Genomic DNA, 54,777 nt, shown 5'->3' with positions numbered 1-54,777 from the left:
CGTGGCTCGATTTCGAATTCGACGCCAAGGACATCGTCTTTGCCCGCATCGACCGCCGCCGCAAGCTGCCGGTCACGACGCTGCTTTATGCGCTGGGGCTGGACCAGGAAGGCATCATGGATGCCTATTACGACACCGTCACCTTCAAGCTCGAAAAGAACCGTGGCTGGGTCACGCGGTTCTTCCCCGAGCGGGTGCGGGGCACGCGCCCGACCTTTGACCTGGTCGATGCCGCCACGGGCGAAGTGATCGCCAAGGCCGGCGACAAGGTCACGCCGCGCACGGTCAAGAAGCTGATCGACGAAGCGAAGGTGAAGGAACTGCTGTTGCCCTTCGAGCAGATCGTGGGCCGGTTCGTCGCCAAGGACATCATCGACGAGGAAACCGGCGCGATCTACGTCGAGGCCGGGGACGAGCTGACCTGGGAAATCGGCCGCGATGGCGAGGTTTCGGGCGGCACGCTCAAGGAATTGCTGGATGCGGGGATCACCGAGATCCCGGTGCTCGACATCGATAACATCAATGTCGGCGCCTATATCCGCAACACGATGGCCGTCGACAAGAACATGAACCGCGACGGCGCGCTGATGGACATCTATCGCGTGATGCGCCCGGGCGAGCCGCCGACCGTCGAAGCGGCCTCGACCCTGTTCAACCAGTTGTTCTTTGACAGCGAGCGCTACGACCTGTCGGCCGTGGGCCGGGTCAAGATGAACATGCGTCTGGATCTCGATGCCGCCGACACGCAGCGCACGCTGCGCCGCGAGGACATCATCGCCTGCATCAAGGCGCTGGTGGAACTGCGCGACGGCAAGGGCGATATCGACGACATCGACCACCTGGGCAACCGCCGCGTGCGGTCGGTCGGCGAATTGATGGAGAACCAGTATCGCGTCGGTCTGCTGCGCATGGAGCGCGCGATCAAGGAGCGGATGTCGTCGGTCGAGATCGACACGGTGATGCCGCAGGATCTGATCAACGCCAAGCCTGCAGCGGCTTCGGTGCGCGAATTCTTCGGTTCGAGCCAGCTGTCGCAGTTCATGGACCAGACCAACCCGCTGTCCGAAGTGACGCACAAGCGGCGTCTGTCGGCGCTTGGGCCGGGCGGTCTGACCCGCGAGCGCGCGGGCTTCGAGGTGCGCGACGTGCACCCGACCCACTATGGCCGGATGTGCCCGATCGAGACGCCCGAAGGGCCGAACATCGGTCTGATCAACTCGCTCGCCACCTTTGCGCGGGTGAACAAGTACGGCTTCATCGAAACCCCCTACCGCAAGGTGAAGGATGCGCAGGTGACCGACGAGGTCGTCTACATGTCCGCGACCGAGGAAATGCGCCACACCGTGGCGCAGGCCAACGCGCATCTGTCGGGCGAGGGCCGGTTCGAGAACGAGATGGTCAACACCCGCCAGTCGGGCGAATACACGCTTGCACCCCGCGAGCAGGTCGACCTGATCGACGTGTCGCCCAAGCAGCTGGTGTCGGTTGCCGCCTCGCTCATTCCGTTCCTGGAAAATGACGACGCGAACCGCGCGCTGATGGGCTCGAACATGCAGCGTCAGGCCGTGCCGCTGTTGCAGGCCGATGCGCCCTTTGTCGGGACCGGCATCGAATCCAAGGTCGCCATCGATTCCGGTGCGGCGATCCAGGCGCGGCGCGCCGGGATCATCGACCAGGTCGACGCGCAGCGGATCGTGGTCCGCGCCACCGAGGATCTGGAACTGGGTGACGCGGGCGTGGACATCTACCGCCTGCGGAAATTCCAGCGCTCGAACCAGAACACCTGCATCAATCAGCGCCCGCTGGTGAAGGTGGGTGACAAGGTGTCCAAGGGCGAGGTGATCGCCGATGGCCCGTCGACCGACATGGGGGAACTGGCGCTCGGCAAGAACGTCGTCGTCGCCTTCATGCCGTGGAACGGCTACAACTACGAAGACTCGATCCTGATTTCCGAGCGGATCGTGCGCGATGACGTGTTTACCTCGATCCATATCGAGGAATTCGAGGTCGCCGCCCGCGATACCAAGCTCGGGCCCGAGGAAATCACCCGCGATATCCCCAACGTCGGCGAGGAAGCGCTTCGCAACCTCGACGAGGCGGGCATCGTCTATATCGGCGCCGAGGTCGGCCCGGGCGACATCCTTGTGGGCAAGATCACCCCCAAGGGCGAAAGCCCGATGACGCCCGAGGAAAAACTGCTGCGCGCGATCTTCGGCGAAAAGGCATCGGACGTGCGCGACACGTCGCTGCGCCTGCCGCCCGGCGATTTCGGCACGGTCGTGGAAGTGCGCGTCTTCAACCGCCATGGTGTGGAAAAGGACGAGCGCGCGCTGCAGATCGAGCGCGAGGAAGTGGAACGTCTGGCCCGTGACCGGGACGACGAGCTGACCATCCTCGAGCGCAACATCTATGCGCGTCTGAAGTCCATGATCCTCGGCAAGACCGCGGTGAAAGGGCCCAAGGGCATCAAGGCCGGCTCCGAGATCACCGAGGAGTTGCTGGAGACGCTCAGCCGTGGCCAGTGGTGGCAGCTCGCACTCGGCGACGAGAAGGACGCGGCCGAGGTCGAGGCGCTGAACCAGCAGTTCGAGGCGCAGAAGCGCGCGCTCGATCACCGGTTCGAGGACAAGGTCGAAAAGGTCCGTCGCGGCGACGATCTGCCCCCCGGCGTGATGAAGATGGTCAAGGTCTTCATCGCCGTGAAGCGCAAGCTCCAGCCCGGCGACAAGATGGCTGGCCGTCACGGCAACAAGGGCGTGATTTCCAAGGTGGTGCCGATGGAGGACATGCCGTTCCTCGCGGATGGCACCCCGGTCGATTTCGTGCTGAACCCGCTGGGCGTGCCGTCGCGGATGAACGTCGGCCAGATCCTCGAGACGCATATGGGCTGGGCCGCGCGCGGTCTGGGCATCCAGATCGACGAGGCGCTGGACGAATACCGCCGCTCGGGCGACATGACGCCGGTGCGTGACGCGCTCAAGATCGCCTATGGCGAAGACACCTACCGCGACGCGTTCGGCGACAAGGACGAGCAGGAGATCCTCGAAGCGGCGGGCAATGTCACCCGCGGTGTTCCGATCGCCACGCCCGTCTTCGACGGTGCCAAGGAGGCCGATGTCAACGATGCGCTGACGCGGGCCGGTTTCGACACCTCGGGCCAGTCGGACCTGTTCGACGGGCGCACGGGCGAGAAATTCGCCCGCAAGGTGACCGTGGGCGTCAAGTACCTGCTCAAGCTGCACCACCTGGTGGACGACAAGATCCACGCGCGTTCGACGGGTCCGTATTCGCTCGTCACCCAGCAGCCGCTGGGCGGCAAGGCGCAGTTCGGCGGCCAGCGTTTCGGCGAGATGGAGGTCTGGGCACTGGAAGCCTATGGTGCCGCCTACACCTTGCAGGAGATGCTGACGGTGAAGTCGGACGACGTGGCGGGCCGGACCAAGGTCTACGAGTCGATCGTCAAGGGCGAGGACAATTTCGAGGCCGGCGTGCCAGAATCGTTCAACGTTCTCGTCAAGGAGGTCCGGGGTCTGGGCCTCAACATGGAACTCCTGGATGCGGAGGACGAGGAATAAGGGCGAAGGGTTTCGGTGCGCCTGAAGGCGCACCCTACCCATGGCCCGTAGGGTGCGCCGGTCGGCGCACCTGCCCCTCTCTCTCCCGCCCGATATTCGAGGTATCAAGATGAACCAGGAACTGACCAACAACCCGTTCAACCCGCTGACCCCGCCCAAGGCTTTCGATGAGATCAAGGTCTCTCTGGCGAGCCCCGAGCGCATCCTCAGCTGGTCCTTCGGCGAGATCAAGAAGCCCGAGACGATCAACTACCGGACCTTCAAGCCCGAGCGCGACGGCCTGTTCTGCGCCCGCATCTTCGGGCCGATCAAGGATTACGAATGCTTGTGCGGCAAGTACAAGCGGATGAAGTATCGCGGCGTCGTCTGCGAAAAGTGCGGCGTGGAAGTGACCCTGCAAAAGGTCCGCCGCGAGCGCATGGGCCATATCGAACTGGCCGCGCCCGTCGCCCACATCTGGTTCCTCAAGTCGCTGCCCAGCCGGATCGGCCTGATGCTCGACATGACGCTGCGTGACCTGGAACGCATCCTCTATTTCGAGAATTACGTGGTGATCGAGCCGGGTCTGACCGATCTGAGCTATGGCCAGCTCCTGACCGAGGAAGAATTCCTCGATGCGCAGGACGCCTATGGCGCGGATGCGTTCAGCGCCAATATCGGGGCCGAAGCGATCCGCGAGATGCTGGCGAACATCGACCTCGAGGCCGAAGCCGCCAACCTGCGCGAAGAGCTCAAGGAAGCCACCGGCGAACTGAAGCCCAAGAAGATCATCAAGCGGCTCAAGATCGTCGAGAATTTCCTCGAATCCGGCAACCGCCCGGAATGGATGGTTCTGACCGTCATTCCCGTGATCCCGCCGGAACTGCGCCCGCTGGTGCCGCTGGATGGCGGCCGGTTCGCGACCTCGGATCTCAACGACCTCTATCGCCGGGTCATCAACCGCAACAACCGTCTCAAGCGGCTGATCGAATTGCGCGCGCCCGACATCATCATCCGCAACGAAAAGCGGATGCTGCAGGAATCGGTCGATGCGCTGTTCGACAACGGCCGTCGCGGCCGCGTCATCACGGGGGCCAACAAGCGCCCGCTGAAGTCGCTGTCGGACATGCTCAAGGGCAAGCAGGGCCGGTTCCGTCAGAACCTTCTCGGCAAGCGCGTCGACTTTTCCGGCCGTTCGGTCATCGTGACCGGCCCGGAACTGAAGCTGCACCAGTGCGGCCTGCCCAAGAAGATGGCGCTCGAACTGTTCAAGCCGTTCATCTACTCGCGGCTCGAGGCCAAGGGGCTTTCGAGCACCGTCAAGCAGGCCAAGAAGCTGGTGGAAAAGGAACGTCCCGAGGTCTGGGACATCCTGGACGAGGTGATCCGCGAGCATCCGGTTCTGTTGAACCGCGCGCCGACGCTGCACCGTCTGGGCATCCAGGCCTTCGAGCCGATCCTGATCGAAGGCAAGGCGATCCAGCTGCACCCGCTGGTCTGTTCGGCCTTCAACGCCGACTTCGACGGTGACCAGATGGCTGTTCACGTTCCGCTGAGCCTCGAGGCCCAGCTGGAAGCGCGCGTGCTGATGATGTCGACGAACAACGTTCTGTCGCCCGCCAACGGCGCCCCGATCATCGTTCCGTCGCAGGACATGATCCTTGGCCTTTACTATGTCACGCTGGAACGCGAGGGCATGAAGGGCGAAGGCATGGTCTTTGCCAATGTGGACGAAGTGCGCCATGCGCTCGACGCGGGCGAGGTGCATCTGCACTCCAAGGTCAAGGCGCGCGTCAAGCAGATCGACGAGGAAGGCAACGAGGTCTGGAAGCGGTATGACACCACGCCCGGCCGCGTTCTTTTGGGCGATCTGTTGCCGCTGAACGCCAAGGCGCCGTTCGAGCTGGTCAACCGTCTGCTCCGCAAGAAGGAAGTGCAGCAGGTCATCGACACCGTCTACCGCTACTGCGGTCAGAAGGAATCGGTCATCTTCTGCGACCAGATCATGGGCATGGGCTTCAAGGAAGCGTTCAAGGCCGGGATCTCCTTCGGCAAGGACGACATGGTCATTCCCGAAACCAAGTGGACGCTGGTCGAAGAGACCCGCGACCAGGTCAAGGAATTCGAACAGCAGTACATGGACGGCCTGATCACCCAGGGCGAAAAGTACAACAAGGTAATCGACGCCTGGTCCAAGGCCAACGACAAGGTCACGGACGCCATGATGGCCACGATCTCGGCCCCCAAGAAGGACGAGACCGGCGCCGAGATGGAACCGAACTCGGTCTACATGATGGCGCATTCCGGTGCGCGGGGTTCGGTCACGCAGATGAAGCAGCTCGGCGGGATGCGCGGCCTGATGGCCAAGCCGAGCGGAGAGATCATCGAGACGCCGATCATCTCGAACTTCAAGGAAGGTCTGACCGTTCTTGAATACTTCAACTCGACCCACGGCGCCCGCAAGGGTCTGTCGGATACCGCGCTCAAGACCGCGAACTCGGGCTATCTGACCCGTCGTCTGGTCGACGTGGCGCAGGATTGCATCGTGCGTCTGGACGATTGCGGCACCGAGAACACGATCACCGCCGAGGCGGCCGTGAACGACGGTGAAGTGGTCGCGTCGCTCGCCGAGCGCATCCTGGGCCGCACCGCGGGCGAGGATATCTGCGTGCCCGGCACCGACGAGGTGATCGTCGCCAAGGGCGAGCTGATCGACGAACGCAAGGCCGATGCCGTGGAAGCGGCAGGCGTGCAATCGACGCTGATCCGCAGCCCGCTGACCTGCGAGGCTGAAGAGGGCGTCTGCGCGACCTGCTATGGCCGCGACCTGGCGCGCGGGACCAAGGTGAACACCGGCGAGGCCGTCGGCATCATCGCGGCCCAGTCGATCGGGGAACCCGGCACGCAGCTGACGATGCGGACCTTCCACATCGGCGGCGTTGCCCAGGGTGGCCAGCAGTCCTTCCAGGAGGCGAATGTCGAGGGCAAGGTGACCTTTGCCAACCCGAACCTTCTGGCGAACCCGGCGGGCGAGCAGGTGGTGATGGGCCGCAACATGCAGCTCGTCCTGACCGACGACCAGGGCACCGAGCGCGCCAGCTTCAAGCTGGGCTACGGCACCAAGGTCCACGTTCAGGAAGGCGCGCAGGTCAAGCGCGGCGACCGTCTGTTCGAATGGGACCCCTATACCCTGCCGATCATCGCGGAAAAGACCGGGACGGTGAAATACGTCGATCTCGTCAGCGGCATCGCCGTGCGCGAGGAAACCGACGATGCCACCGGCATGACCCAGAAGATCGTGGCCGATTGGCGCACCGCGCCCAAGGGCAACGAGCTCAAGCCCGAGATCCTGATCGTGGGCGAAGATGGCGAGCCGGTCCGCAACGATGCGGGCAACCCGGTGACCTATCCGATGTCGGTGGACGCGATCCTTTCGGTCGAGGATGGCCAGACCATCCAGGCCGGCGAGGTCGTGGCGCGTATCCCGCGCGAGGGTGCCAAGACCAAGGACATCACCGGGGGTCTGCCCCGCGTGGCGGAATTGTTCGAAGCTCGTCGTCCCAAGGATCACGCGATCATCGCGGAGATCGATGGTTATGTGAAATTCGGCCGCGACTTCAAGAACAAGCGCCGGATCACCATCGTTCCGACCGACGAGAGCCTGGAGCCCGTGGAATACATGGTGCCCAAGGGCAAGCACATCCCGGTGGCCGAGGGCGATTTCGTCCAGAAGGGCGATTACATCATGGACGGCAACCCCGCGCCGCATGACATCCTTGCGATCATGGGTGTCGAGGCGCTGGCGGTCTACATGATCAACGAGGTGCAGGAGGTCTATCGTCTGCAGGGCGTGAAGATCAACGACAAGCACATCGAGGTGATCGTCCGCCAGATGCTCCAGAAGTGGGAGATCCTCGAGAGCGGGGAAACCACGCTCCTCAAGGGCGAGCATGTGGACAAGGCGGAACTGGATGCCGTCAACGCCAAGGCGGAGGCCGATGGCCGTCGTCCGGCCGAGGGGCAGCCGATCCTGCTGGGGATCACCAAGGCAAGCTTGCAGACCCGCAGCTTCATCTCGGCGGCGTCCTTCCAGGAAACCACCCGCGTGCTCACCGAAGCCTCGGTCCAGGGCAAGCGCGACAAGCTGGTGGGTCTCAAGGAGAACGTCATCGTCGGCCGCCTGATCCCGGCGGGCACCGGTGGCGCGACCCAGAACGTGGAGCGGATCGCCAAGACGCGCGACCTGTCCGTGATCGAGGCCGCCCGCGCCGAGGCCGAAGCGGCCGCAGCCCTGGCCGCCCCGGTGGTCGAGGATGCACCGGCCGAAACCGCGGATGCGGAGGAAGGCCCGGCGGAGTGATCCGCAGGACCCGAGCCTGAGACATAGGAACGCCCCGCCATCCGGTGGGGCGTTTGCTTTTGGGGCGGGGACGGTGGCGTTCCCCCATTCCGTTCCCCCCGGCTTTGTCCTAGGCTTTTGACGAACGGGCAAAACACGGCGCCATGGGCACGCGGGACGACAACCAGATCATCGGCCTGTGCCGGTTTTCCTACCTGGGCGAGGGCGGGTTCGCCACGCAGCAGCAGGATATCGAGGCGGCGGCCAAGGTGCTGTACGCCATCCCCCGGATGCTGCGCCGCTTCGCCTATTTCGAGAATATCTGCCTGCCGTCCCTGGCCGCCCAGACCGACCAGGATTTCAAGCTCGTGGCGCTGATCGGCGACACGATGCCGTTCCGGTGGCGCAAGCGGCTGAAAGGGCTGATGGAGCAATACCCGTTCCTCGAGGTCTGCACGCTGGAGGCGGCGGGGCCGCTCAATTCGACGCGACGGGCCTTTCGGCGGGGGTGGAACGAGCGCGCGACCTATATCACCGGGTTCCGCATCGATGACGATGACGCGGTGGCGGTGGATTACATCGAAAAGACCCGCGCCATCGCCGACCAATTGCTGACGCTTGGCTGGGCGGACGAGGAAACGCCCGCCGCGATCTGTTTCCACCGGGGCATCTATTGGGACATGGAGCGCGCCGAAGAGGATCAATTCTGGGATTTCTCGGAGAAAGAGCCCCTCGGCCTTGCTTCGGCCATGATCACGACGCCCGAGGGGATGTCGAACATCTATCGCTGGAACCATCGGCGGCTGGCCAGCCAGGTGCGCTGTTGGATCGATCCAAACGACTACATGTTCGTGCGCACGCTGCATGGTCACAATGACAGCGACCGGTCCATCCCGCCCGATGCGCGCAGCCTGCCCGCTTGGCAGGCGCGCAAGCTGTTCCGCGACCGGTTCGGCCTGTCGCCGCGAAAACTCCTGCCCCTGATCCAGCAATTGACGGAAGACGAAACGTGAGCGCCCCCCTGAGCCCCAACCTGAAGGGGGCGCTCTACATGACGCTCTCGATGGCCGCCTTCACGCTGAACGATGCCTGCGTGAAGCTGGTGGCCGAAACCGTGCCGCTGTTCCAGATCGTGGCGCTGCGGGGCCTGTCGACGACGATCCTGTTGGCCGTGACCGTGCATCTGACCGTGGGGCTGCGGTTTTCCATGCCGCGCCGGGACAGGCCGCTGGTGGCATGGCGGACCGTGGCCGAGGTGGGGGCGATGGTGGCGTTTCTGTTGGCGCTGACGAACATGGCCATCGCCAATGCGACCGCCATCCTGTCGGCGCTGCCCCTGATGGTGACGCTGGCCGCCGCCGTCCTGTTCCGCGACCCGGTCGGCTGGCGGCGCTGGGCGGCCATCGGGGTGGGGTTTGTCGGCGTGATGATGATCGTCCAGCCGGGCACCGACGGGTTCAACGAATGGTCGCTTCTGGCGCTCTTGTCGGTCGTGATCATCACGGCGCGCGATCTGCTGACGCGGGCCTTCAGCCCGGCAGTTCCGTCGATGTCGGTGGCGGTGATCACGGCGGGCGCGGTAGGCGCCTTTGGCGCCATCGTGTCGCTGTTCACGCCCTGGATGGCGATGGGGCTTTACGAGATCGCGCTGACGCTGGCGGCTTCGGTCTTCATCATCGGGGGATATGTCTTTGGCATCATGGTGATGCGAATCGGAGAGGTCGGTTTCGTCTCGCCCTTCCGCTACACCTCGCTGATCTTTGCGCTGATCCTTGGCTTCGTGATCTTCGACGAATTTCCGAACACCTTGGCATTGTTCGGCGTTGCGACGGTAATGGCGGCCGGCATCTATACATTGTTTCGCGAACGGATCCGAAAACAGGATGTTTCACCCCGTCCGGGGCGCATGTGACGCCACAGCCGCGCCCTGAACCGGGCGTCGAAAGATCGCGCAATCCAGCCTTCGACATGCTATGCTGATCCCTGCGAGCACCACGCCTTGTGCGTGACGTAACCCTGTCGTTGCGTTCTCGGGCCCAGAGTTGCGTTCGGCCCCATCCTCAAGCTGACACGGCACACCATCCCCGCATTCGGGGGGGAGGGATGGATCATGGCGGATCTTGCGAACCCGTTTTTTCGGGGCAGGGACATCGACGAGCGCATGTTCGGGGGCAACCTCGTGTTCAGCCAGGACAGGTTGGACGGCACCTTTCCCCTGCGCGCGGAACAGGCCGGGCTTGAGGTGATCCGCTATCCCGGCGGGCACGCGACCGAGGCGTTTTTCGATCCCGCCAACCCGGAGGCCGACAGCGTCACATTCGTCAACGATCTTGGCGAGACGGTCACGCTGGGTCTTGTGACGTTCAGCGCCTTTGCCGATTACGCGCGGCTGAACGAGCTTGGGGCGATCATCGTCCTGCCGGTCCAGCGCTATCTCAACGCGTGGCATGACGCGGCGGGCGACAGGCCCGGGATCCTGACTGCCGAGGATGTCGCGGCCCTGAGGTCCTACACCGAAACCGTTCTGGCCAGCGGCGTTCCGATCCATGCCATCGAGATCGGCAACGAGCCCTGTCTGTCCGGCGTGAACGATGGCGATTACGGGCGGATCGTCAACGAGATGTCGGTGGTCGTGCATGACGCCATCCGGGATTTTGAGGCGACCGCAACCGTGCCGCAGGGCTATGTGCATCCGGTTCTGAGCCTCGTGATGACGCCGCATTTCTGCACGGCCGATACCGATGGGGACGGGGTGGCGAGCTTCGAGGAATCCCTGATGGAGCGTCTTGGCCAGCTATCGCCCGAGGCGCTGGCCCATATCGAGGCGCTTACGGTCCATCGCTATGTCAGCGGCGATTACACGTCCATCGACCTGTTCCAGGCCCCGTGGATGCGGGCGCAGCAGCCGGTGGAGATGTCGGGCCGCGATCTCGAGGTGATCGTGACCGAATGGAACATCAGCGCCACGCAGGGCGGCGTGTCCCGTTGGGCCAATGCCACCGAAGAGGAACGCGCGGGCATCGACACGGGGCTCAAACATGCGGGGGCCGTCGCCGCCATGTTCCACGAAATGGCGGTCCATGATGTGTCCATGGCCGCCTTTTGGGCCGTTCAGCAGAAAAACGACGTGAGCTTTGCCCTGCGCGAAGGGACGACCGCCGATCTGCGGGCAGGGGGACATATGTTCGCCACCCTGTCCGAGAACCTGCAGGGGATGCGCGCCATCGAGCTTGCCCGCCCCAGCCCCGACTTCGACCTGCATGCCTTTGCCGATCGCGACAGCCAGTTCCTTGTCATCAATTCGCGTCTGGACGCGACGCAGACCATGGAGCTCGACCTGAAGCCGCTGACCGGGCCGGTGAGCGGCGGCTGGGTCCGTGTGATGACCGCCGCCGAGGGACAGGACCCGCGCGACCCGAATGTCGATGTGGTGTTCGAACAGATCCCCCTGTCGGAGGTGCTGCTCGACGGCAAGCTGATCCTGTCGCTCGACCCGTGGGAGGTCGCCATCCTGTCGTTCGAGGCCGGTGGCGACGAGATGATCGCCGATGGCAGTGGCACAAGCCTGTTCGGCGGGAATGGGGACGATCTGCTGATCGGAAGCTTCCGGCACGAAACCCTGCACGGCGGCCTGCATGACGATGTCATCCGCGCCGGGGGCGGGCGCGATACGGTGCTGGGGGGCGAGGGCAACGATACCCTGGCGGGCAATTGGGCGAACGACCGTCTGGAGGGCGGTCTGGGCGATGATGTGCTCTTCGGACAGCGCGGGGCAGACACGCTGCATGGCGACGCGGGCAATGACCTGCTCGACGGGGGGATGCTGCGCGATGTCCTGCATGGTGGCGACGGCGATGACACGTTGGTCGGTGGGCGGGGCCATGACCTGTTCTGGGGCGGGGAGGGGGCCGATGTGTTCCGCATCCGCAAGGGCGATCAGGCATGGCGGGAACCGATCCACGATTTCGACGCGACCGAGGACAAGGTCGAGCTTCTGTTCGAGGATCTGACCTTTGACGACATCTTTCTGAGCCAGGAAGACAGCGCTGCGGTCATATCCTACGGGGTTGGATCCCTGACCCTGCTCGACACGAAGGCGGAGGATCTTTCGGAAGAGAATTTCGCCTTTCTCTGACCCGGTCCCGTAGCGCCCATTCGCCGCATCGCACCGGGCTGCCTGCGGCACGATGTATGGGGTCCAGCAGAAAGGGTCACAGCATGGCCGCTACCTCCGTTCTCCCCGTTGATCAGAAAAAGCGCATCCTCGTCATCAGGATCGTGTTTCTGGCAGCGTTGCCCCTGATCCTTTTCGTGCAGCCCCGGCTTGCCATCGGCACCTTCGGCCACGAGGTGGTGGAGGCTGCGGGCCTCATGCTGCTTTTGGTCGGCGTTCTGGGGCGGCTGTGGTCCATCCTTTATGTCGGGGCGGTCAAGAACCAGGAGCTGATGCGCAGCGGCCCGTATTCGATGACGCGCAATCCGCTCTATTTCTTTTCGACCCTCGGCATGGCTGGCATCGGCCTGATGCTGGGGGCTGCGTTCTTTGCCGTGTTGCTGGGCGGGCTGACCTTTGCCATCCTCTATGTCACGGCCACGCGCGAGGCGGCGTTTCTGCGCGCGACCTTTGGCGAGGCCTATACCGCCTATGAGCGCGACGTGCCGTTTTTCTGGCCCGATCCGCGCCTGTACAAGAGCAGCGACACCGTCACCTTCAACAGCCGCGCGCTGCGCAACACGTTGTTCGACGCGCTGGGCTTTCTGGTGGCGATCCCCATCGTGGAGCTGATCGACGCGCTCAAGACCTCGATGGACTTCGCTTTGTTCACCGTGTTCTGACAGGGCGGCGCGGGGGCGGCCCGGGGGTGGCGCGGGGCAATCCCGACCCGCGGTTGACACCCCCCGCGACTCCCCCTATACGCCGCGACACTTGGCCAGCCGACCGACAGGTCCGCACCCGGCCCGACATAGAATTGTAGTGGTCATGATCCGGGCCGTTTGAGGTGCCCCGATCCTCTGGAACTTCCACCGCAGCGTCCTCCAGGTAGGGAAGGGATGCTTGCGGTTTTGGTGTTTTCGTGCATCGCACGGGTGCGCCGCTGACATGAGAGAGCAAGACGGGGAACCGAATGCCGACGATTCAACAGCTGATCCGCAAGCCGCGGCAGCCCAAAGTGAAACGCTCCAAGTCCCAGCACCTGGAGTCCTGCCCGCAGAAACGGGGCGTGTGCACGCGCGTCTACACCACCACTCCGAAGAAGCCGAACTCGGCCATGCGGAAAGTGGCCAAGGTGCGCCTGACCAACGGCTTCGAGGTCATCAGCTACATTCCCGGTGAAAGCCACAACCTTCAGGAACACTCGGTGGTCCTGATCCGTGGCGGCCGCGTGAAAGACCTTCCCGGCGTGCGCTACCACATCCTTCGCGGTGTTCTCGACACGCAGGGCGTCAAGGATCGTCGCCAGCGTCGTTCGAAATACGGCGCGAAGCGCCCCAAGTAAGAGGATACAGAGATGTCCCGTCGTCACGCCGCTGAAAAGCGCCAGGTCCTGCCCGATGCCAAGTTCGGCGATACGGTCCTGACCAAGTTCATGAACAACCTGATGATCGACGGCAAGAAGTCGGTCGCAGAACGCATCGTCTACAACGCGCTGGAACGCGTCGAGGGCAAGCTCAAGCGCGCCCCCGTCGAGGTCTTCCACGAAGCGCTCGACAACGTGAAGCCCGCCGTCGAGGTTCGCTCGCGCCGGGTCGGCGGTGCGACCTACCAGGTCCCCGTCGAGGTCCGCCCCGAGCGTCGCGAGGCGCTGGCGATCCGCTGGCTGATCAACGCCAGCCGCGCGCGCAACGAGAACACCATGGAAGAGCGTCTGGCCGGCGAACTGATCGACGCCGCCAACTCGCGCGGTTCCGCGGTGAAGAAGCGCGAAGATACCCACAAGATGGCCGACGCGAACCGCGCCTTCAGCCATTACCGTTGGTAAGTGATCCGGCGGCCCCGTCCGGGGGCCGCCTCAGACCGTCAATCCAAGCCTGAGGACCTCCCCCATGGCACGCCAATACCCGCTCGAGCGCTACCGCAATTTCGGCATCATGGCGCATATCGACGCCGGCAAGACCACGACGACCGAGCGCATCCTTTACTACACCGGCCGGTCCCACAAGATCGGCGAAGTTCATGATGGCGCCGCCACCATGGACTGGATGGAACAGGAACAGGAACGCGGCATCACCATCACGTCGGCCGCCACCACCACCTTCTGGCAGTGGCAGGAAGACCCGACCGCCGAAGGCACGTCGGACACGAAGGTGCGTTTCAACATCATCGACACCCCCGGCCACGTGGACTTCACCATCGAAGTCGAGCGTTCTCTGGCCGTTCTGGACGGCGCCGTCGCGCTTCTGGACGCCAACGCCGGTGTCGAACCCCAGACCGAAACCGTCTGGCGTCAGGCTGACCGCTACAAGGTTCCGCGCCTCGTCTTCGTCAACAAGATGGACAAGATCGGTGCCGACTTCTTCAACTGCGTGAAGATGGTCAAGGACCGCACCGGCGCGACGCCCGTTCCCGTCAACTTCCCCATCGGGGCCGAAGACAAGCTCGAAGGCATCGTCGACCTCGTGACCATGGAAGAATGGGTCTGGCAGGGTGAAGACCTGGGTGCCTCCTGGGTGCGCCAGCCGATCCGCGACGATCTGCAGGACCTTGCCAACGAATGGCGCTCGGTCCTCGTCGAGAACGCCGTCGAAATGGACGACGCGGCGATGGAAGCCTATCTCGAAGGCGAAGAGCCCGACGTCCCGACGCTGCGCAAGCTGATCCGCAAGGGCTGCCTGTCGATGACCTTCGTGCCCGTGCTGGGTGGGTCGGCCTTCAAGAACAAGGGTGTGCAGCCGCTGCTGAACGCCGTGGTCGATTACCTGCCGAGCCCGCTCGACGTGGTCGATTACATGGGCTTCGAGCCGGGCGACGAAACCGAAACCCGCAACATCGCGCGCCGCGCCGATGACGCGATGCCCTTTGCCGGCCTGGCGTTCAAGATCATGAACGACCCCTTCGTCGGCTCGCTCACCTTCACCCGGATCTATTCGGGCGTCCTGAAAAAGGGCGATGGCATCCTGAACTCCACCAAGGGGCGCAAGGAACGCATCGGCCGGATGATGATGATGCATTCCAACAACCGCGAGGAAATCGACGAGGCCTTCGCGGGCGACATCATCGCGCTGGCGGGTCTGAAGGAAACCACCACGGGCGACACGCTGTGCGACGCCGCCAAGCCGGTGGTTCTGGAAACCATGACCTTCCCCGATCCGGTGATCGAGATCGCCGTGGAACCCAAGACCAAGGCCGACCAGGAAAAGATGGCGCAGGCGCTGCAGCGTCTGGCGGCCGAGGATCCGTCCTTCCGCGTCGAAACCGACATGGAATCGGGCCAGACGATCATGAAGGGCATGGGCGAACTTCACCTCGACATCCTCGTCGACCGCATGAAGCGGGAGTTCAAGGTCGAGGCGAACATCGGTGCGCCGCAGGTGGCCTATCGTGAAACGATCGGGACCAAGATCGAACATACCTACACCCACAAGAAGCAGTCGGGTGGGTCGGGTCAGTTCGCCGAGGTCAAGCTGGAGATCAGCCCGACCGAGCCGGGCGAAGGCTATTCCTTCGAGAGCCGCATCGTCGGCGGTGCCGTTCCCAAGGAATACGTGCCGGGCGTCGAAAAGGGCATCAAGTCGGTGATGGATTCGGGTCCGCTGGCGGGCTTCCCCGTGATCGACTTCAAGGTCGCGCTGCTCGACGGCAAGTTCCACGACGTGGACTCCTCGGTTCTCGCCTTCGAGATCGCCAGCCGCATGTGCATGCGCGAAGGCCTGAAGAAGGCCGGCGCCAAGCTCCTCGAGCCGATCATGAAGGTCGAGGTCGTCACGCCCGAGGATTACACGGGCGGCATCATCGGCGATCTTACCTCCCGCCGTGGTCAGGTGACCGGGCAGGAAAGCCGTGGCAATGCCATCGTGATCAACGCCTTCGTGCCGCTGGCCAACATGTTCGGCTACATCAACACGCTGCGCTCCATGTCCTCGGGCCGCGCGCAGTTCACGATGCTGTTCGACCATTACGAGCCGGTTCCGCACAACATCTCGGAAGAGATCCAGGCGAAATACGCATGACGGGGCGCCGGGCCTTGGCCCGGCCTACCCACAAACCGTAGGTCGGGCGTTGCGCCCGGCACCCCCTTCAAGGAGGCCATCATGGCAAAGGCAAAGTTTGAACGTAACAAGCCGCATGTGAACATCGGCACGATTGGTCACGTGGACCACGGCAAGACGACGCTGACGGCGGCGATCACGAAGTATTTCGGCGAATTCCGGGCCTATGACCAGATCGACGGCGCGCCCGAGGAAAAGGCACGCGGGATCACGATCTCGACCGCGCACGTGGAATACGAGACCGAAGCGCGCCACTACGCGCACGTCGACTGCCCCGGCCACGCCGACTACGTGAAGAACATGATCACCGGTGCCGCACAGATGGACGGCGCGATCCTGGTGGTGAACGCGGCCGACGGCCCGATGCCCCAGACCCGCGAGCACATCCTGCTGGCGCGCCAGGTGGGCGTTCCCGCGCTCGTCGTGTTCATGAACAAGGTGGACCAGGTCGACGATCCGGAGCTTCTGGAGCTTGTCGAGATGGAAATCCGCGAGCTTCTGTCCTCCTACGACTTCCCCGGCGACGACATTCCGATCGTTTCGGGCTCGGCTCTGGCCGCGATGGAAGGCCGTGACGCCGACATCGGCGAGAACAAGATCCGCGAACTGATGGCGGCGGTTGACGCCTATATCCCGACGCCCGCACGCGCCGTGGACCAGCCCTTCCTGATGCCGATCGAAGACGTGTTCTCGATCTCGGGCCGCGGCACCGTGGTGACCGGCCGCGTCGAGCGTGGCGTGATCAACGTCGGCGACGAAATCGAGATCGTGGGCATCCGCGACACCAAGAAGACGACCTGCACGGGCGTGGAAATGTTCCGCAAGCTCTTGGATCGTGGTGAGGCGGGCGACAACATCGGCGCGCTGCTGCGCGGTGTGGACCGTGAGGGCGTCGAGCGCGGCCAGGTGCTGTGCAAGCCCGGCTCGGTGAAGCCGCACACGAAGTTCGAGGCCGAAGCCTACATCCTGACCAAGGAAGAGGGTGGCCGTCACACGCCGTTCTTCGCGAACTACCGCCCGCAGTTCTACTTCCGCACGACGGACGTGACCGGGACGGTTCAGCTGCCCGAGGGCACCGAGATGGTGATGCCCGGCGACAACCTGAAGTTCACGGTCGAGCTGATCGCACCGATCGCGATGGAAGACGGCCTGCGCTTCGCCATCCGCGAAGGCGGCCGCACGGTTGGTGCAGGCGTCGTTTCCAAGATCATCGAGTGATCCTGGCAAGGGTGCGCCTGAAGGCGCACCCTACAGAAACCACCGGGGTCCCTGCGTAGGGTGCGCCTTCAGGCGCACCAAACCGCAGTCGGGCGAAGAATCTTCGCCCCCGCCGCAGGTGGTGACTTGAAAACCCGGGGGCCGCGCTGTAAGGCGCGGCCTTCACCGGCCACAAGGCCGGATCAATGAAACCGGTTCGACGAGGGGTGGACCTAAACCCCCTCCTCTCAACTGAAAGGAAAAGACGATGGCGATTGCCAGCCAGAACATCCGGATCCGCCTCAAGGCGTTCGATTACCGGGTTCTCGATGCCTCCACCGCGGAGATCGTGAACACCGCGAAGCGCACCGGCGCGCAGGTCCGTGGGCCGATCCCGCTGCCCAACAAGATCGAGAAGTTCACGGTTCTCCGTGGCCCCCACATCGACAAGAAATCGCGCGACCAGTGGGAAATCCGTACCCACAAGCGTCTGCTCGACATCGTCGATCCGACCCCGCAGACGGTGGACGCGCTGATGAAGCTCGACCTCGCCGCCGGCGTGGATGTCGAGATCAAGGTCTGAGGGGGGCAGGAGACATGTTGCGCTCTGGTGTAATCGCCAAGAAGCTGGGCATGACCCGGCTGTTCATGGAAGACGGCCGTCAGATCCCGGTGACCGTCCTCCACCTCGACAAGCTTCAGGTCGTCGCACAGCGCACGCCCGAGACCGACGGCTACACCGCCGTCCAGCTCGGCGCGGGCACCGCGAAGGTCAAACGCGTTTCGGCCCCGATGCGTGGCCATTACGCGAAGGCCAGCGTCGAACCCAAGCGGAAGCTCGTGGAATTCCGCGTCGATGCGGAAAACCTGCTGCCCGTCGGTGAGGAAATCATCGCCGACCATTACTTCGAAGGTCAGTTCGTCGACGTGACGGGCACCTCGATCGGTAAGGGTTTCGCAGGTGCCATGAAGCGGCACAACTTCGGTGGTCTGCGCGCCTCGCACGGCGTGTCGATCAGCCACCGTTCGCACGGCTCGACCGGTCAGTGTCAGGACCCGGGCCGCGTGTTCAAGGGCAAGAAGATGGCCGGCCACATGGGTGCCGCGCGCGTCACGACGCAGAACCTGCAGGTAGTCCGCACCGACAGCGACCGTGGCCTGATCATGGTCAAGGGTGCTGTGCCGGGCTCCAAGGGTGGCTGGGTCACGATCAAGGATGCGGTGAAGAAGCCCTTCCCCGAGAACGCGATCCTGCCCGCAGCGCTGAAATCCGCCGCCGAGGAAGCCAAGCGCGCAGCCGAGGAAGCGGCGGCCCAGGCCGCTGCCGAAGAGGCTGCCGCCGCCAAGGCCGCGGCCGAGGCTGAACAGGCAGCGCTCGAAGCCGCCGAGGCCGAGGCTGCAACCGAGGCGCCCGCCGAGGATGCCGAGAAGAAGGACGGTGAGGCATGAAAATCGACGTCATCAAACTGGACGGCGGCAAGGCCGGTTCGGTCGATCTGGGCGAGGCCATCTTCGGCCTGGAACCCCGCGCCGACATCCTGCACCGCGTCGTGCGCTGGCAGCGCAACAAGGCACAGCAGGGCACCCATGCCACGCTGGGCCGGTCCGAGGTCAGCTACTCGACCAAGAAGATCTACAAGCAAAAGGGCACCGGCGGCGCACGTCACGGCTCCCGCAAGGCTCCGATCTTCCGCAAGGGTGGCGTCTACAAGGGCCCGACCCCGCGCAGCCACGCCCATGACCTGACCAAGAAGTTCCGGGCACTGGGTCTGAAGCACGCGCTGTCGGCCAAGGCTGCCGAGGGCAATCTCGTGGTTCTGGAAGCGGCCGCAATGGACGCGCCCAAGACCGCGATGCTGGCCAAGCAGATCAAGAACCTCGGCTGGAAGCGCGCGCTCATCATCGACGGCGCGCAGGTCGACGAGAACTTCGCCATGGCGGCGCGCAACATCGAGGGCCTCGATGTCCTGCCGTCGATGGGCGCGAATGTCTATGACATCCTCAAGCGGGACACCCTGGTCATCACCAAGGCCGGTCTCGAAGCACTGGAGGCACGGCTGCAATGACCGCGAAAGCCGCACATTACGACGTGATCCGCAAGCCGATCATCACCGAGAAATCCACCATGGCGTCCGAGAATGGCGCGGTGGTCTTCGAAGTGGCGATCGACTCGAACAAGCCCCAGATCAAGGAGGCCGTCGAAAGCCTCTTTGGTGTCAAGGTGAAGGCCGTGAACACGACCATCACCAAGGGCAAGGTCAAGCGGTTCCGCGGGCGCCCCGGCACCCGCAAGGACGTCAAGAAGGCCTATGTCACCCTCGAAGAGGGCAACACCATTGACGTCTCGACCGGGCTCTAATAGAGCGCGGCATCCCATTGGCCCCGGGCGCGTCCCGGGGCCGTGACATTTCCGGCGCCTTCGGGGGCCGGGTCTCAAGCCGGGGACCTTCGGGGCCCTATACATCGAAAACAGGGTTCACCCCCTGCAAAGCAACGGAAGACAGAAAGCATGGCACTCAAGTCGTACAAGCCGACGACGCCGGGCCAGCGCGGGCTGGTGCTGATCGACCGTTCGGAGCTTTGGAAAGGTCGCCCCGTAAAGGCCCTGACCGAGGGTCTGACGGGTAATGGCGGCCGGAACAACACCGGACGGATCACCGCACGCCGGCGTGGCGGTGGCGCAAAGCGTCTCTATCGCATCGTCGATTTCAAGCGGACCAAGTTCGACGTTTCGGCCGTGGTCGAGCGGATCGAATACGATCCCAACCGCACCGCCTTCATCGCGCTGATCCGCTACGAGGATGGCGAACAGGCCTATATCCTCGCGCCCCAGCGTCTGGGCATCGGTGACAAGGTCGTGGCCTCCGCCAAGGCCGACATCAAGCCCGGCAACGCGATGCCCTTCTCGGGCATGCCGATCGGCACGATCGTCCACAACATCGAGCTCAAGCCCGGCAAGGGTGGCCAGATCGCACGCGCCGCGGGCACCTATGCCCAGTTCGTCGGCCGTGACGGTGGCTATGCGCAGATCCGCCTGTCCTCGGGCGAATTGCGGCTCGTACGCCAGGAATGCATGGCGACGGTTGGCGCGGTCTCGAACCCCGACAACTCGAACCAGAACCTCGGCAAGGCCGGTCGCGTCCGCCACATGGGCAAGCGCCCCGCCGTTCGCGGTGTCGCCATGAACCCGATCGACCACCCCCATGGTGGTGGTGAGGGTCGCACCTCGGGTGGCCGTACGCCGGTCACGCCCTGGGGCAAGGACACCAAGGGTCGCCGCACCCGCAACAAGAACAAGGCGTCGCAAAAGCTCATCGTGCGCTCGCGTCACGCCAAGAAGAAAGGGCGCTGATCCATGTCGCGTTCCGTCTGGAAGGGTCCTTTTGTCGACAGCTATGTCCTCAAGAAGGCCGAGAAAGCCCGCGAGTCGGGCCGCAACGAGGTCATCAAGATCTGGTCGCGCCGCTCCACCATCCTGCCCCAGTTCGTGGGCCTCACCTTTGGGGTCTACAACGGTCAGAAGCATGTTCCGGTGAACGTCACCGAGGACATGATCGGCCAGAAATTCGGGGAATATTCGCCGACGCGGACCTATTACGGTCACGCGGCCGACAAGAAAGCCAAGAGGAAGTAAGCCATGGGCAAGGATAAGAATCCCCGCCGCGTGGCGGACAACGAGGCGATGGCCAAGCTGCGCATGCTGAAGACCAGCCCGCAAAAGCTGAACCTGCTGGCGCAGCTGATCCGCGGCAAGAAGGTCGAAAAGGCGCTCAGCGACCTGACCTTCTCGAAAAAGCGGATCGCGCTGGACGTGAAGAAATGCCTTCAGTCCGCCATCGCCAACGCCGAGAACAACCACGGTCTTGACGTCGACGAGCTTGTCGTCGCCGAAGCCTGGGTGGGCAAGAACCTGGTGATGAAGCGTGGCCGTCCGCGGGCACGTGGCCGGTTCGGCCGCATCCAGAAGCCGTTCAGCGAGCTGACCATCAAGGTCCGCCAGGTCGAGGAGACTGCGTAATGGGACACAAGGTCAACCCGATCGGCATGCGCCTGCAGGTGAACCGCACCTGGGACAGCCGCTGGTATGCCGACACCAAGGACTACGGCAAACTGCTCCTTGAAGATCTCAAGATCCGCGAGTTCATCGAGGAAGAGTGCAAGCAGTCCGGCGTCAGCCGCGTCATCATCGAACGCCCGCACCGCAAGTGCCGGGTGACGATCCACACCGCGCGCCCGGGCGTGATCATCGGCAAGAAAGGCGCCGATATCGAAACCCTGCGCAAGAAAGTGGCGGCACTGACCGACTCGGAACTGCACCTCAACATCGTCGAGGTCCGCAAGCCCGAGCTGGACGCAGCGCTTGTCGCGGAATCCATCGCCCAGCAGCTCGAGCGCCGGGTTTCGTTCCGTCGCGCGATGAAGCGTGCGGTTCAGAACGCGATGCGCATGGGTGCGCTCGGTATCCGGGTCAACGTCGCGGGCCGCCTCGGCGGTGCCGAGATCGCCCGGACCGAATGGTACCGCGAAGGCCGCGTGCCTTTGCACACGCTGCGCGCGGATATCGATTACGCGCTGGGTGAGGCATCCACGCCTTACGGCATCATCGGGATCAAGGTCTGGATCTTCAAAGGTGAGATCCTCGAGCATGATCCTTCGGCCCGCGATCGTCGTCAGGCGGAGCTTCAGGAAGGCGGGGGCCCGCGCCCGCGCCGTGACCGGTAAGGAGCATTAGAGATGCTGCAACCCAAACGCACGAAATTCCGCAAGATGTTCAAGGGCCGCATCAGCGGCGAAGCCAAGGGCGGGTCTGACCTGAACTTCGGCACCTTCGGCCTCAAGGCGCTCCAGCCCGAGCGCGTGACGGCACGTCAGATCGAGGCGGCTCGCCGCGCTCTGACCCGTCACATGAAGCGTCAGGGCCGCGTCTGGATCCGGATCTTCCCGGACACCCCCGTGACCTCCAAGCCGGTCGAAGTCCGGATGGGTAAGGGCAAGGGTTCGGTCGATTACTGGGCCTGCAAGGTCAAGCCCGGCCGGATCATGTTCGAGGTCGACGGCGTGTCCGAGGAAATCGCCCGCGAAGCCCTGCGCCTCGCCGCGATGAAGCTGCCGATCAAGACCCGCACCGTGGTGCGCGAAGACTGGTAAGGTCGAAAGCGCCAAAGGCGTTTTCGGGCCTCAGCCCGGTTCGAATTGAAAAGGCCCCGGCATCGTCCGGGGCCTTTTCCTTTGCCGCTGCCCGGCCCTGCCCATCCTGCGTAGGGTGCGCCTGTCACGGCGCACCGCCGCCCATGGTGCGCCTGAAGGCGCACCCGCCACCTCTTGCGCCGTGGTGCGCCTGAAGGCACACCCTACCCATAACCGGAGGTCCCCATGCCCAACATCAGATCGCTCTTCGTCACCCGCCTCTATCACGGCAAACTGGCCGAGCTTGGCCCCGCCATCGATCATGACGAATTGGTGGCCTCGTGCTTTTCCATCGCCGAGGATGACGAGGCGGGTCAGGATTGGTGCGAGGAAAACGGCTATCCCGGCTATACCTCCTACGCCTCCCTCACCGATCTGCCCTGGCGCTTCCCGATCTTCGAGGCCTTGGTGCAGGCGCTCGACGCCCATGTCGCGGCCTTTGCCGAGGATCTGGAATTCGACCTCGAGGGGCGCAAACTGGTGCTGGAGGATATCTGGATCAACATCCTCCCCGAGGGTGGCATCCATACCAGCCACATCCACCCCCATTCGGTGATCTCCGGCACGACCTATGTGCAGGTCCCCCCCGCGGCGCGGTCGATCAAGCTGGAGGATCCCCGCCACGCGATGATGATGGCGGCCCCCAACCGGCGAAAGGATTGCCGCGAGGAACTGCGCGCCTTCGTCTATCCGGGCCCTGTCGCGGGCGATGTGCTCTTGTGGGAAAGCTGGCTCCGCCACGAGGTGCCGATGAACATGGACGAGGATGACCGGGTGAGCGTGAGCTTCAACTATCGGTGGGAGTGAGGCGCCACAGCTCGATCAGGCCACTGCCAGCGTCGCAGGTGCTTGGCCGATGAAGGTTACGTCCCCCCACCTGAGCCCCAAGGGCGACACCGTGATCTGTACCAGCTGAATAGGTAGGGTATCGCTGGTCAACCGAAGGGACAAGACCGTCGTCCCACGCGCCGTGTCGTCTCTAAGTTGGCCGCTTTCAACAACATAACGCGGATCGAGAGCTGACAGATCAATGGATAGCGTATCCACACCCCGCTCGAAATCGACGATCCGCGCGGCATCGTTAATGAAGATGGTGGGATCGTCGGGGTAAGGCGTGTACGACCCGCTTTCGCTTGTCAGCACAAACTCGAAACTGTCCGCGCCGGCCCCACCAGCCATCCGCGGGCCGTAAGTCGCGGGAAAGCCGGGCTCGTGCATACGAGGCAGCGGAAACACCTCGACCTCATGGGTCAGGGTGTCGTTGCCCTCACCGCCGTTGGCGACGATGAAAAAGTTGGTGCCGTCGTAAGACACGCCAGCGGTCGTAATCACGTCGTCGCCTGCGCCACCCAGGAGCCGAATGTTGTCTGACAAAGTTCCGTCCAGTGTGTCGTTGCCGGCGCCGCCGTCGACTGTCGTTGCGTCACCCCCTCCGGAGAGCACGTTTATGCTGTCATCGCCCTCGCCACCCGTGACGCTGCTGCCCAATAAAAAACCCGCGATCGTGTCGTCACCCGCGCCGCCCGTGATGGTGCTTCCACCGCCAACGGCCATGATGACGTCATCGCCTGCGCCGCCATCGATCTGTCCGTCCGCAAGGAACGGACCGCCACGGACATAGGTGTCGCCTAGGTCGATGCTGTCGTCACCGTTCCCGGCGGTGATGCTTGTGGTGAACGTGCCCTCAACCGCAGGATCGAGGATATAGCTGTCCACGCCATCGCCGCCCGTGGCCTGCAAACCGTCTGTCACCAGCGTGACCAGCGCTTGCTCCCCTTCGTCGTCGGGAGGGGCATCAGGCAGAGCATCGGGGGTGGCTTCATCTGACGACCCGGACGCGTCGTCCTCTTTGTTCAACAGATCCGTCGCGACAAACCCGACGGTTGCCGCCATCAGTAACAAGAGTACTACCGACATCGTTACAAGCTACCAAGAGTTCACTAAAAAAAAGCTGGCCGCCGGTATTTCTGCATGTCAACCAAATGTGTCGCCACACATTGTTTCCCTGGGGCGACATTGGGTCGAAAAGCCTTGCGGCCCGGGGGAAACGCGCCTATACGCGCCCTCTATTCACCGACCTCCACGGGAATCGGCGTGACCCTATGCTATGGGGCGTCCCCGTGATGTTGAAAGGACCAAGGCGATGAACGCCAGCGAACTTCGCGAGAAGACGCCGGATCAGCTGCGTGACCAGCTCGTCCAGCTCAAGAAGGAGGCCTTCAACCTCCGCTTCCAGCAGGCCACCGGCCAGTTGGAAAACACCGCCCGCATGCGCACCGTCAAGCGTGACGCCGCCCGCGTGCTGACCATCCTGAACGAAAAAGCGGCTGCCGCAGCAGGGGAGGCCAACTGATGCCCAAGCGTATCCTGCAAGGCACCGTCACGTCGAACGCCAACGCCCAGACCGTCACCGTGTCGGTCGAGCGTCGCTTCAAGCACCCGGTTCTGGCCAAGACCATCCGGAAGTCCAAGAAGTATCGCGCCCACGACGAGACCAACCAGTTCAACGTGGGGGATGTCGTCCGCATCCAGGAATGCGCCCCCAAGTCGAAAACCAAGCGCTGGGAGGTGCTGGAGCGCGTCTGACGCACCCAAGCACATCTCGGTTTGATCGAAACCCCGGGGTCAATGTCCTGACAAGGCGGCCCCGGACGTCGGGAGAAACCAAATGATCCAGATGCAGACCAATCTGGATGTTGCTGACAATTCCGGTGCCCGGAAGGTTCAGTGCATCAAGGTCCTCGGCGGTTCCCACCGCCGGTACGCCTCGGTCGGCGACATCATCGTGGTGTCGGTGAAAGAGGCCATTCCGCGTGGCCGCGTGAAGAAGGGTGACGTCCGCAAGGCCGTCGTCGTGCGCACCGCCAAGGAAGTGCGCCGCGAAGATGGCACCGCCATCCGCTTCGACCGCAACGCCGCCGTCATCCTCAACAACAACAACGAGCCGGTCGGCACCCGTATCTTCGGGCCGGTGGTTCGTGAGCTGCGCGCGAAGAACTTCATGAAGATCATCTCGCTCGCGCCGGAGGTGCTGTAATGGCTGCGAAACTCCGCAAGGGCGACAAGGTCGTCGTGCTGGCCGGCAAGGACAAGGGCAAGCAGGGTGAAATCACCCGCGTCATGCCCACCGAAGGCAAGGCCATCGTCGACGGCGTGAACATCGCCATCCGTCACACCAAGCAAAGCGCCTCGAGCCAGGGCGGCCGCATCCCCCAGGCGATGCCGATCGCACTGTCGAACCTCGCGCTGCTGGACAAGAACGGCAAACCGACCCGCGTCGGCTTCAAGCTCGAAGACGGCAAGAAGCTGCGTGTCGCCAAGACCACGGGGGACGTGATCGATGCTTGATACCGCAACCTACACCCCGCGCCTCAAGACGCTGTTCCGCGAGACGATCAAGCCCGCGCTCAAGGAAGAGTTCGCCTACAAGAACGACATGCAGATCCCGAAGCTCGAGAAGATCGTGCTGAACATCGGCTGCGGTGCGGAATCGGTGCGCGACTCGAAAAAGGCGAAATCGGCGGTCGAGGATCTGACCACCATCGCCGGCCAGCAGGCCGTCGCCACCATCGCGAAAAAGTCGATCGCAGGCTTCCGGGTCCGCGAAGGCATGACGCTCGGCGCCAAGGTGACGCTGCGCGGCGACCGCATGTATGACTTCCTCGACCGTCTGATCACCGTCGCGATGCCCCGCATCCGCGACTTCCGCGGTGTGAAGCCGGCTTTCGATGGCCGCGGCAACTTTGCGATGGGGATCAAGGAACACATCGTGTTCCCCGAGATCAACTTCGACAAGGTCGACGAGGTCTGGGGCATCGACGTCATCATCGTCACGACCGCAAAGTCGGACGCCGAGGCGAAGTCGCTGCTCAAGCACTTCAACATGCCGTTCAACGCCTGACGCGAGAGGGAACAAACACATGGCAAAAGTTTCCATGGTGAACCGCGAACTCAAGCGTCAGAAGCTTGTGGCACAATACGCCACCAAGCGCGCGGCGCTCAAAGAGATCGCAAACGATGAATCCAAGCCGATGGAAGAACGCTTCAAGGCTCGCCTGAAACTGGCGAAGCTTCCGCGCAATTCCTCGCCCACCCGGCTGCACAACCGCTGCCAGCTCACCGGTCGCCCCAAGGCGTATTACCGCAAGCTGAAGATGTCGCGGATCATGCTGCGTGACCTGGCCTCGAACGGCCAGATCCCCGGCATGGTCAAGTCGAGCTGGTAAGGAGATCCGACGATGAACGATCCTATCGGCGATATGCTGACCCGCATCCGCAATGCGCAGATGCGTGGCAAGTCCACCGTCATGACCCCGGCTTCCCGGCAGCGCGCGCGCGTCCTGGATGTTCTGGCCGACGAGGGCTACATCCGCGGCTACGAGCCCGCGACCGACGCCAAGGGCCACCCGGCCTTTGAAATCAGCCTGAAGTACTACGAAGGCACGCCGGTCATCCGCGAGCTCAAGCGCGTCTCGAAACCCGGCCGCCGCGTCTACCTGGGCGTTGGCGACATTCCGCAGGTCCGTCAGGGTCTGGGCGTTTCCATCGTCTCCACGTCCAAGGGCGTGATGACCGATGCCACCGCCCGCGCGCAGAATGTCGGCGGCGAAGTGCTCTGCACCGTGTTCTGAGGAGAAAAGGCACATGTCTCGTATTGGGAAAAAACCGGTCGAGCTGCCGTCGGGGGTCTCGGCCTCCGTCTCCGGCCAGACCATCGAAGTAAAGGGGCCCAAGGGCACCCGCAGCTTCACCGCAACCGACGATGTCACGCTGACCATCGCCGACAACGCTGTCTCTGTCGTGCCGCGTGGCAAGTCCAAGCGCGCCCGCCAGCAGTGGGGCATGTCCCGCTCGATGGTCGAGAATCTCGTCATCGGCGTGAGCCAGGGCTTCAAGAAAGAGCTCGAGATCCAGGGCGTGGGTTACCGCGCCAATGCTCAGGGCAATGTCCTGAAACTGGCGCTCGGTTACAGCCATGACGTGGATTTCGCCGTTCCGGCGGGTGTCACCGTCACCACGCCCAAGAACACCGAAGTGGTGATCGAAGGCATCGACCAGCAACTGGTCGGCCAGGTGGCTGCGAACATCCGCGAGTGGCGCGCTCCCGAGCCCTACAAGGGCAAGGGCATCCGCTACAAGGGCGAGTACATCTTCCGTAAGGAAGGCAAGAAGAAGTAAGGGCTGCGACAATGGCACTGAGCACCAGAGACCTGTTCCAGAAGCGCCGCCTGCGCAACCGGAACAAACTGCGCGCGATGGCGAACGGGCGTCCCCGTCTGTCGGTTCATCGTTCCAACAAGAACATCAGCGTCCAGCTGATCGACGACGCGAAAGGGGTCACGCTGGCCTCTGCCTCGTCGCTCGAGAAAGATCTGGGCGTTGTCGGCAAGAACAACGTGGAAGCGGCCTCCAAGGTCGGCGCCGCGATTGCCGAGCGGGCCAAGAAGGCCGGCGTCGAGGACGTGTATTTCGACCGCGGCGGCTTCCTGTTCCACGGTCGCATCAAGGCGCTTGCCGATGCGGCCCGCGAAGGCGGCCTGAAGTTCTGATCGGTCTGGTGGGCAGATTGCCCACCCTACCACACCGTCGGCGTAGGGTGGGCAATCTGCCCACCAGACCCGCACACCGACTTGCAAGGCGCACCCCCGGGCGCGTCTTCGATGACCGGGGAACATGCGGTTCACAAACCGCGTTCACCACGGTTGACCCAACCGGCGCCCTCTGGCGTCCGACAAGACAAGGAAGTGCCACATGGCAGAACGTGAACAGCGTGATCGGGGCGAGCGTGGGGGCGATCAGCGCCGTGGCCGTCGCCGCGAAGAGCGCGAGGAAACCCCGGAATTCGCAGAACGCCTCGTGGCGATCAACCGCGTCTCCAAGACGGTGAAAGGCGGCAAGCGCTTCGGCTTTGCGGCACTGGTCGTCGTCGGTGACCAGCGCGGCCGCGTCGGCTTCGGCAAGGGCAAGGCGAAAGAAGTGCCCGAGGCGATCCGCAAGGCGACCGAACAGGCCCGCCGCCAGCTGATCCGCGTCCCCCTCAAGGAAGGCCGCACGCTGCACCACGACATGGAAGGCCATCATGGCGCCGGTCACGTCGTGATGCGCACCGCGGGCGAAGGTACCGGTATCATCGCCGGTGGTCCGATGCGCGCCGTCTTCGAAATGCTGGGCGTCAAGGACGTGGTGGCCAAGTCCACCGGGTCGCAGAACCCCTACAACATGATCCGCGCCACGCTCGACGGGCTGAAAAAGGAAACCTCGCCCCGCCAGATCGCCGCGCGTCGCGGCAAGAAGGTGGCCGACATCCTGCCCAAGCGCGACGGTGCCCCCGCCGCCGAAGCGGTCGCAGAGGAGGCCTGAGTTCCATGGCAAAGACCATCGTCGTCAAGCAGATCGGTAGCCCGATCCGCCGTCCCGCCGACCAGCGCGCAACGCTCATCGGCCTGGGCCTCAACAAGATGCACAAGACCCGCGAGCTGGAGGATACTCCCTCGGTTCGTGGCATGATCCGCAAGGTCCCGCATCTGGTCGAGATCATCGAGGAACGCGGCTGATAAGGCCCGCACCCCCCTGACAGGGGCAGGGCCCCGCCGCGGGCCCGCCCCAAACCCCACCATCATATGCCGCGTCCCTGCCAGTTTCGCTTCAAGGCAGGTGTTCCGGCTCAAGGAGAAGCGACATGAAACTGCACGAACTTCGCGACAATCCCGGCGCCGCCAAAAAGGCCAAGCGCGTCGCCCGTGGCCCCGGCTCGGGCAAGGGCAAGACCGCCGGCCGCGGTATCAAGGGTCAGAAATCCCGCTCGGGTGTGGCGATCAACGCCTACGAAGGCGGCCAGATGCCCCTCTACCAGCGTCTGCCCAAGCGCGGCTTCAACAAGCCCAACCGCAAGGAATTCGCTGTCGTCAACCTCGGCCTGATCCAGAAATTCGTGGACGAGGGCAAGATCGACGCCTCCGCCCCGATCACCGAGGATGCTCTGGTCGCCTCCGGCCTCGTGCGCCGCAAGCTCGACGGCATCCGCGTCCTGGCCAAGGGCGATGTGACCGCCAAGCTGACGCTCACTGTCACGGGCGCCTCCAAATCCGCGGTCGAGGCCGTGGCCAAGGCGGGCGGCACCCTGACCGTCGCCCAGGCAGCTGCGGCAGAGTAACACCGGGTAGGGGGGCTGCGGCCCCCCGACGCTTGTGGGCGGTTCGCAATCCGCCTACATAACCCCTCAAGTCTTACGCGCCGCAGGATCGCCATCCGGTCCGGCGGCGCATTGCCCATCAGAGAGGCGGCATGGCATCAGCAGCGGAGCAAATGGCCGCGAACATGAGCTGGAGCGCGTTCGGCAAGGCGACCGAACTGCGTCAGCGCATCTGGTTCACCCTCGGCCTTCTGATCATCTACCGCATCGGCACCTATATTCCCGTGCCCGGCATCGACGGCGTCGAATTGCGCGCCTTCTTCGATCAGGCGGCGGCGGGTCTGGGCGGCGTCCTGAACATGTTCACGGGCGGCGCGCTCTCGCGCATGGGCGTCTTCGCGCTCGGCATCATGCCCTATATCTCGGCCTCGATCATCGTGCAGCTCATGGCGGCAATGGTTCCCGCCCTCGAACAGCTCAAGAAAGAGGGTGAACAGGGCCGCAAGAAGCTGAACCAATACACCCGCTACGGCACCGTCGCGCTGGCCACCGCGCAGGCTTACGGCCTCGCCGTCAGCATGGAGGCGGGCGGTCTTGCCTCCGATCCGGGTTGGTTCTTCCGCGCAGCCTGCGTCATCACGCTGGTGGGCGGCACCATGTTCCTGATGTGGCTGGGCGAACAGATCACCAACCGTGGCATCGGCAACGGCATCTCGCTCATCATCTTCGTGGGCATCATCGCCGAAATTCCCGCCGCCCTTGCGCAATTCTTCGAATCTGGCCGCTCCGGCGCCCTGACGACCCCCGCCGTTCTGGGCGTGATCGTCATGCTGATCGCGACGCTCTTCTTCGTCGTGTTCATGGAACGCAGCCTGCGCAAGATCCACATCCAGTATCCGCGCCGCCAGGTGGGGATGAAGGTCTATGACGGCGGCTCCAGCCACCTGCCGGTCAAGGTGAACCCCGCAGGCGTCATTCCCGCGATCTTCGCCTCCTCGCTCCTGCTCTTGCCGACCACGCTCACCACCTTCTCGGGCGGTGAAGCGGCGGGTCCGGTCATGTCCTGGGTGCTGGCGAACTTCGGCCCCGGTCAGCCGCTCTACCTGCTGTTCTTCGGCGGCATGATCGTGTTCTTCACGTATTTCTACACGCTCAACGTCTCCTTCAAGACGGATGACGTGGCCGACAACCTCAAGAACCAGAACGGCTTCATCCCCGGCATCCGTCCGGGCAAGAAGACCTCCGAGTATCTGGAATACGTCGTCAACCGTATCCTCGTGCTCGGCTCGGCCTATCTGGCGCTGGTCGTGCTTCTGCCGGAAATGGTGCGCACGAACCTGGCCATCACGGCCTATTTCGGCGGCACTTCCATCCTGATCATCGTCTCGGTCGGCATGGATACCGTGCAGCAGATCCAGAGCCACCTTCTGGCCCATCAATACGAGGGCCTGATCGAGAAATCCCAGCTGCGTGGCCGCAAGTCCGGCACCCGCAAGCCGGCCAAGGGACCGCAGCGTCGATGAGCGTCAACATCATCCTTCTCGGCCCGCCCGGCGCGGGAAAGGGCACGCAGGCCGGTCACCTGACCAAGTCGCGCGGCATGGTCCAGCTCTCCACCGGCGACATGCTGCGCGAGGCGCAGGCCTCGGGCAGCGAGATGGGCAAGATCGTGGCCGATGTCATGGCCAAGGGGCAGCTCGTCACCGACGAGATCGTCATCGGCCTGATCCGCGAGAAACTGGCGCAGGGCGGTTCCGGTTTCATCTTCGACGGCTTCCCCCGCACGCTGGCCCAGGCCGATGCGCTGGCGGCCCTCATGGCCGAGATGGGGCAGGAGATCCACGCCGCGATCGAGTTGCAGGTGAATGACGAGGTGCTCGTCGACCGCATCGTCGGCCGCGCCGAGGAAGCCCGCGCCGCAGGCAAGCCCGTGCGCGCCGACGACAATGCCGAAAGCCTCAAGACCCGGCTGATGGCCTATTACAAGCAGACCTCGCCGCTGGTGGGCTATTACCACGCCAAGGGCCTGCTCAAGGGTGTCGACGGCCTTGCCCCGATTGACGAGGTCGCAGCCCAGATCGACGCGCTTCTGGGCTGATCGCGTCTCCATCGTTGGTGTTTGACGATTTCTCTTGACAGGCGGGGGCCTGCAGACCTTGACGCCCCGCCAGATTGCGCCTAAACGGCGGCTTCCCTCCGGGAATCATGAGCGGTGCAGGCCCACGGGCCCAATCCCTTCGACCTGAAAGATCGGGTCCTTCGGCCATTCCGGCCAAGGGCCTGTTGTTGTGAAAAAAGGGCCTGGCATCACGGGCTCGCAACGAAAAGGACTGACGACCTTGGCACGTATCGCAGGGGTGAACATCCCCACGTCCAAGCGCGTTCCCATCGCGCTCACCTATATCGCGGGCATTGGCCACGCCTCGGCAAAGCAGATCTGCGACGCCGTCGGCATCGACCAGACCCGCCGCGTCAACCAGCTGTCTGACGCCGAAGTGCTCCAGATCCGCGAGCATATCGACGCCAACTACACCGTCGAAGGCGACCTGCGCCGCGAAGTGCAGATGAACATCAAGCGCCTGATGGACCTCGGCTGCTACCGCGGCCTGCGTCATCGCCGCAACCTGCCCGTGCGCGGTCAGCGCACCCACACCAACGCACGCACGCGCAAGGGCCCCGCAAAGGCCATCGCCGGCAAGAAGAAGTAAGGGAGGGCTGGTTCAATGGCACGCGATCGTCGTCCCGCCAAGCGCAAGGTTTCCAAGAACATCGCCGCTGGCGTTGCTCACGTGAATTCCTCGTTCAACAACACCAAGATCCTGATCTCCGACGTGCAGGGCAACGCCATTTCGTGGTCGTCCGCCGGCACGATGGGCTTCAAGGGCAGCCGCAAGTCGACCCCCTTCGCCGCCCAGATGGCCGCCGAGGATGCGGGCCGCAAGGCACAGGAACACGGCGTCAAGACCCTCGAGGTCGAGGTTCAGGGCCCCGGTTCGGGCCGTGAAAGCGCGCTGCGCGCCCTGGCTGCCGCCGGCTTCCAGATCACGTCGATCCGCGACGTGACGCCGATGGCCCACAACGGCTGCCGTCCGCCCAAGCGCCGCCGCGTCTGAGGCATATCGTTATTCCCCGGCGGGCTGCGCGACCGTTTGCGCGGCCCGCTGACGTCATTTTGATCCTCGAGCGTGTCGGGGCCGGATCGCCCGGACACAAGAATGGAGGCGACGCATGATCCACAAGAATTGGCAAGAGCTCATCAAGCCGGCGCAGCTGGTTGTCCAGCCGGGCACCGATCCAGCGCGCAAGGCGACGGTGATCGCCGAACCGCTCGAGCGGGGCTTCGGCCTGACGCTCGGCAACGCGCTGCGGCGCGTGCTGATGAGCTCGCTCCAGGGCGCGGCCATCACCTCGGTCCAGATCGATGGCGTTCTGCACGAGTTCTCCAGCGTTGCTGGCGTCCGTGAGGATGTCACCGACATCGTCCTGAACCTCAAGGGCGTGGCGATCCGCATGGAGGCCGACGGCCCCAAGCGCCTGTCGGTTTCGGCCAAGGGTCCGCGCGTCGTGACCGCGGGCGACATTTCCGAGAGCGCAGGCATCGAGATCCTGAACAAGGATCACGTGATCTGCCACCTCGACGACGGTGCGAACCTCTACATGGAACTGACGGTCAACACCGGCAAGGGCTATGTCTCCGCCGACAAGAACCGCCCCGAGGATGCGCCCATCGGCCTGATGCCGATCGACGCGATCTATTCGCCGGTCAAGAAAGTGTCCTATGACGTGCAGCCGACCCGCGAGGGGCAGGTGCTCGACTACGACAAGCTCACGCTCAAGCTCGAAACCGATGGCTCGATCACGCCCGATGACGCCGTGGCCTATGCCGCCCGCATCCTGCAGGATCAGCTGTCGATCTTCGTGAACTTCGACGAGCCCGAGGCCGCAGGCCGCGCCGACGATGACGACGATCTCGAATTCAACCCGCTCCTCCTCAAAAAGGTGGACGAGCTGGAATTGTCGGTCCGTTCGGCCAACTGCCTCAAGAACGACAACATCGTCTATATCGGCGACCTGATCCAGAAAACCGAAGCCGAGATGCTCCGCACCCCGAACTTCGGCCGCAAGTCGCTCAACGAGATCAAGGAAGTGCTCTCGGGCATGGGCCTGCATCTCGGGATGGACATCGTCGATTGGCCGCCAGACAATATCGAGGAACTGGCCAAGAAGTACGAAGACAACTTCTGATCGGTGGGTTTCACCCACCCTACACCGGTAGGGTGGGTGAAACCCACCATCAAACCCCGGGCAATACCGCCCCAATAGGTGAGAGGCCTGCACGCACGGGCCTCCGGACAAAGCAAAATGTGAACGGAGAAAGACCATGCGTCACGCCCGCGGATACCGCCGCCTGAACCGGACCCACGAACATCGCAAGGCGATGTTCGCCAACATGTCGGGTTCGCTCATCGAACACGAACAGATCAAGACGACCCTGCCCAAGGCCAAGGAATTGCGCCGGGTCATCGAAAAGCTGGTGACCCTCGCCAAGCGTGGCGACCTGCACGCCCGCCGTCAGGCCGCAGCCCAGCTCAAGCAGGACATGCATGTCGCCAAGCTCTTCGAGGTGCTCGGCCCCCGCTACGCCGAGCGTCAGGGCGGCTATGTCCGCGTCCTCAAGGCCGGCTTCCGCTACGGTGACATGGCGCCCATGGCGATCATCGAATTCGTCGATCGCGACGTCGATGCCAAGGGTGCCGCCGACCGCGCCCGTCTCGACGCCGAAGAGGCAGCCGCCGAAGAGGCGTGACCGCGCCCCGGCACAGCCGATCGACACAGAAAAAACGCCCCGGTCCCGTCCGGGGCGTTTTGCGTTCGGGATATGGCTTTCAGCCTGCCCGCGCTCAGCCCTTCGGCCCGCCCGTCTTGGCCGCCTCTGCCGCCACGGTGGACAGCGCATGGGCCAGCGCATCCGCAGGCGGCTCCGCCATCGGCCCTTGTCCGATATATTCGAAAAGATCTTTCCGCGCGCGCGCCGGCAATTGCATGAGACGCGCAAAAAGATCCGGGTCGATCTTCTTGTCCAACAGCCTCACCCGTGTTTGACCACGGTAAAGATTACGGTTGACCGTAAACCAGACAACCTGTCTAAAAGTTCATGTACTTTTAGATAGTTTCATATGTCCAAAGCGCCCGTTCTCGATCTTCTGTTGCATGAACTGGCACTTGTTGCCCCCGGTGGTTTCGCCGTCGGCCTGCACATCCGCTATGTCTCGCCGCTGATCATGGTGAACACCTACCCTGAGAGCTGGCAGGAAGTGTATACCGCCAAGCTTTACGGGCTGCGCGACCCGACGCTTGCCTGGGGCCTCAGCCATTCGGGCACCCGCCGCTGGTCCCAGATCGGCCTGCCCGATCCCTTCGGCATCCTGCCCGAGGCCGCAGGCTACGGCCTTGTCTACGGGATGATCGCCTCCATCGGTCCCATGTCCTCGCGCACCATCGCCGGGGCCGCGCGCGCCGACCGCGAATTCACCGATGACGAGATGTCCCATGTCCACAGGATCGTGCAGCGCATGCATGACCTGTCCGAGCCGCCCGCGCGCCTGTCGCGCGCCCAGGCCGACGCACTGAAATGCATCGCGGAAGGGGACCGCCATGCCGCTGCCGCCGCCCGTCTCGGCATATCCGAAAGCGCCTTCAAGGCACGCCTGACCTCGGCCAGGCAAAAACTGATGGCCCGCACCACGGCCGAAGCCGTGCAAAGGGCCAAGGAATACGGATTGATCTGAGCCGGACCCGCTGCCGCTGCCATGACCGCGCGCCCCGCGCTGCACGTCTTGTTGCAACGACCACAACCCGGGGGGCACCCATGCAGATGACGACCTTGTCCTTCACCAATTTCCACCAGCACGGCCCGCTCTTTGCCAACATGCTCAAGGCGCGCCACCGCACCTTCGTCGATGGCATGAACTGGGACCTGCCCAGCGCCGATGGCATGGAATTCGACCAATACGACACCGCCCAAAGCCGTTGGGTCTGTGTCCATCAGGGCGACAGGGTGCTGGCGGGACTGCGCCTGACGCCCACCACGGCGCGCTGTGGCGTCTATTCCTACATGGTGCGCGATGCGCAGCGCGGGCTCCTGTCCTCGATCCCCGCCAACCTGCTCGATGATCCCGCCCCCATCGCGGCCCATATCTGGGATGCCAACCGCCTCTTCGTGGCCGAAGGCGTGGAAACCGACATCCGCCACCAGGTTCAGCTCTCGCTCATGGGCCATATGGTGCGCTCCGCCCGTGCGCTCGGGGCCTCCACGCTGATCGGCCTTCTGCCCATCGCCATTCCCCGCCTAGGCCGGCGGCTGGGCATCGACATGGAACCGGCAGGCCCGGTGATGAAGATCGGCGGCGTGGCGCATCGCTGCTTCTTCGTCTCCATGGCCTCCAAGATGCATTGATGCTCGGCTCTGGCATCCGCCCCGCGCCGGGCGTAGCCTGCGCGCCATGGACCTGTTCGACCAGTCGCAGCCAGATCAGCCCCGCAAGCCCACGGGCCCCCGGCCCCTGGCCGATCGCCTGCGGCCCGCGCATCTCTCCGATGTCATCGGGCAGGATCACCTCCTTGGCCCCGATGGCGCGCTGCGCGTCATGCTCGATGCGGGCGCGCTGACCTCGCTCATCCTCTGGGGGCCGCCGGGCGTGGGCAAGACCACCATCGCCCGCCTTCTGGCGCAGGAAATCGATCTGCATTTCGTCCAGATCAGCGCGATCTTCACCGGCATCCCCGATCTGCGAAAAGTCTTCGAGGCGGCGAAACTGCGCCACGCGAACGGGCAGGGGACGCTCCTTTTCGTCGACGAGATCCACCGCTTCAACAAGGCGCAGCAGGACGGCTTCCTGCCCCATATGGAGGATGGGACGATCCTTCTGGTGGGGGCCACGACCGAAAACCCCAGTTTCGAATTGAACGCCGCGCTCATGTCCCGCGCGCAGGTGCTCGTGCTGAACCGGCTCGACACGGCCGCGCTGGAAAAGCTTGTCGCCCATGCCGAGCTCGAGCTTCACCACCCCCTGCCGCTCCGCCCCGAGGCGCGGGTGGCGCTGATCGACATGGCCGATGGCGATGGCCGCGCGCTTCTCAACCTCGTGGAACAGGTCGCGGCGTGGAAGGTCGAAGGGCAATTGACCACCGACCAGCTGGCCGCCCGCCTGCAACGCCGCGCCGCCCAATACGACAAATCGGGCGAGGCGCATTACAACCTGATCTCGGCGCTGCACAAATCCGTGCGCGGCTCCGACCCCGACGCCGCGCTCTACTGGTTCGCCCGGATGCTCGAAGGCGGCGAAGACCCCCGCTACCTCGCCCGCCGCCTCACCCGCATGGCGGTGGAAGATATCGCGCTGGCCGATCCGGCAGCACAGCGCCACTGCCTCGACGCCTGGGCCACCTATGAGCGCTTGGGCAGCCCCGAGGGCGAATTGGCGCTGGCCGGGGCCGTGATCTACCTCGCCCTCGCCCCCAAATCGAACGCGGCCTATGTCGCCTACAAGGCGGCGCGGGCCAGCGCGCGCTCGACCGGCTCCGAACCGCCGCCCAAGCATATCCTGAACGCGCCGACCAAGATGATGAAGGATCAGGGCTACGGCGCGGGCTATGCCTATGACCACGACGCCGAGGACGGGTTTTCGGGCCAGAACTACTTTCCCGACACCATGTCGCGCCCGTCTTTCTACCAGCCCGTCGAACGCGGCTATGAACGCGATCTGAAAAAGCGGCTCGACTGGTTCGAGGGCCTGCGCGCCAAACGCAGGGGGTAAGGCGTTTTCCTCGAGGAAAACGCCGTGGAAAACCCGGGTTTTCCACGACGAAAAACTCGAGTTTTTCGCCGTCTCCCTCCCACCCATTGACTCCGCCCCCCGCCCGACCCATGCACCGACCCATGACCGCGATCCTGCAAGTGGCCCTTGGCGGCGCCCTCGGCGCCGTGCTCCGATACCTCACCGGCATCGGCCTCATCCGCCTGTTCGGCCACACGCCCATGCCCTTGGGCGTTCTGACGGTGAATATCGTGGGCTCCTTCGCCATGGGCCTTTTCATCACCGCCGCCGCCCAACGCGGCCTGACCCATCTGTCCCCGCTTGTCGCCACCGGCATCCTGGGTGGTTTCACCACCTTCTCCGCCTTCTCGCTCGAGGCGGTCACGCTTTACGAACGCGGCGCGCTGGGTCTTGCGGCCCTCTACATCCTTGCCAATGTCACCCTCTCCATCGCCGCGCTCTTCGCCGGCATGGCGCTTGCGCGGAGCTTTTCATGACCGGCGTCCAGACCCTGACCGTTGCCGCGGGCGAGGGGGATCAGCGCCTCGACCGCTGGTTCCGCCGCCACTTCCCCCATATCCCGCAGGGCCGCATCGAAAAGATGTGCCGCAAGGGCGAGATCCGCATCGACGGCGCCCGCGCCAAACCCGCCACAAGGGTGGAGGAGGGGCAGGCGATCCGCATCCCCCCCCTTCCCGATGAGGGCGCGCCCGAAGCCCCCGCCAGATCCCGCATCTCGGATGCGGATGCCGCGATGATCCGCGCCGCCGTCATCTACCGCGACGACCACATCATCGCGCTCAACAAGCCGCCGGGCCTGCCCACGCAGGGCGGATCGGGCCACACCCGCCATGTCGACGGCCTGGCCGAGGCGCTCACCTTCGACGCCGCCGACAAACCCCGCCTTGTCCACCGCCTCGACAAGGACACATCGGGCGTCCTCCTGCTCGCGCGCACCCGTCAGGCCGCCCAGGCCCTGACCGAAGCCTTCCGCGCCAAATCCACCCGCAAGATCTACTGGGCCGCCACCGCAGGCGTCCCCAGCCCCCGGATGGGCACGATCAAGACCGGCCTCGTCAAGGCACCGGGCCGCGGCGCGGGCGGGGAGGGGGAAAAGATGCTCACCATCCCCCTCGATCAGGTCGACGCGACCGAGGGCGCCAAACGCGCCGTCACCGATTACGCCACGCTCTCGGCGCTCGGCACCCGCACCGCCTGGGTCGCGCTCGTCCCCGTCACGGGCCGCACCCACCAGCTGCGCGCCCATATGGCCGCACTGGGCAACCCGGTGGTGGGCGACGGCAAATACGGCGGCTCGGGTCAGGAAAACCTCGGCGATGGCTGGGGCGCGCAGCTCGGCGGCGAAATCAGCCGCAAGCTGCACCTCCATGCCCGCTCCATCACCATGACCCATCCCGTGACCGGCGCGCGGCTCGTCATCACCGCGCCCCTGCCGCCCCATATGCAAAAGACATGGGATGCGATGGAATGGCGCGCGGCCGATGTCCCCGCCGACCCGTTCGAGGACGAGGAATGACCGAGCTGCGTCTCGTCATCTTCGATGTCGACGGCACGCTGATCGACAGCCAGGCCCATATCCTCGCCGCCATGGATGCGGCCTTTGCCGCCCATGACCTGCCCGCGCCCCCCCGCGCGGATACGCTGTCCATCGTCGGCCTGTCGCTCCCCGTCGCCATGGCCCGCCTTGCCCCGGACCTGCCGCAGCACCACGCGACCCTCGTTGCCGCCTACAAGGAGGCCTTCGCGCGCCTCCGCCTCTCGCCCGATGGCGCAGCACTCTCGCCGCTCTTTCCCGGCGCGCGCGCAGTGCTCGACCATCTGGCGGCGCAGGATCACACGCTTTTGGCCATCGCCACCGGCAAATCCCGCCGGGGGCTCGACCATATCATCGAGCTGCATGGCTTCGGCCCGCTCTTCCAATCGATGCAGGTCGCCGATGATCACCCGTCCAAACCCCATCCCTCGATGATCCACGCCTGCCTGCGCGACACGGGCGTCGATCCGCGCCGCGCCGTGATCCTTGGCGACACCACCTTCGACATCGAAATGGGCCGCGCCGCGGGCATCCGCACCATCGGCGTGACATGGGGCTATCACCCGGCCACGGCGCTCACCCGCGCCGGGGCCGATGCGCTCATCGACAGCTTCGCGGCGCTCTCCGAAACACTCGACCAACTGGGGGTTCCCGCATGACCGGCGGCTGGACGGCGAAACGCTTCTGGAAAGACGTGTCCGTAACCGAAACCGAGGGCGGCTTCGGCATCTTGCTCGATACCCGCCGGGTCCAGACACCGGGCAAACAGCCCCTGGTCGTGCCGACCGAACCCATGGCAGCGGCCATTGCCGCCGAATGGGCCGCGCAAGACGGCGAAATCAAACCCCTGACCATGCCCGTCACCCGCGCCGCCAATTCCGCCATCGAACGCGTCCGCCCCCAAAAGCCCGAGGTCGCCGCGATGCTCGCCGCCTATGGCGAAACCGACCTGACCTGCCACCGCGCCACATCCCCCGCCGAACTGATCGCAAGACAGGCACAGGGCTGGGACCCGATCCTGTCCTGGGCCACCGATACGCTGGGCGCGCGGCTCGTGCCCACGGCGGGGATCCTGCCCGTGCCCCAGCCGCAAGCCAGCCTCGATGCGCTGCTCGGCCACGTCATGGCGCTCGACGAATTCCGCCTGACAGCCCTTCATGATCTCGTGACGCTCTCGGGCTCGATCCTCCTGGGTCTTGCGGTCGCCCGCCGCCACATCGACCCCCAAACCGCTTGGGCCCTGTCGCGAATCGACGAGGATTGGCAGATCGAGCAATGGGGCGCGGACGAAGACGCGACCGAGGCCGCCGCGATCAAAAGTGCGCAATTCCTCCAGGCCGATACATTCTGGACGATGTGCGACGGCACGCCCGCCTGACTGGCCAAGCCTTGTTGCGAAAACTGCACCCAAAACAGGCGCACTGGTGTTTTTTTTGGCAAATTAACCGGGTGACACCGGGGAAACTCCGACCGTTTCGCTTGACCTCTTGCGTCCACTTCGCCCATTTTGGCAGCGGTTGGGGGGCAAAAGTCTCTCGCAGACCCACGACGGGCCCCTTGGGCAACCAAAAACCAATGCCCAAAGGGCAGTCCTTCAGGAAGAGGTTAACATGAAAAAATCCGTATTCTTCGGCACGCTCGCCGTCGCCGGCCTGGCGGCAGGGATCGCGTCGGCGCAGACCACGCTGGAACAGGTGCAGGCACGCGGTTCGCTGCTCTGCGGTTCCAACGAAGGTCTCGCAGGCTTCGCGGCTCCCGACGCCAATGGCGTGTGGTCGGGCTTCGACGTCTCGCTGTGCCGCGCCATCGCGACCGCCGTTCTGGGCGATCCGCAGGCCGTGGAATTCGTCCCGCTGACCAGCCAGACGCGCTTCACCGCGCTCGCCGCTGGCGAAGTCGACGTCCTGGTGCGCAACTCCACCTGGACCTTCTCGCGCGACACCGACCTCGGTCTCGATTTCATGGGCGTCAACTACTACGACGGCCAGGGCTTCATGGTGAACACCGATCTCGGCGTGTCCTCGGCCACCGAGCTCGATGGCGCCACCGTCTGCATCCAGACCGGCACCACGACCGAACTCAACCTCGCTGACTTCTTCCGCGTGAACAACATCAGCTACGAGCCGGTTCCGGTCGCCACCAACGCCGAAGGCCAGCAGCAGTATCTCGCCGGCGCTTGCGACGTCTACACCACCGACGTGTCGGGCCTCGCCGCGACCCGCGCCACCTTCGAAAACGCTTCCGCGCACGTGATCCTTCCGGAAATCGTGTCCAAGGAGCCGCTCGGCCCGGTCGTGCGTCACGGTGACAACGCTTGGGGCGACATCGTGCGCTGGACGCTCAACGCGCTCGTCGCCGCCGAAGAATACGGCGTGACCTCGGCCAACGTGCGTGAACTCGCAGCCGCACCGACCGACAACCCGGAAATCAACCGTCTCCTCGGCACCGAGGGTGAACTGGGCGCGATGATCGGCCTGTCGAACGACTGGGCTGTCAACGTGATCGCGGCCGTCGGCAACTACGGCGAAGTGTTCGAACAGAACATCGGCGAAAACACCCCCGTGGGTCTGGCGCGTGGCCTGAACGCCCAGTGGACCGATGGCGGCCTGCTCTACGCACCGCCCTTCCGCTGATCGTCATGGATATCGGCCCGGGCATCGCTTTGCCCGGGCCACCGCTCTCTTTGCTCCTTCGTCATCCCCACGCCCCTGCTGATCGGATTTATCCGATCGGTGCGGCCTTTTTTTAAGTGGAGTGCGCATGGCCGATATGACCGCCCCACCCCGCGAATCCTTTCGTCTCAGCCAATTGCTGTACGATGCGCGGTATCGCTCCCTGACCATCCAGGTCGTGGCGGCTATCTTGATCATGCTCTTGCTGGTCGAACTGGTGGACAACACCGTCACCAACCTTGCCGCGCTGGGCAAGGACATCCGCTTCGGCTTCCTGTGGTCGACCGCGGGCTACGACATCAACCAGCAGCTCATTCCGTTTTCCTCGCAAGACACCCATGCCCGCGCGGCTCTGGTGGGCATCCTCAACACGCTGCTCGTCGCCGTTCTGGGCTGTATCCTCGCCACCGTGATCGGCGTTCTGGCGGGCGTGCTGCGCCTGTCCAAGAACTGGCTCGTGGCCCGCATCATGACCGTCTACGTCGAAGCGATGCGCAACACGCCGCTGCTGATCTGGATCTACATCGTCTTCGCCGTCATGACCGAGGCGACGCCGCTGCCCCGCGAATTCCGCGAAGGCGGCAGCTCCTCGATGATCTTCTGGGACAGCGTCGCCATCACCAACCGCGGCGTCTACATCCCCGCTCCCGTCTGGGGCGCGGGCTCGGGCATCGTCGTGGCCGTGTTCCTGCTGTCGATCGCCGCGATCTTCGTGCTGCGCCGCTACGCGCGCAAGCGCCAGGAACAGACCGGCCAGCAGCTTCCGGTGTTCTGGATGTCGCTGGGCCTCTTCTTCCTGCCCGCGCTCCTCGCCTTCTACGTGATGGGCCGCCCCGTCACGCTCGATTACCCCGCGCTCGGCGGCTTCAACTTCGAAGGCGGCATCCAGGTCCGCAACTCCTTCATCGCGCTCTGGCTGGCGCTCTCGCTCTACACCTCCGCCTTCATCGCCGAGATCGTCCGCTCGGGCATCCTCGCCGTGTCCAAGGGCCAGACCGAAGCCGCCTTCGCGCTCGGCATCCAGCCCAACCGCACGATGCAGCTGATCATCCTGCCGCAGGCCCTGCGCGTGATCATCCCGCCGCTCATCTCGCAATACCTGAACCTGACCAAGAACTCCTCGCTCGCCATCGCCGTGGGCTACATGGACGTCCGCTCGACGCTGGGCGGCATCACCATCAACCAGACCGGGCGCGAGCTCGAGGGGATGCTGCTTCTGGGGCTGTTCTACCTCATCACCAGCCTCGTCATCTCGAGCCTGATGAACGTCTACAACTCCAGCGTCAAACTGAAGGAGCGCTGAGATGAGTGAAACCCACGCCCACAGCGCCGCCTTCGTCCGCACCGAGATCCTGCCCCCGGCCGCCCCGCCGCCGGGCCAGACCGGCGTGCTGCGCTGGATCCGCGAGAATCTCTTCTCCTCCATCCCCAACGCGCTCCTGACGCTTCTGGCGCTCTACTTCGTCTACACGATCCTCGCCGCCATCCTGCCCTGGACGCTGAACGGCATCTGGGATGCGGGCTCGCTCAGCGAATGCCGCGCCATCCGCGACGAACGCGGCCTGACCTCGGCGGCCTGCTGGGCCGTGATCAACGAACGCTGGCTGCAGATGCTCTTCGGCTTCTACCCGATCGACGCACCGCTCATGGCGCGGCTCTTCTATGCCGACGAACTGGCCGCCGCCGGCGGGATGGACGCGGTCTTCGGCCCCGGCTCCAACGCCACCGACCGGATCGAATTCGTCGCCGCGATGCGCGCCGATCTCGGCAACACGCTGGTCTTCTTCTTCGGCTACTGGCGCCCGCTGGCAGCGCTCGCGCTCCTGGTCGTGGCGGTGGCCCCGGTGCTCTATTCCAGCCTGCCGCGCAGCTTGCTGCTCTTTTCGCTGGTCTATCCCTTCATCGCGGTCTTCCTGCTCTGGGGCGGGTCGATCTGGGGGCCGATCTCGGTCGCGCTGGGCCTCGCCCTGTCGCTCTACGTGCTCAAGATCGTGGGCGCGCGCTTCGGCGGGCTCTTCGGCGGTCTTGCCATGATCGTGACGCTCCTGTGCGTCTTTCTCAATCCGCTGGCCCCGCTCGGCATCTCGGGTCTCTTCCCGCTCCTGCCGCATGTCTCGGGCCTTCTGGGGTCCATCCTGCCCATCGGCCTGCCCGCGATCACCTCGGATGATTTCGGCGGCTTCATGCTGGCGATCATCATCGGCACCTCGGGGATCGTCCTGTCGCTGCCCTTGGGCATCGTGCTGGCGCTGGGGCGGCAATCCTCCATGCCGCTCATCAAATGGGTCTGCGTCACCTTCATCGAGGTCATCCGCGGCGTGCCCCTGATCGTGTGGCTCTTCACCGCCTCGCTGCTTCTGAACTACTTCCTGCCGCCCGGCACCAATTTCGACCTCTTGCTGCGCGTCATCATCATGGTGACCCTCTTCGCCTCCGCCTACCTGGCCGAGGTGGTGCGCGGTGGCCTCGCGGCCCTGCCCAAGGGTCAGTATGAGGCCGCCGACAGCCTTGGCCTCGATTACTGGAAATCGATGCGCCTGATCGTCCTGCCGCAGGCGCTCAAGATCTCCATCCCGGGGATCGTGAACACCTTCATCGGGCTCTTCAAGGATACGACGCTGGTGGTCTTCATCGGCCTGCGTGACCCGCTGGGCCTGACCAATGCCATCCGCGCCACCGGGGAATGGAACGGTATCTACTGGGAACTCTACATTTTCGTGGCGCTCCTGTTCTTCACCTTCTGCTTCTTCATGTCCCGTTATTCCATGTATCTCGAGCGCAAGCTCGCGACCGACCGCCGCTGAGGAGAGACATCATGAGCGACGCGCAAGCCGCCCTTCAGGACCGCGAAATCGACCGGTCCCACATGACGGTCTCCGACGAGATCGCCATCGAGATCACCAACATGAACAAGTGGTACGGAACGTTCCACGTTCTGCGCGACATCAACCTGACCGTGAACCGGGGCGAGCGGATCGTGATCTGCGGCCCTTCCGGCTCGGGCAAGTCGACGCTGATCCGCTGCATCAACGCGCTTGAGGAACACCAGAAGGGCAACATCACCGTCGATGGCACGGTCCTGTCGACCGACCTCAAGAACATCGACAAGATCCGCTCCGAAGTCGGCATGGTGTTCCAGCACTTCAACCTCTTTCCGCATCTCACCATCCTCGAGAATTGCACGCTCGCGCCCATCTGGGTCCGCAAGGTGCCCAAGCGCGAGGCCGAGGAAACGGCGATGTATTTCCTCGAAAAGGTGAAGATCCCCGAACAGGCCAACAAGTATCCCGGCCAGTTGTCGGGTGGTCAGCAGCAGCGCGTGGCCATCGCGCGGTCGCTCTGCATGCGGCCCCGCATCATGCTGTTTGACGAACCGACCTCCGCCCTCGACCCCGAGATGATCAAGGAAGTGCTCGACACGATGATCGCGCTCGCCGAAGAAGGCATGACGATGCTCTGTGTGACCCACGAAATGGGCTTTGCCCAGGCCGTGGCGAACCGCGTGATTTTCATGGACCAGGGCCAGATCATCGAACAGAACGAGCCCAAGGCCTTCTTCAACAATCCGCAGAACGACCGGACCAAGCTGTTCCTCAGCCAGATCCTCGGTCACTGATTAGAGCATGTCGCGCAAAAGTGGGAACCGGTTTTGCGCTTCCCGGACATGCGACATCAAAAGGTTAGAGTGCGGCGCGTGACTGCGAATGAACGCGACGCGCTCTAGGCGCGCGTCACGCGCCACGGGCGGCGTGGGAAAACCCGGGTTTTCCCACCCGCAAAACTCTAGTTTTGCGTCCGGGAAAACTCCAGTTTTCCCAACCACGAAACGGCAGTTTCGTGCCCGCCTCACAAATCGCGCGGCACGATGAAATCCACCACGCGCCCCGCCCACCAATCGACGCTGGCCCAGTCGTCACCGGGAAAGTCCGCGACCAGCGTCGCGCAGGTCGGATAATCGATGAACCGGGGATGGGCGGCCGGCTCATCCACGATCCGATGCGCGAATTCCCCGATGCCGGGATTGTGGCCCACGATCATCACCACGGGGGCTTCCGCGCGGCGCAGATGCGACAGGATCGTCTCCGCCTCCGCATGATAGAGCTTTGGCTCGGTCGTCACGGCGACCGCCTGCCCCAGCACGGGCGCGATCCCCACCCATGTCTCCTGCGCGCGGGTGGCCGAGGATACCAGCGCCTGTCCCGGCACATATCCCTTGTCCCTCAGCCAGGCCCCGATCCTGGGCGCATCCGACAGACCCCTCGGGTTCAGCGGGCGGTCATGGTCGCGCAGCTCGGGATCGTCCCAATCCGATTTTGCATGGCGGGTCAGGATCAGGGTCAGCGCCATGGGTGAAAGCTCCGCATGTGGAACGCCGACTGCTCGGGGCGGCGGCCATAGGTTTCGCTGACCGGGCAGGCCCGCCGCACGCGGCACCCCTGCTCGAGACAATCGCGCCCACCCTCGGTCTCGAGGAAGGCGTGGCACGCCTCCACATCATAACCCGCCGCGCTCAATGCGCCAACAGGGCAGGCCGTCTCGCAGGGGCGGGGGCAGGGGGCGCAGGGGGCGGGCGGTGGGTCCGGCAGCGCGATCCGCTCCCGCAGCGCCAGCGCGCCCCGGTAGGACACCATCAACCCCGCCCGGTCATGGACCAACAACGTCACGGGGCTGGCCTGTGCCCGGCCCGTGCGCTTGGCCCAGCCGATGAACGGATGCCAGGGCGGCCCGCCAAAGGGGAACAGCGCCTTGGCCCTCAGATCGCAGGCCAGCCGCCCGATCACCCGGCGCGACCAGCGGTCCAGCGGATCGGGGGCACCATCGGCGAATTCCGGCTCGGCGGTGACATGGGCCCAGAACCCCGGCTCGCGCGGCCCGATCATCAGGAGCGTTTCGCACCCCTCGGGTGCGCCGTCCTCGGGGCCGGGATGGAACCCGCCCAGGACCTCCAGCCGATGCGCCGAGAGCCGCTCGTCGATATCCTCGCAGCGCATGGTTAATCCCCCGGTGCCTGTCGTGCCCCTGTCGTTACACTTTCCCTACAGGATCACGACAGGGTCACGACACAAAACCTGCATCGGTGGCAGCCCCTCAGGCCCGGATCATCGACCCCGCGCCATGCTCGGTGAACAGCTCCAGAAGCACCGCATTGGGCACCCGCCCATCCACGATGGTGCAGGCCCTGACGCCGCCCCTGACCGCCTGAAGCGCGGTTTCCGTCTTGGGAATCATGCCGCCCGAAATCACGCCCGCCCGCGTCATCTCCTCGACCTCGGCGGCCTTGAGTTCCGTCACCAATTGCCCCTCGGCATTCTTCACGCCCGCGACATTCGTGAGCAATAACAAGCGGTCAGCCTTCAGCGCCGCGGCAATCGCGCCCGCCGCCGTATCGCCGTTCACGTTGAAGGTCTCGCCATTGCGCCCCACGCCCACCGGCGCGATGACGGGGATCATGTCATCCTCGAACAGGTTGTTGATGACCGCCGGATTGACCTCCACCGGCTCGCCCACGAAGCCGAATTTCGGATCGGCGGGCTCGCAAACCATGAGCGAGGCATCCTTGCCCGACAGCCCCACGGCCTTGCCGCCCTGCCCATTGATCGCCTGCACGATCCGCTTGTTCACAAGGCCGGACAGAACCATCTCAACGACCTCGACAGTGGCCGCGTCGGTCACGCGTTTCCCGTCGATGAAGTCGGATTTTATCCCAAGCTTATCAAGCAGATCGTTGATCATCGGCCCGCCGCCATGGACCACGACCGGGTTCACGCCCACCTGCCTGAGCAGTACGATATCGCGGGCGAATCCCTCCATCGTGTCGTCATCGCCCATCGCGTTTCCGCCGAATTTCACGACGACGACGGCATCGTTGAATCGCTGAAGATAGGGAAGCGCCTCGCTCAGCGTGCGGGCAACGGCAAGGTGATCGCGGGTCATGTCTCTTTGCTTCATGTCGGGGCCCTTGGCTGGCGTTGCGCCTGAATAGGACAGCGCCGCCCGCGTGTGAAGCGCGGGGTTTGCATATTTGTGGAAAGATGAAGCGGGAAGGTTCAGGTGATCCCGGCGATGGTCGCGCGCAAGCTCGCGATCCCCTCGCCCTTGTCGGAGGAGGTCAGGATCAGTTCCGGATAGGCCGCCGGATGCTTGGCCAGCACCGTCCGCGTCCGCGCGAGCGCGGCGTCGAGATCGGCGCGGCGGACCTTGTCGGCCTTGGTCAGAACGACCTGAAACGGCACGGCCGCCTTGTCGAGAAGGCCCATGATCTCCGCATCCACCGCCTTGGCCCCGTGCCGCGCGTCGATCAACACGAAGGCGCGGCGCAGCGTCGCCCGACCCGAGAGATAGGCCCGCAGGAGCGCCTGCCATTGCTTGACCACGGCCATCGGCGCCTCGGCATAGCCATAGCCGGGTAGGTCGACGAGGTAATGGCTTTCGCCCAGCGTGAAGAAGTTGATTTCCTGCGTGCGCCCCGGGGTGTTGGAGGCGCGGGCCAGTGCCTTTCGCCCGGTCAAGGCGTTGATCAGCGTCGATTTTCCCACGTTCGAGCGACCCGCGAAACAGACCTCGGGCCGGTCGGCGGGGGGCAGGCCGTCCATGGCGACCACGCCCTTGAGGAAATCGGCGCCGCCCGCGAAGAGTTTGCGGCCGATCTCGGCGGTGATCTCGTCAGGCTCGGGGGCGAGGGGAAAGGGCAGGGCGGTCATGTCTTGGTCACCTCATCGCCGACGCAAACGCGGCCCGCGCGGCGCACCATCGCATAGGCGCCGAAATCCGTATGGCCCCAGCCGTCCTCGAGCGCGGCAAGCGTGCCCGCGTCGCGCCGCCCGGTTTCGGGATTGGCCTCGGTCGCGCGGCAGCGGGTGATCGGCTCGATCACCTCCAGCTCCGCCGTGCCGATGCGCAGACGCTTGCCCACGAGGTCGAATTCCTCCCAGGGGGCGAGCCCCTCGAGCCAGAGATTGCCGCGAAACCGCCGTGGGTCGAGATCCTGCCCCAGCTTTTGCGACAGGGCGCGGAGCGAGGCCATGTTCAGCACCGCGACCGAGGCGAAGGGCGCATCGGTCATGCCCTGCGCCGGGGATTTGACCAGTGCTGCCGGGCCACGCCGGTCGGCGGGATAGATCGGTTTCAGCCAGGCAAAAAGCGCCTCGGCCCCTTCGCGCGTATCGGGATCGATCGACAGGTCGGGCCGGTCGGGATGGGACAGGTGGATCACATCGCCATCGACCCGCGCGCTCACCGCCATCAGCGAGGCCCCCTTGGCCCCGCGCAGGAAATTGCGGCAGGCGCGCCAGCCCTCACCCCCCTCGCCACCTTCTTCGAGGACGGCCCAGGCGCGGTCAAGCGGCACGGGCCGGTCCACCTGCAACCCCGCGTGGTCCAGCCTTTCGGCCCCGATCCCCTTGATCGGGTGCCGCCAGATCTGGGCCAGCGTCCAGGTCATTTGCCCTCGGTCTTCTTGCGACCAAAGCTGGAGCGGATGTTGCCGAACAGGTCGGGCGTATAGCCGTGCCGCTTCATGATGATGTATTGCTGCACGAAGGTGATCGTGTTGTTCGCGATCCAGTAGATCAACAGGCCGCTGGCGAAGCCGCCCAGCATGAACATGAAGATCCACGGCAGCCAGGCAAAGATCGCGGCCTGCGTCGGGTCGGTCGGCTGCGGGTTCAGCTTTTGCTGCAGCCACATCGAGATGCCCAGAAGGATCGGCAGCACCCCGATGAAGATCAGCGCAAGGATGCTGGTCGGCTCGGGCGCGGCCCAGGGCAGCAGGCCGAACAGGTTGAAGATCGACGAGGGATCAGGCGTCGAAAGATCCTGCAACCAGCCGAAGAAGGGCGCGTGGCGCAATTCCAGCGTCACGAAGATCACCTTGTAGAGCGAGAAGAAGATCGGGATCTGCAACAGGATCGGCAGGCAGCCCGAGGCGGGGTTCACCTTTTCCCGCTTGTAGAGCTCCATCATCTCCTGCTGCATCTTCTGGCGGTCGTCGCCCACGCGTTCCTTGATCTTTTCCATCTGCGGCTGCAATTCGCGCATCCGCGCCATCGAGGCATAGGATTTGTAGGCGAGCGGGAAGAGCGCCGCCTTGACGATCACGGTCAGCGCGATGATTGCGAGGCCCATGTTGCCGATCAGCAGGTTCAGGTTGTGCAGGAGCCAGAACATCGGCTTGGTGATGAAATAGAACCAGCCCCAGTCGATCGAGTCGATGAAGCGCTGGACGCCCGCATCCTCGTAATCGCGGATCGTCTGCCATTCCTTGGCCCCGGCGAAGAGCTGGGTGGTTACCTGGGCGCTCTGGCCGGCCTCGACCGTCATCGCGGGAAGGCGGGCTTCGGTCTGGTAGATGTCGGCGCTGGCCACGTATTTCGTGACGGAGGTAAAGGGCTGGTCGGCCCCGGGGATCAGCGTGGTCATCCAGTATTTGTCGGTGAAGCCGATCCAGCCATTGGCGGTCACGTCCACGACTTCGGCGGCGGCGGCCTCGCGCTGCACGAAATCGAGATCGGGCAGGTCGTTGTAGCCGATCTCGTCCAATTGGCCGTCGACCTTGCGCACCACGCCTTCGTGCAGGATGAAGAAATTCTGAAGATCATCGGGCAGGCCATGGCGCGCCACGATGCCGTAGGGGGCCAGCCGCGCGGCAGCCGATCCGGTATTCTCGACCGATTGGGTGATCGAGAACATGAAATTCTCGTCGATGGTGATGGTGCGGCGGAACACGAGGCCGTTGCCGTTTTCCCAGATCAGCGTAACGGGGGTTTCGGGCGTCAGGGTCTCACCGCTTTCGACGGACCATTCGGTGTTGGCGCCGGGCACATCCTCGAAGCCCAGATCGCCACCCGGGGCCCAGCCGTAGAGCGCGTAATAGGGTTCTGCGCTGCCCACGGGCGACAGGAGGCGCACGATCGGGCTGTCGTCGTCCAGCGTCTCGGAATAGCCGCGGAGCGACAGGTCATCGATGCGCCCGCCGATGAGCGAGATGGACCCTTCGAGTTCGGGCGTTTCGATGGGCAGGCGGGGGGCTGCGGGGGTCGCGGCGGCCTCTGCCTCGGGCAGGTCGGGGGTGCCGTCCGCTGACGGCGGCAGGACCGCCATGTCGGTTCCGGTTGCGGCCCCCTGGGTCTCGACGATTGGGGTCGCGTTGGGGTCCGTCACCGGCTCGGGCGGCGGAAACAGGACAAACCAGACGAGAATGACCAGAAAGCTCAACGCCGTGGCCAGGATCAGGTTTCTGTTCTGATCGTCCATATCTGCAAGGATCCCGCTTTTGTTGCCTGCGCGGGTTCAACAGATCGGGGGCGCAAAGGTCAAGGGGCCTTTTCCGCGCGGTCCGCGCGCAGCTGGCATAGAGGTGGGGGGCGTTCAGCCCTCGGGGTCGGTCGCCGGGGTCTTGCGCGACAGGCCGGCGAAATCGAACAGCTCCGGATCCAGCAGATGCGAGGGCCGGGCCGTCATCAGCGCCGAGAACATCTTGCCCTTGCGGCCGGGGGCCTTTGCCTCCCATTCGTCGAGCATCCGGCCGATGGCCTGGCGTTGCAGCCCGTCCTGGCTGCCGCACAGGTCGCAGGGGATGATCGGGTAATTCATCGCCCGCGAAAACGCTTCGCAATCCTCCTCGGCCACATGGGCCAGCGGGCGCAGCACGAACAGATCGCCCTCGTCGTTCAACAGCTTGGGCGGCATGGTCGCCAGTTTGCCGCCATGGAACAGGTTCAGGAAAAACGTGGCCAGGATGTCGTCGCGGTGATGGCCCAGCACGACCGCCGAACAGCCTTCTTCCCGCGCGATGCGGTAGAGGTTGCCGCGCCGCAGCCGCGAACAGAGCGCGCAATAGGTCCGGCCCTGCGGCACCTTGTCGATCACGATGGAATAGGTGTCGGCATATTCGATCCGGTGCGGCACGCCCATTTTCGTCAGGAATTCGGGCAGGACGGTTGCGGGAAAGCCCGGCTGCCCCTGGTCGAGGTTGCAGGCCAGGATGTCGACGGGCAAAAGCCCGCGCCACTGCAATTCGGTCAAGGCCGCCAGCAGCGTGTAGCTGTCCTTGCCGCCCGACAGGCAGACGAGCCATTTCTGACGCGGCGCGGACGGGTCTCGGTCGACCATGCCGTAACGGTCGATCGCCTCGCGGGTCTCGCGGATGATGCGCTTGCGCAGCTTGCGAAATTCCGTGGTCTTGGGCGCGCCGAAGAACAGCGGGTGAATGTCGTCGGCGATATCGTCGCCGGTTTCGTCGCGGTCGAGCATCGGGCGCACTCCCTGTCCTGCGGGCCGTCTATGGGCCCGGGGGCGGGCGCGCGTCAAGCGGGGCGCGCGCGCACCCCCGGCTTGCCCTGCCGCTTGGCCGGGTTAGCTTTGGGACAAGGCCGGTTCTTGGGGGACATGACCATGCGCGCGATCCTGATTCTCGGTTTCACGCTCTTTCTGGCGGCCTGCGGGGGGCGTCCCGCGCTCGACGACCCGCCGCTGGGCGAGGCGCAGCTGAACCTCGAGGAATTCTTCGCGGGCGATCTGGTCGCCTATGGCCAGTTCCAGGACGTCTTGGGCACCGTCCGCCGCCGTTTCGTTGTCGAGATCGACGGGACCTGGGATGGCGAAACCCTGCGGCTGGTCGAGGATTTCACCTACGAGGACGGATCGACCGAACAGCGGATCTGGACGCTCACGAAAACCGGCCCGGACACCTGGCAGGGCACCGCGCCGGGCGTGATCGGCATCGCCACGGGCGAGGAACGCGGCGATACGTTCAACTGGCAATACACGATCGACCTGCCCATAGGCGATGGCGAAACCCTGCGCGTCAGCTTCGACGACTGGATGTGGCTCTTGTCCGAGGACCGCTTGCTGAACCGCGCCTACATGTTCCGCTACGGGGTGCGGATCGGCGAGGTCATCATTAGCTTCGAAAAGCTCTGAGGCGTCCTAGTCCGGAACGTTGTCGATGCCCGACCCGCCCCAGGGATGGCAGCGCGCGATCCGGCGCAGGGTCAGCCACGCACCCTTGATCCCGCCGTGCTTCTCCAGCGCTTCCATCGCATAGGCCGAACAGGTGGGGTTGTAGCGGCAGCCATGCCCCACCCATGGGCTGAACACGAGGCGGTAGAACCGCACCGGCAGCGAGACGACATAGGCAAGCGGGCTCATCGGTGCAGTTTCCCCAAGGCTTGCGCCAGATCGGTTTTCAACTGCTCGAAGGGCAGATCGGAAGTCGCCCCCTGTCGTCCGACCAGAACGTAATCCCAGCCGGGTCGTCCCGACACGGGCAGGATGGCGCGCGCAATCTCGCGCAGGCGGCGCTTGGCGCGGTTGCGGGCCACCGCATTGCCCACCTTCTTGGAGCAGGTAAAGCCGATGCGGATCGGCGTTGCCGCCGGTTCATCGGGGGCGCGCAGCCGCGCTTGCAACAGGAAACCGGGCATCGGCTGGCGACGGGCGCGGGCCGCGCGCAGGAAGTCGGCCCGTTGCGTCAGGACCGACAGTTGCTTGCCGGTATCCGGAACGGAAAAAGCCCCCGACGGGCCATCGCCCGGCGGAGGCGCATCCATGTTCATCACCCTGTCCGGGATCAGGCGCTGAGCGACTTCCGGCCGCGAGCGCGGCGGGCGTTCAGAACCTTGCGGCCGCCCTTGGTCGCCATACGCGCGCGGAACCCGTGGCGGCGCTTCCGCACGAGGTTCGAGGGCTGGTAGGTCCGCTTCGACATCTGTCTTCTCCGTCACTCGTCCGGGCCGGGTCGCAACATTGCGCCTCGCAGGCCCTAGGGAATCTCCGATGAAGCCCGGCAAATACGGAAAGCGGCACGGGCTGTCAATCAACTGCGATGCGGTTTGGCGCGAATTTCGGCCCCATCCAGCGCAAGGGCCAGATCGGCGATGCGGGTCTGGGGGAAAACCGTCAAGCCCGCTTGGCGCAGCGCCGCTGTCACCACGCCTTGGCCCTCCTGCATCGTGCCGTCGAACCGCCCGCCATGCACCCGCGCCACGCCGCAAGACGGGCTGCCTTCGGTCAAGAGCGCGAAGCGGCATCCCCGTTCCCGGGCCAGACGGACGGCCGCTGCGGCACCGGCAAGGAATCCCGCCGTCACATCCTGCCCGGCGCTGTCGTGGATCGCGCCCCTGCCTGCCAGAACCGATGCGCCCGTCGCCCCCGGTGCGATTTCGGCGGGCAGGCGCGGCACGCCGAACCCGCCCGCAAGCTCCGGGCAGAGCGGCACGAGCCGCCCCTCCGACTGCCAAAGCGCCATCAGGTCCGAGGTCAGACCCTTGCCCCGCCCGTCATAGCGCACGCGCTGGCCAAGCAGGCAGGCACTGACAAGAATCCGCTCCATCGGTCTCGATCCTGTAACCATTCGGCCCAAGTGTTACGCGGATCGCGGCCGTGGGTCACGAAAACACCGCCCGCCGTCACGGCGCATCAAGCGGGCGTGATGCGCCCTGTCCCCGCGCTGCCCTTTGCGGCACATGCTGGACAAAGCCAAAGGACCGTGCCCCCATGACCGACACCGTGACCGAGATACGCAAATCCCCCACCGGGCGGCACCTGCCGCTGATCCTGCTGGCGCTGGGCGCGGGGCTGGGGTGGTCGCTGTTCGGCGAACATCTCAATTTCCAGACCCTGGCCGAGAATCGCGAGGCGCTGATCGCCTTTCGCGATACCCATTACCTTGTCGCGGCGCTTGGTTTCATCTTGATCTACACGCTGATCGTGGCCTTTTCCCTGCCCGGTGCCACCATCGCCACGCTGACGGGTGGCTTTTTGTTCGCCACATTTCCCGGCGTGCTTTTCAACATCACGGGCGCGACGCTTGGGGCGAGCGCGATCTTTCTGGCCGCCCGCAGCGGGATCGGCGCGCGCCTTGCCGCCCGGATGGAAGGGGCCGAGGGGTTGGTGAAACGCGTCAAGGACGGGATCGACGAAAACCAGTGGTCGATGCTGTTCCTGATGCGGCTTTTGCCGGTGCTGCCTTTCTTTCTGGCCAATCTCATCCCGGCTTTCCTGGATGTGCCGCTCCGGCGCTACGTCATTTCCACCTTCTTCGGCATCATGCCCGGCGCGCTGGTCTATACCTCGGTCGGGGCAGGCCTGTCGGAGGTCTTTGCCCGGGGCGAAACC

Annotated in this window: 64 protein-coding genes (2 of these 64 running past the window's edge); 51 read left to right on the top strand and 13 right to left on the bottom strand. The window is 64.6% G+C overall.

The window, feature by feature from the left end:
• The 20 genes from rpoB to AABA51_RS14570 form a co-directional block, all read left to right on the top strand.
• A protein-coding gene (gene rpoB, locus AABA51_RS14665; protein WP_338272760.1) for a DNA-directed RNA polymerase subunit beta crosses the window boundary here: on the top strand, positions 1-3,575 show its 3' portion. Its footprint begins 562 nt before the window's first position; 3,575 of the gene's 4,137 nt are visible here — the last part of the coding sequence; the start codon falls outside the window, past its left edge; the stop codon is at positions 3,573-3,575.
• Between the two features lie 109 nt (positions 3,576-3,684).
• Positions 3,685-7,914: a DNA-directed RNA polymerase subunit beta' gene (gene rpoC / locus AABA51_RS14660; RefSeq protein WP_338272758.1), complete on the top strand. Its 4,230-nt coding sequence runs from the start codon at positions 3,685-3,687 to the stop codon at positions 7,912-7,914.
• 143 nt (positions 7,915-8,057) lie between these two features.
• Positions 8,058-8,906, top strand: coding sequence for a glycosyltransferase (locus AABA51_RS14655; protein WP_338272756.1), 849 nt, complete (start codon positions 8,058-8,060; stop codon positions 8,904-8,906).
• Positions 8,903-9,805, top strand: coding sequence for a DMT family transporter (locus tag AABA51_RS14650; protein WP_338272754.1), 903 nt, complete (start codon positions 8,903-8,905; stop codon positions 9,803-9,805). The genes AABA51_RS14655 and AABA51_RS14650 overlap by 4 nt, the downstream gene beginning before the upstream one ends.
• Before the next feature lie 198 nt (positions 9,806-10,003).
• Entirely contained in the window at positions 10,004-12,028 is a 2,025-nt protein-coding gene (locus AABA51_RS14645; RefSeq protein ID WP_338272752.1) for a calcium-binding protein, read from the top strand.
• An 83-nt stretch (positions 12,029-12,111) separates the two neighbouring features.
• Positions 12,112-12,729: a methyltransferase family protein gene (locus AABA51_RS14640; protein WP_338272751.1), complete on the top strand. Its 618-nt coding sequence runs from the start codon at positions 12,112-12,114 to the stop codon at positions 12,727-12,729.
• A gap of 290 nt (positions 12,730-13,019) precedes the next feature.
• A complete protein-coding gene (gene rpsL, locus AABA51_RS14635) occupies positions 13,020-13,391 on the top strand; it encodes a 30S ribosomal protein S12 (protein ID WP_085835153.1) in 372 nt (123 codons plus the stop codon).
• Between the two features lie 12 nt (positions 13,392-13,403).
• Positions 13,404-13,874 carry a 30S ribosomal protein S7 gene (gene rpsG / locus AABA51_RS14630; protein ID WP_277822087.1) on the top strand — a complete coding sequence of 157 codons (471 nt, stop codon included), beginning with the start codon at positions 13,404-13,406 and terminating at the stop codon, positions 13,872-13,874.
• A gap of 64 nt (positions 13,875-13,938) precedes the next feature.
• Positions 13,939-16,062: an elongation factor G gene (gene fusA, locus AABA51_RS14625; protein WP_338272749.1), complete on the top strand. Its 2,124-nt coding sequence runs from the start codon at positions 13,939-13,941 to the stop codon at positions 16,060-16,062.
• Positions 16,063-16,143: 81 nt separating this feature from the next.
• Positions 16,144-17,319 carry an elongation factor Tu gene (tuf, locus tag AABA51_RS14620; protein WP_338272748.1) on the top strand — a complete coding sequence of 392 codons (1,176 nt, stop codon included), beginning with the start codon at positions 16,144-16,146 and terminating at the stop codon, positions 17,317-17,319.
• A gap of 253 nt (positions 17,320-17,572) precedes the next feature.
• Positions 17,573-17,881, top strand: a complete 309-nt coding sequence (gene rpsJ, locus AABA51_RS14615; protein WP_109670966.1) for a 30S ribosomal protein S10 — start codon at positions 17,573-17,575, stop codon at positions 17,879-17,881.
• A 14-nt stretch (positions 17,882-17,895) separates the two neighbouring features.
• Positions 17,896-18,747, top strand: a complete 852-nt coding sequence (rplC, locus tag AABA51_RS14610) for a 50S ribosomal protein L3 (RefSeq protein ID WP_338272747.1) — start codon at positions 17,896-17,898, stop codon at positions 18,745-18,747.
• Positions 18,744-19,364, top strand: a complete 621-nt coding sequence (gene rplD, locus AABA51_RS14605; protein WP_338272745.1) for a 50S ribosomal protein L4 — start codon at positions 18,744-18,746, stop codon at positions 19,362-19,364. The genes rplC and rplD overlap by 4 nt, the downstream gene beginning before the upstream one ends.
• The gene (locus AABA51_RS14600) at positions 19,361-19,657 is read left to right on the top strand and encodes a 50S ribosomal protein L23 (protein WP_277826005.1); all 297 of its coding nucleotides are present in this window, start codon (positions 19,361-19,363) and stop codon (positions 19,655-19,657) included. Before rplD ends, AABA51_RS14600 begins: the two co-directional genes overlap by 4 nt.
• Positions 19,658-19,807: 150 nt before the next feature.
• On the top strand, positions 19,808-20,650 hold the full coding sequence (rplB, locus tag AABA51_RS14595) for a 50S ribosomal protein L2 (protein WP_338272744.1): 843 nt from the start codon (positions 19,808-19,810) through the stop codon (positions 20,648-20,650).
• Positions 20,651-20,653: 3 nt separating this feature from the next.
• On the top strand, positions 20,654-20,932 hold the full coding sequence (gene rpsS / locus AABA51_RS14590) for a 30S ribosomal protein S19 (protein WP_277826010.1): 279 nt from the start codon (positions 20,654-20,656) through the stop codon (positions 20,930-20,932).
• Between the two features lie 3 nt (positions 20,933-20,935).
• Complete coding sequence (gene rplV / locus AABA51_RS14585) at positions 20,936-21,316, top strand: 50S ribosomal protein L22 (protein ID WP_338272743.1); 381 nt, start codon at positions 20,936-20,938, stop codon at positions 21,314-21,316.
• A complete protein-coding gene (rpsC, locus tag AABA51_RS14580) occupies positions 21,316-22,020 on the top strand; it encodes a 30S ribosomal protein S3 (RefSeq protein ID WP_338272741.1) in 705 nt (234 codons plus the stop codon). The genes rplV and rpsC overlap by 1 nt, the downstream gene beginning before the upstream one ends.
• A gap of 12 nt (positions 22,021-22,032) precedes the next feature.
• Complete coding sequence (rplP, locus tag AABA51_RS14575) at positions 22,033-22,446, top strand: 50S ribosomal protein L16 (protein WP_277826016.1); 414 nt, start codon at positions 22,033-22,035, stop codon at positions 22,444-22,446.
• 225 nt (positions 22,447-22,671) lie between these two features.
• Positions 22,672-23,292, top strand: coding sequence for a TIGR02466 family protein (locus AABA51_RS14570; protein WP_338272739.1), 621 nt, complete (start codon positions 22,672-22,674; stop codon positions 23,290-23,292).
• A gap of 15 nt (positions 23,293-23,307) precedes the next feature.
• Here AABA51_RS14570 and AABA51_RS14565 read toward each other — a convergent pair whose 3' ends face one another.
• The gene (locus tag AABA51_RS14565; protein WP_338272738.1) at positions 23,308-24,378 is read right to left on the bottom strand and encodes a calcium-binding protein; all 1,071 of its coding nucleotides are present in this window, start codon (positions 24,376-24,378) and stop codon (positions 23,308-23,310) included.
• A gap of 250 nt (positions 24,379-24,628) precedes the next feature.
• Here AABA51_RS14565 and rpmC point away from each other — a divergent pair, with 250 nt between their 5' ends.
• The 18 genes from rpmC to rplQ all read left to right on the top strand — a co-directional run bounded on the left by rpmC (position 24,629) and on the right by rplQ (position 34,424).
• Positions 24,629-24,838 (top strand): 50S ribosomal protein L29, encoded by a 210-nt coding sequence (rpmC, locus tag AABA51_RS14560; protein WP_338272736.1) that lies wholly within the window; start codon positions 24,629-24,631, stop codon positions 24,836-24,838.
• The gene (gene rpsQ / locus AABA51_RS14555) at positions 24,838-25,071 is read left to right on the top strand and encodes a 30S ribosomal protein S17 (RefSeq protein WP_338272734.1); all 234 of its coding nucleotides are present in this window, start codon (positions 24,838-24,840) and stop codon (positions 25,069-25,071) included. The genes rpmC and rpsQ overlap by 1 nt, the downstream gene beginning before the upstream one ends.
• An 82-nt stretch (positions 25,072-25,153) precedes the next feature.
• The gene (gene rplN, locus AABA51_RS14550; protein WP_107975769.1) at positions 25,154-25,522 is read left to right on the top strand and encodes a 50S ribosomal protein L14; all 369 of its coding nucleotides are present in this window, start codon (positions 25,154-25,156) and stop codon (positions 25,520-25,522) included.
• On the top strand, positions 25,522-25,833 hold the full coding sequence (gene rplX / locus AABA51_RS14545) for a 50S ribosomal protein L24 (protein ID WP_338272730.1): 312 nt from the start codon (positions 25,522-25,524) through the stop codon (positions 25,831-25,833). The genes rplN and rplX overlap by 1 nt, the downstream gene beginning before the upstream one ends.
• Positions 25,826-26,386: a 50S ribosomal protein L5 gene (gene rplE, locus AABA51_RS14540; protein WP_338272728.1), complete on the top strand. Its 561-nt coding sequence runs from the start codon at positions 25,826-25,828 to the stop codon at positions 26,384-26,386. Before rplX ends, rplE begins: the two co-directional genes overlap by 8 nt.
• Before the next feature lie 19 nt (positions 26,387-26,405).
• Positions 26,406-26,711 carry a 30S ribosomal protein S14 gene (gene rpsN, locus AABA51_RS14535; RefSeq protein WP_338272726.1) on the top strand — a complete coding sequence of 102 codons (306 nt, stop codon included), beginning with the start codon at positions 26,406-26,408 and terminating at the stop codon, positions 26,709-26,711.
• 12 nt (positions 26,712-26,723) lie between these two features.
• Positions 26,724-27,116 carry a 30S ribosomal protein S8 gene (gene rpsH, locus AABA51_RS14530; protein WP_277826034.1) on the top strand — a complete coding sequence of 131 codons (393 nt, stop codon included), beginning with the start codon at positions 26,724-26,726 and terminating at the stop codon, positions 27,114-27,116.
• 13 nt (positions 27,117-27,129) lie between these two features.
• Positions 27,130-27,663, top strand: coding sequence for a 50S ribosomal protein L6 (gene rplF, locus AABA51_RS14525; RefSeq protein WP_338272725.1), 534 nt, complete (start codon positions 27,130-27,132; stop codon positions 27,661-27,663).
• An 11-nt stretch (positions 27,664-27,674) separates the two neighbouring features.
• The gene (rplR, locus tag AABA51_RS14520; protein ID WP_277826038.1) at positions 27,675-28,034 is read left to right on the top strand and encodes a 50S ribosomal protein L18; all 360 of its coding nucleotides are present in this window, start codon (positions 27,675-27,677) and stop codon (positions 28,032-28,034) included.
• A gap of 202 nt (positions 28,035-28,236) precedes the next feature.
• Positions 28,237-28,845, top strand: a complete 609-nt coding sequence (gene rpsE / locus AABA51_RS14515; protein WP_338272724.1) for a 30S ribosomal protein S5 — start codon at positions 28,237-28,239, stop codon at positions 28,843-28,845.
• A 5-nt stretch (positions 28,846-28,850) separates the two neighbouring features.
• A complete protein-coding gene (rpmD, locus tag AABA51_RS14510) occupies positions 28,851-29,039 on the top strand; it encodes a 50S ribosomal protein L30 (RefSeq protein ID WP_338272723.1) in 189 nt (62 codons plus the stop codon).
• A 125-nt stretch (positions 29,040-29,164) separates the two neighbouring features.
• On the top strand, positions 29,165-29,638 hold the full coding sequence (gene rplO / locus AABA51_RS14505) for a 50S ribosomal protein L15 (protein ID WP_338272721.1): 474 nt from the start codon (positions 29,165-29,167) through the stop codon (positions 29,636-29,638).
• A gap of 131 nt (positions 29,639-29,769) precedes the next feature.
• The gene (gene secY, locus AABA51_RS14500; protein ID WP_338272719.1) at positions 29,770-31,140 is read left to right on the top strand and encodes a preprotein translocase subunit SecY; all 1,371 of its coding nucleotides are present in this window, start codon (positions 29,770-29,772) and stop codon (positions 31,138-31,140) included.
• The gene (locus AABA51_RS14495) at positions 31,137-31,715 is read left to right on the top strand and encodes an adenylate kinase (protein ID WP_338272717.1); all 579 of its coding nucleotides are present in this window, start codon (positions 31,137-31,139) and stop codon (positions 31,713-31,715) included. Before secY ends, AABA51_RS14495 begins: the two co-directional genes overlap by 4 nt.
• Positions 31,716-31,956: 241 nt before the next feature.
• Entirely contained in the window at positions 31,957-32,325 is a 369-nt protein-coding gene (gene rpsM / locus AABA51_RS14490) for a 30S ribosomal protein S13 (protein ID WP_338272715.1), read from the top strand.
• Between the two features lie 15 nt (positions 32,326-32,340).
• The gene (gene rpsK / locus AABA51_RS14485) at positions 32,341-32,730 is read left to right on the top strand and encodes a 30S ribosomal protein S11 (RefSeq protein WP_277826050.1); all 390 of its coding nucleotides are present in this window, start codon (positions 32,341-32,343) and stop codon (positions 32,728-32,730) included.
• A gap of 115 nt (positions 32,731-32,845) precedes the next feature.
• Positions 32,846-33,862 (top strand): DNA-directed RNA polymerase subunit alpha, encoded by a 1,017-nt coding sequence (locus tag AABA51_RS14480; protein WP_338272713.1) that lies wholly within the window; start codon positions 32,846-32,848, stop codon positions 33,860-33,862.
• Between the two features lie 136 nt (positions 33,863-33,998).
• Positions 33,999-34,424 carry a 50S ribosomal protein L17 gene (rplQ, locus tag AABA51_RS14475; protein WP_338272712.1) on the top strand — a complete coding sequence of 142 codons (426 nt, stop codon included), beginning with the start codon at positions 33,999-34,001 and terminating at the stop codon, positions 34,422-34,424.
• A 94-nt stretch (positions 34,425-34,518) separates the two neighbouring features.
• Here rplQ and AABA51_RS14470 read toward each other — a convergent pair whose 3' ends face one another.
• Positions 34,519-34,662, bottom strand: a complete 144-nt coding sequence (locus AABA51_RS14470) for a hypothetical protein (RefSeq protein ID WP_338272711.1) — start codon at positions 34,660-34,662, stop codon at positions 34,519-34,521.
• A 132-nt stretch (positions 34,663-34,794) separates the two neighbouring features.
• Here AABA51_RS14470 and AABA51_RS14465 point away from each other — a divergent pair, with 132 nt between their 5' ends.
• The 11 genes from AABA51_RS14465 to AABA51_RS14415 all read left to right on the top strand — a co-directional run bounded on the left by AABA51_RS14465 (position 34,795) and on the right by AABA51_RS14415 (position 45,277).
• Positions 34,795-35,406: a helix-turn-helix transcriptional regulator gene (locus AABA51_RS14465; RefSeq protein WP_338272709.1), complete on the top strand. Its 612-nt coding sequence runs from the start codon at positions 34,795-34,797 to the stop codon at positions 35,404-35,406.
• Positions 35,407-35,492: 86 nt separating this feature from the next.
• Positions 35,493-36,074 carry an acyl-homoserine-lactone synthase gene (locus tag AABA51_RS14460; protein ID WP_338272708.1) on the top strand — a complete coding sequence of 194 codons (582 nt, stop codon included), beginning with the start codon at positions 35,493-35,495 and terminating at the stop codon, positions 36,072-36,074.
• 46 nt (positions 36,075-36,120) lie between these two features.
• Positions 36,121-37,434, top strand: a complete 1,314-nt coding sequence (locus tag AABA51_RS14455; RefSeq protein WP_338272706.1) for a replication-associated recombination protein A — start codon at positions 36,121-36,123, stop codon at positions 37,432-37,434.
• Between the two features lie 122 nt (positions 37,435-37,556).
• Complete coding sequence (crcB, locus tag AABA51_RS14450) at positions 37,557-37,931, top strand: fluoride efflux transporter CrcB (protein WP_338272705.1); 375 nt, start codon at positions 37,557-37,559, stop codon at positions 37,929-37,931.
• Positions 37,928-38,971, top strand: a complete 1,044-nt coding sequence (locus tag AABA51_RS14445) for an RluA family pseudouridine synthase (RefSeq protein WP_338272703.1) — start codon at positions 37,928-37,930, stop codon at positions 38,969-38,971. Before crcB ends, AABA51_RS14445 begins: the two co-directional genes overlap by 4 nt.
• The gene (locus tag AABA51_RS14440) at positions 38,968-39,648 is read left to right on the top strand and encodes an HAD-IA family hydrolase (protein ID WP_338272702.1); all 681 of its coding nucleotides are present in this window, start codon (positions 38,968-38,970) and stop codon (positions 39,646-39,648) included. Before AABA51_RS14445 ends, AABA51_RS14440 begins: the two co-directional genes overlap by 4 nt.
• Positions 39,645-40,367 carry an ATP12 family chaperone protein gene (locus tag AABA51_RS14435; protein ID WP_338272700.1) on the top strand — a complete coding sequence of 241 codons (723 nt, stop codon included), beginning with the start codon at positions 39,645-39,647 and terminating at the stop codon, positions 40,365-40,367. The genes AABA51_RS14440 and AABA51_RS14435 overlap by 4 nt, the downstream gene beginning before the upstream one ends.
• 232 nt (positions 40,368-40,599) lie before the next feature.
• Positions 40,600-41,622, top strand: coding sequence for an amino acid ABC transporter substrate-binding protein (locus tag AABA51_RS14430; protein ID WP_338272699.1), 1,023 nt, complete (start codon positions 40,600-40,602; stop codon positions 41,620-41,622).
• 127 nt (positions 41,623-41,749) lie between these two features.
• Entirely contained in the window at positions 41,750-42,964 is a 1,215-nt protein-coding gene (locus AABA51_RS14425; protein WP_338272698.1) for an amino acid ABC transporter permease, read from the top strand.
• A 1-nt stretch (position 42,965) separates the two neighbouring features.
• Positions 42,966-44,465 carry an amino acid ABC transporter permease gene (locus tag AABA51_RS14420; RefSeq protein WP_338272696.1) on the top strand — a complete coding sequence of 500 codons (1,500 nt, stop codon included), beginning with the start codon at positions 42,966-42,968 and terminating at the stop codon, positions 44,463-44,465.
• An 11-nt stretch (positions 44,466-44,476) separates the two neighbouring features.
• A complete protein-coding gene (locus AABA51_RS14415; RefSeq protein WP_338272695.1) occupies positions 44,477-45,277 on the top strand; it encodes an amino acid ABC transporter ATP-binding protein in 801 nt (266 codons plus the stop codon).
• A 230-nt stretch (positions 45,278-45,507) separates the two neighbouring features.
• Here the strand turns inward: AABA51_RS14415 and AABA51_RS14410 are convergent, their stop codons facing one another.
• The 7 genes from AABA51_RS14410 to ttcA all read right to left on the bottom strand — a co-directional run bounded on the left by AABA51_RS14410 (position 45,508) and on the right by ttcA (position 51,912).
• Positions 45,508-46,008, bottom strand: coding sequence for a SixA phosphatase family protein (locus AABA51_RS14410; protein WP_338272694.1), 501 nt, complete (start codon positions 46,006-46,008; stop codon positions 45,508-45,510).
• Positions 45,999-46,652 carry a ferredoxin gene (locus tag AABA51_RS14405; RefSeq protein ID WP_338272693.1) on the bottom strand — a complete coding sequence of 218 codons (654 nt, stop codon included), beginning with the start codon at positions 46,650-46,652 and terminating at the stop codon, positions 45,999-46,001. Before AABA51_RS14405 ends, AABA51_RS14410 begins: the two co-directional genes overlap by 10 nt.
• Before the next feature lie 97 nt (positions 46,653-46,749).
• The gene (argB, locus tag AABA51_RS14400) at positions 46,750-47,610 is read right to left on the bottom strand and encodes an acetylglutamate kinase (RefSeq protein WP_338272691.1); all 861 of its coding nucleotides are present in this window, start codon (positions 47,608-47,610) and stop codon (positions 46,750-46,752) included.
• Between the two features lie 98 nt (positions 47,611-47,708).
• Entirely contained in the window at positions 47,709-48,362 is a 654-nt protein-coding gene (yihA, locus tag AABA51_RS14395) for a ribosome biogenesis GTP-binding protein YihA/YsxC (RefSeq protein WP_338272690.1), read from the bottom strand.
• The gene (locus tag AABA51_RS14390; RefSeq protein ID WP_338272688.1) at positions 48,359-49,102 is read right to left on the bottom strand and encodes an MOSC domain-containing protein; all 744 of its coding nucleotides are present in this window, start codon (positions 49,100-49,102) and stop codon (positions 48,359-48,361) included. The genes yihA and AABA51_RS14390 overlap by 4 nt, the downstream gene beginning before the upstream one ends.
• The gene (gene yidC, locus AABA51_RS14385; protein ID WP_338272687.1) at positions 49,099-50,913 is read right to left on the bottom strand and encodes a membrane protein insertase YidC; all 1,815 of its coding nucleotides are present in this window, start codon (positions 50,911-50,913) and stop codon (positions 49,099-49,101) included. Before yidC ends, AABA51_RS14390 begins: the two co-directional genes overlap by 4 nt.
• A gap of 114 nt (positions 50,914-51,027) precedes the next feature.
• On the bottom strand, positions 51,028-51,912 hold the full coding sequence (gene ttcA / locus AABA51_RS14380; RefSeq protein ID WP_338272686.1) for a tRNA 2-thiocytidine(32) synthetase TtcA: 885 nt from the start codon (positions 51,910-51,912) through the stop codon (positions 51,028-51,030).
• Between the two features lie 141 nt (positions 51,913-52,053).
• Here ttcA and AABA51_RS14375 point away from each other — a divergent pair, with 141 nt between their 5' ends.
• Positions 52,054-52,581 (top strand): DUF3833 domain-containing protein, encoded by a 528-nt coding sequence (locus AABA51_RS14375; RefSeq protein WP_338272685.1) that lies wholly within the window; start codon positions 52,054-52,056, stop codon positions 52,579-52,581.
• Between the two features lie 6 nt (positions 52,582-52,587).
• On the opposite strand, the gene yidD is transcribed toward AABA51_RS14375, so the two are convergent.
• The 4 genes from yidD to AABA51_RS14355 form a co-directional block, all read right to left on the bottom strand.
• Entirely contained in the window at positions 52,588-52,809 is a 222-nt protein-coding gene (yidD, locus tag AABA51_RS14370; RefSeq protein WP_338272684.1) for a membrane protein insertion efficiency factor YidD, read from the bottom strand.
• A complete protein-coding gene (rnpA, locus tag AABA51_RS14365; protein WP_338272683.1) occupies positions 52,806-53,210 on the bottom strand; it encodes a ribonuclease P protein component in 405 nt (134 codons plus the stop codon). The genes yidD and rnpA overlap by 4 nt, the downstream gene beginning before the upstream one ends.
• Positions 53,211-53,230: 20 nt before the next feature.
• A complete protein-coding gene (rpmH, locus tag AABA51_RS14360; RefSeq protein ID WP_277826100.1) occupies positions 53,231-53,368 on the bottom strand; it encodes a 50S ribosomal protein L34 in 138 nt (45 codons plus the stop codon).
• A gap of 108 nt (positions 53,369-53,476) precedes the next feature.
• The gene (locus tag AABA51_RS14355) at positions 53,477-53,992 is read right to left on the bottom strand and encodes a DUF523 domain-containing protein (RefSeq protein WP_338272680.1); all 516 of its coding nucleotides are present in this window, start codon (positions 53,990-53,992) and stop codon (positions 53,477-53,479) included.
• Positions 53,993-54,156: 164 nt separating this feature from the next.
• On the opposite strand from AABA51_RS14355, the gene AABA51_RS14350 reads away from it, so the two are divergent.
• Positions 54,157-54,777: the 5' portion of a TVP38/TMEM64 family protein gene (locus AABA51_RS14350; RefSeq protein ID WP_338272678.1), read on the top strand. 114 nt of this gene lie beyond the right edge of the window; only the first 621 of its 735 coding nucleotides appear in the window; its start codon is at positions 54,157-54,159; its stop codon lies off the right edge, out of view.

It is taken from the genome of Roseicyclus marinus (genome assembly GCF_036322625.1).
Lineage (GTDB): Bacteria > Pseudomonadota > Alphaproteobacteria > Rhodobacterales > Rhodobacteraceae > Roseicyclus > Roseicyclus marinus_A.
This window is presented reverse-complemented; position numbering and strand designations above follow the sequence as displayed.

Bases quoted from the DNA above. Each gene is read 5' to 3' on its own strand.
- rpoC (WP_338272758.1), top strand. From the start codon at position 3,685: ATGAACCAGGAACTGACCAACAACCCGTTCAACCCGCTGACCCCGCCC.
- AABA51_RS14655 (WP_338272756.1), top strand. From the start codon at position 8,058: ATGGGCACGCGGGACGACAACCAGATCATCGGCCTGTGCCGGTTTTCC.
- AABA51_RS14645 (WP_338272752.1), top strand. From the start codon at position 10,004: ATGGCGGATCTTGCGAACCCGTTTTTTCGGGGCAGGGACATCGACGAG.
- AABA51_RS14640 (WP_338272751.1), top strand. From the start codon at position 12,112: ATGGCCGCTACCTCCGTTCTCCCCGTTGATCAGAAAAAGCGCATCCTC.
- rpsL (WP_085835153.1), top strand. From the start codon at position 13,020: ATGCCGACGATTCAACAGCTGATCCGCAAGCCGCGGCAGCCCAAAGTG.
- rpsG (WP_277822087.1), top strand. From the start codon at position 13,404: ATGTCCCGTCGTCACGCCGCTGAAAAGCGCCAGGTCCTGCCCGATGCC.
- fusA (WP_338272749.1), top strand. From the start codon at position 13,939: ATGGCACGCCAATACCCGCTCGAGCGCTACCGCAATTTCGGCATCATG.
- tuf (WP_338272748.1), top strand. From the start codon at position 16,144: ATGGCAAAGGCAAAGTTTGAACGTAACAAGCCGCATGTGAACATCGGC.
- rplC (WP_338272747.1), top strand. From the start codon at position 17,896: ATGTTGCGCTCTGGTGTAATCGCCAAGAAGCTGGGCATGACCCGGCTG.
- rplD (WP_338272745.1), top strand. From the start codon at position 18,744: ATGAAAATCGACGTCATCAAACTGGACGGCGGCAAGGCCGGTTCGGTC.
- AABA51_RS14600 (WP_277826005.1), top strand. From the start codon at position 19,361: ATGACCGCGAAAGCCGCACATTACGACGTGATCCGCAAGCCGATCATC.
- rplB (WP_338272744.1), top strand. From the start codon at position 19,808: ATGGCACTCAAGTCGTACAAGCCGACGACGCCGGGCCAGCGCGGGCTG.
- rpsS (WP_277826010.1), top strand. From the start codon at position 20,654: ATGTCGCGTTCCGTCTGGAAGGGTCCTTTTGTCGACAGCTATGTCCTC.
- rplV (WP_338272743.1), top strand. From the start codon at position 20,936: ATGGGCAAGGATAAGAATCCCCGCCGCGTGGCGGACAACGAGGCGATG.
- rpsC (WP_338272741.1), top strand. From the start codon at position 21,316: ATGGGACACAAGGTCAACCCGATCGGCATGCGCCTGCAGGTGAACCGC.
- rplP (WP_277826016.1), top strand. From the start codon at position 22,033: ATGCTGCAACCCAAACGCACGAAATTCCGCAAGATGTTCAAGGGCCGC.
- AABA51_RS14570 (WP_338272739.1), top strand. From the start codon at position 22,672: ATGCCCAACATCAGATCGCTCTTCGTCACCCGCCTCTATCACGGCAAA.
- AABA51_RS14565 (WP_338272738.1), bottom strand. From the start codon at position 24,378: ATGGCGGCAACCGTCGGGTTTGTCGCGACGGATCTGTTGAACAAAGAG.
- rpmC (WP_338272736.1), top strand. From the start codon at position 24,629: ATGAACGCCAGCGAACTTCGCGAGAAGACGCCGGATCAGCTGCGTGAC.
- rpsQ (WP_338272734.1), top strand. From the start codon at position 24,838: ATGCCCAAGCGTATCCTGCAAGGCACCGTCACGTCGAACGCCAACGCC.
- rplN (WP_107975769.1), top strand. From the start codon at position 25,154: ATGATCCAGATGCAGACCAATCTGGATGTTGCTGACAATTCCGGTGCC.
- rplX (WP_338272730.1), top strand. From the start codon at position 25,522: ATGGCTGCGAAACTCCGCAAGGGCGACAAGGTCGTCGTGCTGGCCGGC.
- rplE (WP_338272728.1), top strand. From the start codon at position 25,826: ATGCTTGATACCGCAACCTACACCCCGCGCCTCAAGACGCTGTTCCGC.
- rpsN (WP_338272726.1), top strand. From the start codon at position 26,406: ATGGCAAAAGTTTCCATGGTGAACCGCGAACTCAAGCGTCAGAAGCTT.
- rpsH (WP_277826034.1), top strand. From the start codon at position 26,724: ATGAACGATCCTATCGGCGATATGCTGACCCGCATCCGCAATGCGCAG.
- rplF (WP_338272725.1), top strand. From the start codon at position 27,130: ATGTCTCGTATTGGGAAAAAACCGGTCGAGCTGCCGTCGGGGGTCTCG.
- rplR (WP_277826038.1), top strand. From the start codon at position 27,675: ATGGCACTGAGCACCAGAGACCTGTTCCAGAAGCGCCGCCTGCGCAAC.
- rpsE (WP_338272724.1), top strand. From the start codon at position 28,237: ATGGCAGAACGTGAACAGCGTGATCGGGGCGAGCGTGGGGGCGATCAG.
- rpmD (WP_338272723.1), top strand. From the start codon at position 28,851: ATGGCAAAGACCATCGTCGTCAAGCAGATCGGTAGCCCGATCCGCCGT.
- rplO (WP_338272721.1), top strand. From the start codon at position 29,165: ATGAAACTGCACGAACTTCGCGACAATCCCGGCGCCGCCAAAAAGGCC.
- secY (WP_338272719.1), top strand. From the start codon at position 29,770: ATGGCATCAGCAGCGGAGCAAATGGCCGCGAACATGAGCTGGAGCGCG.
- AABA51_RS14495 (WP_338272717.1), top strand. From the start codon at position 31,137: ATGAGCGTCAACATCATCCTTCTCGGCCCGCCCGGCGCGGGAAAGGGC.
- rpsK (WP_277826050.1), top strand. From the start codon at position 32,341: ATGGCACGCGATCGTCGTCCCGCCAAGCGCAAGGTTTCCAAGAACATC.
- AABA51_RS14480 (WP_338272713.1), top strand. From the start codon at position 32,846: ATGATCCACAAGAATTGGCAAGAGCTCATCAAGCCGGCGCAGCTGGTT.
- rplQ (WP_338272712.1), top strand. From the start codon at position 33,999: ATGCGTCACGCCCGCGGATACCGCCGCCTGAACCGGACCCACGAACAT.
- AABA51_RS14470 (WP_338272711.1), bottom strand. From the start codon at position 34,662: ATGCAATTGCCGGCGCGCGCGCGGAAAGATCTTTTCGAATATATCGGA.
- AABA51_RS14465 (WP_338272709.1), top strand. From the start codon at position 34,795: ATGTCCAAAGCGCCCGTTCTCGATCTTCTGTTGCATGAACTGGCACTT.
- AABA51_RS14460 (WP_338272708.1), top strand. From the start codon at position 35,493: ATGACGACCTTGTCCTTCACCAATTTCCACCAGCACGGCCCGCTCTTT.
- AABA51_RS14455 (WP_338272706.1), top strand. From the start codon at position 36,121: ATGGACCTGTTCGACCAGTCGCAGCCAGATCAGCCCCGCAAGCCCACG.
- crcB (WP_338272705.1), top strand. From the start codon at position 37,557: ATGACCGCGATCCTGCAAGTGGCCCTTGGCGGCGCCCTCGGCGCCGTG.
- AABA51_RS14445 (WP_338272703.1), top strand. From the start codon at position 37,928: ATGACCGGCGTCCAGACCCTGACCGTTGCCGCGGGCGAGGGGGATCAG.
- AABA51_RS14440 (WP_338272702.1), top strand. From the start codon at position 38,968: ATGACCGAGCTGCGTCTCGTCATCTTCGATGTCGACGGCACGCTGATC.
- AABA51_RS14435 (WP_338272700.1), top strand. From the start codon at position 39,645: ATGACCGGCGGCTGGACGGCGAAACGCTTCTGGAAAGACGTGTCCGTA.
- AABA51_RS14430 (WP_338272699.1), top strand. From the start codon at position 40,600: ATGAAAAAATCCGTATTCTTCGGCACGCTCGCCGTCGCCGGCCTGGCG.
- AABA51_RS14425 (WP_338272698.1), top strand. From the start codon at position 41,750: ATGGCCGATATGACCGCCCCACCCCGCGAATCCTTTCGTCTCAGCCAA.
- AABA51_RS14420 (WP_338272696.1), top strand. From the start codon at position 42,966: ATGAGTGAAACCCACGCCCACAGCGCCGCCTTCGTCCGCACCGAGATC.
- AABA51_RS14415 (WP_338272695.1), top strand. From the start codon at position 44,477: ATGAGCGACGCGCAAGCCGCCCTTCAGGACCGCGAAATCGACCGGTCC.
- AABA51_RS14410 (WP_338272694.1), bottom strand. From the start codon at position 46,008: ATGGCGCTGACCCTGATCCTGACCCGCCATGCAAAATCGGATTGGGAC.
- AABA51_RS14405 (WP_338272693.1), bottom strand. From the start codon at position 46,652: ATGCGCTGCGAGGATATCGACGAGCGGCTCTCGGCGCATCGGCTGGAG.
- argB (WP_338272691.1), bottom strand. From the start codon at position 47,610: ATGAAGCAAAGAGACATGACCCGCGATCACCTTGCCGTTGCCCGCACG.
- yihA (WP_338272690.1), bottom strand. From the start codon at position 48,362: ATGACCGCCCTGCCCTTTCCCCTCGCCCCCGAGCCTGACGAGATCACC.
- AABA51_RS14390 (WP_338272688.1), bottom strand. From the start codon at position 49,102: ATGACCTGGACGCTGGCCCAGATCTGGCGGCACCCGATCAAGGGGATC.
- yidC (WP_338272687.1), bottom strand. From the start codon at position 50,913: ATGGACGATCAGAACAGAAACCTGATCCTGGCCACGGCGTTGAGCTTT.
- ttcA (WP_338272686.1), bottom strand. From the start codon at position 51,912: ATGCTCGACCGCGACGAAACCGGCGACGATATCGCCGACGACATTCAC.
- AABA51_RS14375 (WP_338272685.1), top strand. From the start codon at position 52,054: ATGCGCGCGATCCTGATTCTCGGTTTCACGCTCTTTCTGGCGGCCTGC.
- yidD (WP_338272684.1), bottom strand. From the start codon at position 52,809: ATGAGCCCGCTTGCCTATGTCGTCTCGCTGCCGGTGCGGTTCTACCGC.
- rnpA (WP_338272683.1), bottom strand. From the start codon at position 53,210: ATGGATGCGCCTCCGCCGGGCGATGGCCCGTCGGGGGCTTTTTCCGTT.
- rpmH (WP_277826100.1), bottom strand. From the start codon at position 53,368: ATGTCGAAGCGGACCTACCAGCCCTCGAACCTCGTGCGGAAGCGCCGC.
- AABA51_RS14355 (WP_338272680.1), bottom strand. From the start codon at position 53,992: ATGGAGCGGATTCTTGTCAGTGCCTGCCTGCTTGGCCAGCGCGTGCGC.